Below are 57,671 nucleotides of genomic sequence, written 5' to 3'. Positions count from 1 at the left end.
TGTCTGCCATAGGAGAATCCCGTTGCAGATCAGCAGGAGCCCGATAAGCAGCCAGATGCCGAACTTTCGCATAACTTTCGCTCCCAATGGGAAGGGGACCATGTAGTGTCGCACACGGTCCCACACAATATGGTCACTGTACGCCGAGCCCTTCGCTACTGATCGTCAGTTGCCCAACTACAGTATTGATGATCCAGCAGTTGTTGCCGCCAACCTCGCACCCCTTGTAAGTTCCATCTGGATTGAAGACTTTTCTTCCTCTGACAATGAGAGGAGGTTTGCTCGCGGAGAGCGCCGCATTGTCCAAACCTGCTACACGCCCAATTTCGTATCCGTCAGCCACCAGCGCAAGAGTAAGGAGTGCAGCGGCGACAATTCGTTGCATGCGACTTAGCCTCATTTGCGATCCTCCATTTGTGTTAACTGGTTCTTCCACTCGGTATCAATCACCGATGTTCATATGCACTGAACCTGTATATCAACCCGCGTGCCAAACATGCGCGTGAAATTGGAGTGCGTTATCCAGTAATGACTTGGAAATGCGAGGCAAGTGTGTGATCATCACACGCGATGTGGATAACCCGCCAAAGTACGAGTGAGGTACGAATTTCGGGGTTATCGGTACGAATTTGGCGGTTTCTGGTACGAATTTGAGGGTTTTCGGTACGAATTTAGGGGGTAGCGGTACGAATGCGGTACGAGTGAAGTGTGATTCGGGTCTCGACTTCGCTCGACCCGACGGGTGAGGGGTGTTCGATGGTTTGGGTCTCGTCTTCGCTCGACCCGACAGGTGAGGGGAGTTCGGTGTTTCGGGTCTCGACTTCGCTCGACCCGACGGGTGAGGGGTGTTTGATGTTTCGGGTCTCGTCTTCGCTCGACCCGACCGGGTGAAGTGGTTTTGCGGATTCGGGTCTCGTCCCTGAATCAGGTTCAGGGCAGGCTTCGCTCGACCCGACAAGTTTAAGACAATCCGCTCAATTTGACTTCGGCACCTCAAGTTTCCCCGCCTGCCGATTCGGCCCCTCCATCTGTCGCCTCGGTCATTCCTCCGTCTGTCGCCTCGATCAGTCTTCCATCCGTCGCCTGGAGCGAACCTCCATCTGTCGCCTCGAGCATTCCCCATCTGTCGCCTCGAGCGAAGACGAGAGGCGAACCCTTGGGACTACAGATAATCCTAATTCCTTTCATTTTCACTGACACTACCTGTCAGTGACATTCCATAATATTCGGGCGTATATCTCAAGTGAGAGAAAGAGAAATGCGCCACCCTACAGTCTACATTCTGGAGTGCGCGGATAGTCTGTACTATACCGGCTCAACTACTAATCTGGGACAGCGAATGATTCAGCATGAATCTGGTGTTGTTCCTGGGTTCACCTCGCAGCGACTGCCGATCAGGCTGATGTACACTATTGAGTGCCAGACAATCGCAGAAGCGGCGGCAATAGAGAAGCAGATCAAGCGATGGTCACATCAGAAGAAGAAGGCGCTCATAGAGGGGAGGATCGACCTGTTGAAAGCTTTGGCAGAGTGCAGGAACGAAACGCATTTCAGGAGAAAGCTGTAGACTGTGTGACTTGATTCGGGTCTCGTCTTCGCTCGACCCGACGGGTTGAAGGGGTTTTGGTGATTCGGGTCTCGTCTTCGCTCGACCCGACGGGTTGAAGAGAATCCACTCATTTTGACTTCTTCGCCTCAAGTCTCCCCGTCTGCTGATTCGGGTCTCGACTTCGCTCGACCCGACGGGTGAGGGGTGTTCGATTATTCGGGTCTCGACTTCGCTCGACCCGACGGGTGACAGAGAATCTGCTCAAGTAGACTACTTCGCCACAAGCCGCCCCTCCTGTCGCCTTGAGCGAACCCCCATCTGTCGCCTCGAGCGAAGACGAGAGGCGAACACTGCACTCTCAGTTTGCTCTATCCTTCCAAGGCGCATCCACCTGTCGCCTTGAACGACCCCCCACCTGTCGCCTCGAGCGAAGTCGAGAGGCAAACAACAACCCCCAGCCCCCCATCCACTCGATTCAATTGTCTGTGATTTGAAGAAAAAGAAAGAAGACCCTAGTCCCGATCCAGCCCAAACTTCCGGATACGCTTCCGGATAGTCCCCTCGCTCACCCCAAGCGTCTCTGCCGCGCGCGTCTGATTCCAGTCGCTCTGCTCAAGGATCCGCACCAACTGCGATTCATCCGTCATCGGCAACTGATCCTGCGCGATCTCCGGAAGTTTGCTGATATCATTCTCCGCGATCACCAGCAGTTTGCGAACAAATGTCCGCAGTTCCCGGATATTTCCCGGCCAGCTATGCGCCGAGACGATTGACGACAGACGCTCCAGATAAGCCGCCGAACCATTGGTCGCCGATACGCCAAGTTCCTTCACGAAATGCGCGATCAGGTCGGGGATATCCTCAGTCCGCTCGGCCAACGGCGGCAGTGCGATATTGATCTCATTCAGGCGATGATACAGGTCGGCGCGGAATCGATTCTCCCGAACCGCTTTCGCCAGGTCATGATTGGTCGCCGCAATTATCCGGATATCGACCGACCGGTCGGTCGTTTCGCCAAGTCGGCGCAATGATCTTGTCTCCAGTACTTCGAGAAGTTTCGCCTGGAGTTCCAGCGGCGCCTCGGCGATCTCATTGAGGTAGAATGTTCCGCCCGCCGCCGCTTCAAACAGCCCCGGCTTGTCATCGGAAGCTCCCGTGAATGTCCCTTTGCGATGCCCGAACAGCTCAGACTCCGCCAGCGGGCCGGGGAGAGCGGCGAAATTCTGCGAGAGGAACCGTCCGGTCCGTCCGGACTGCTCATGGATCCATCGCGCCATCAGATCTTTGCCGGTGCCGGTGGCGCCGGTCAACAGGACAGTCATGCGGGTCGGCGCGACATGGCGCGCCAGATCGAGCAGTGACAGCATCCGCTTACTGCGGGTAATGATCTTGACCGTATCGGAGTCGGAAGGCTGGAGAGCGATTTTGCGCGGTTCCAGTTTGGCCAGAGCGGCATCGATCTTGGCGAGGTATGGCGCGACCTGTTCCGCTTCGCAGTATTCTTTGGCGAGGTAGAGCAGGGCGACCGATTCGGAACGTTCGAATATCTCTGATGATGCCGCGGCATACCGGGCCACGGCCAATTCGTAACGAGCGGATATCTGGTTGAAGAGGTCGATAGAGCGGCGGAACCAATCGCGCGCTTCTTCGGCTTTGCCGGTGGCGGCCGCAACCTGCGCGAAAACGCGCCAGCAGGCGGCGATCTCCAGCCGTTGGCCGATCTTCTCCGCGACCGCGAGCGCCTCGGCGGCATGCTTCTGTGCTTCGGTGAATTTGCCGGTGGCGACAGCCAATTCAGCTTGGCGCGTTTTAATACCCGTGAAGAGCGCAGATTCAGGTGCTAGTTCATTTGCTATCTGGAGGCCCGTGGCTACGGCTTTTCTGGCTTCACGGAATCGGCCAGACTTAATCTCTATAACTGTCAGATTCTCATAACAGACGCCAAGTTCGCGTTTGTGTTGCGCGAGCAACCTAATGGCAGACTCAATTAATTCACGGCCCTTAGCATATTCTCCGCAGTGGGAAAAGGCCAACGAGGCCATCTCATACGCTATTCCCTGCCGAAGGTCACCCTCCCCTGCAAACTTTGGAATTAGCTCTGTATAACCCTCGACCGCTTCGCGAATTCGGCCGGCTCCGAATAGGAGGTGACAAAGATTGCTCCGAAGAGTCTGTACACAGGAGTCTCTCCCAATCTTCAAATAGAGGGCTTGACCAATTCTCAGGTGATGAATTGCGGGCTCAATCCAGCCCAATTGATACAGGCAGAAGCTCAATTGATTCATAGCCCTGGCGGCATTGCTAAGGGATCCACCATCCAAGCACTCAATGTATGCTTGCTCCAGAATTGGAAGGGCTTCGCGATGTCTTCCCAAGGCAACAAATAACCTTGCCTTCTCATGTAGCGCCCAGCCAAGAAGTGCGGATTGCTTGGACTCAGCGTAATAGGAGATGGAATCTTCGATATCTCTGAAGGAATAGTCACTTACTGAAATCCCAGTTCCAAGCTTTAGAACTTGATACCTTGCGAGTTTCTGGCGGGAGAAGTTGATGGTATCCAGTCCCCTCACTATATCATATGCTTCGCGCTCCCTGAATAGCCGCAGCAGATTGTCGACGTCGTCTAGGATTTGATCAGGGTTTTCGGAAACCTTGCACATAATTCTTACTTGAGATTGGCTTTCAAAAAAAACTGAAGGGAGAAACCCGCGGAGGCAGAATAGGGGTTCTATGTCTGCAATTGTCTGTCAATGCGGTCAGGCGCGAGTTCCCACCGTTCCATTACTCGTCTAACCTAAAGTAAGATACGCAATTCGATGCTACTGTCAATCTTGTTCTTATCTTGGAGTTGGAACCACTCAAGGGGGAATTGTCCGAGAAGAATTGCGGAGATCACTGGCTCACAAATCAAATATCGAATCGCTTGTCAGAGAATCGGTTTGCGGAAAAGTGACTGACAGAAACTGTCATCGAAGTAACATGGAGTATGCGCGCTGGTATCCCGAATCTGCCACACCGGGGAGAAAGTGTTTTTTTGGGGTGGGCTGGAAATGAAACGGAGCAATCCGGCCCGCAACCATTACGCCACAATGCACGAGTAGCCGGGATGAGAGTTCCACGAGCCCCGTACCCTGCCCTCTGTCTTAAACTGGAGGGCAGGGAAGAGTAGGATTCGTGGGAGACTGTCGAAGCATTACTTCAAAAGTACCAGCTTTCGCGTCGCCGTGAAGTCATTGGCCTGCAATTGGTAGAAATAGACTCCACTCGAAACGAACTCATGGCTGTCATTCCGACCGTCCCATGTCACGTTATAGGCACCCGCTTCCTGGAAACCTTGGTGCAGAACCTTCACGATCTCGCCTAGGAGGTTATAGACGACGATCTTCACAGAAGATCCAGCAGGAAGATTATAGGCTATGGTCGTGGATGGGTTACAGGGATTGGGGTAAGCATTTTCGAGCGACGGCATAACGGAAACGCTCTGGTTTGTATGATGTTGTTCTTGAGTTGCGCAGCCCGGAAGGAGTGTACCAGCAAGAGTCAACGTATAGGAGGATAACCTGGCGTAGTCACTCAGGTCGACCAGACAATCTGCATTGACATCGGCATTTGCAGGCTGGGGCAGCACGACATTGCCGCGAAGGAACTCTCCGAGAAACAAGCAGTCATCCCAGTTGACGTAACAGTCGACATTAACATCGCCGGGTATGCCATCGCAATGCAGCCCATTGATTACGCGACTAACTGCTTTCTTGGCGTTTATCTTCCCGTAGCCTGTGTAAACATTCGGAAAACTAGTAAAACCATCTACGGTGTCGCAGGATTGCCTCAAAATATCATAAATGGTTCCCGCCGCAATTGTGGGCGCTGCAGTCTTCAATAATGCGGCGATTCCGGTAACGTGTGGCGCAGAGATTGATGTGCCGCTCCACCAACTATAACCTTCGTTCATTGCATGTTCGTTGAAAATTTTTGTCAAACCACCAATCGTGTAGACCCAACTGCCAGGGGCCACTACGTCAACAAAGGTTCCGAAGTTCTGCCAGGCCGAGGAACCTGTGGAATCTGTTGCGGACACTGCAACCACATAGGGTAGTGAGGCTGGATACAGAATATGGGGACATGGCGTGGCTGGACTACAGTTTCCTGCGGCCGCTATGAGAGCAATCCCTCGTTGAAAAAAGGCTCGCTCCAGGATCGCTTCTATGGCAGGGTCTCTCACAAAGTACCCCCAACTCATGTTTATTACATCCACCTCACAGGTGTCTACCAGATATTTCAGGTCATTGAGTAAGTTCTCATACTCATCGCCTCCGTCGCCGCGGTCAGCAAGCACCATATTGCTTTTTGGGAAGATTCCAATTACGCCGCCGCCCGTGTAGATACCTCCTGAGACCTTTCCTGCCGATGATCTTGGTAGGTCGTACGCTGACGCACCACACACGCCCGCAACTGCGGAACCATGATTACCATGGATTTCCTGCATTGAAGATGGAAATCTTACTTTGCTCAAATTCGAAATGTTGCCGTATAGATCGGGATGGAAATTCGGGTCGGAGCCATATCCACGATCACAAATACCGATTAACGGGGCTGCTGCTGTATCCCATGTGCTGCAAAGCAGATCCCAAGCACCGTACGCGTCGACTCCTCCCGAAACGGAATCGGGCGAATAAAGTGAGTATTGTCTGTCCGAGTAGTCATTGACCCACTGACATTGCGGATGCGGTTCGTCCGTAGGATGGTCGTCCAGGATGCGGATAATGGGAATAAAACCTATGTCCTGTAACGACGGTATGGTCTGAAATTCCGCCATCAACGTATCCACACTCAGAGTGCGAGGTAAACGGACCAACCAGAAGGTGGTCAAGTCACGCTGGACATTACCGTCTCCTTCGGGTACACTGAATGTGTCCATAGATGATGCAGTTCCTATGCGGCGACCTAGGTACTGAATTTGGTTCCGGTAAATGCAGGACAGAACCTGGGAATCTATTGCCACGCCATTCAAATCATCATTGCCTGTAACCTGAGTAACCGAACTCAGAGTTGCGAAGCTATCAACCACGTTTCCGAGAAGATAGGAACTCGGGGATTCAGGGTCGATGCCGACTCTGAAATAGAGACCTCGAATAGAATCGGGGAGCAGAATTGTGGTTGGTCCAGCGCTGAACCCAAGTTTATCAGATGATCTAACAGAATCAGGGAAATTCCTCAATATCCATTCGGTTTGAGCAATCGCATCCAGGTCTTGTGTCTTCAGTCGCTCTGCCTTTTCGTGCAAGAAGTTTGATTCAGCTGCCAGAGTAGCGTTGACCGAGAAAAGCAACGCCAGGATAAGCATGCCATGAATGGAAGCAGATCTTCCTCTCATACTTGGCTCGTTTCTGGGTGAGAAATGGCCATTTAATGAAACTGCCCACTGGGCATTGGGTGAGAAGACGCTCTTTGCGCCGACAGCTCGTCGAATTGGGTTCCACGTGCTTTAGTTCTAAGACCTCCTTTTTGAACAGGTTTACTACTTTAGCAGCAGCATCTTCTTTGTTGCTGAAGCCTCGCCTGCTTGGAGGCGATATAGGTAGAATCCTGATGACTGTCCGTGTGCCTGCCAGACTACGTTGTGTGTCCCGGCGCTTTGCTCCGCGTCGACCAATTTCGCCACCTGTTGTCCAAGCAGATTGTAGACAGTCAATCGAACGTGCGCCCGTCGAGGCAGGCTGTACTCGATCTTTGTAGATGGGTTGAAAGGATTCGGATAGTTTTGCTTCAGGGTTGCGAGTGATGGGAGTCCAGATTCATTTCCGTCGACTGAAGTTGCGCCGGTGAACCGCAAGCAAACCAGATTCTCCTGATCGGCGACAAAGACCATAGAATCGCGTGCCTCAACTGCCAACGCATTGACTGGTGTGTCATATTCGGCAACGAGCTGCGGATCTGCAGGATTACCGATATCATATGCCAATACTCCTCGCTCGCCCACTGCGGCATACATCCGGTCGCTCTCAAAACCGAAGTCGAGAATGTTTGGACCAATTGAAGCGCCACCGAGAAAAGGCGGATTGACACGGTCGCTCGCAATGTCGTACACTTCTATCGAGTTTGGGGTAAGTGCAAGCAGCAGTGAATCTCGAACCATGATTCGACAATAGTCATTACCACTACCACCGATCTGCCCGACCCACTGCACATTAGAGATGCTGGGCATTGACAAGACGATAATGCCAAAGTCGCCGTCGGCGATATAAACCATCGAATCCAGGAAACAGACATCCTTGGCAATTCCGGGAGAGTCATAGGTGAAGACTGTAGCCGGTTGGTCGGGAGTCGCAATATTCACCAGGCTGATTCCGTCGCCACCGCGCATGACATAGAGAAGAGTGTCGCGTACTTGGAAATTGATACCGCCAACCGCCAGTGTTTCTTCGGCAACAACAAAAGGATTGGCAGGATCGGCGATATTGATCGTGCGAATCCCTGGTGTTGAGATTGTCCCAATTCCGGTAGATGCTACATACAGGAATGTGTCGACCACTACACCAGTAGAATTACCGAATCCGGTCAGGCAACTGCCGATCCAAGTGGGCTTCGATGGACTCGTAACATCAATGGCCATGACATCTGGTCCAAAATTATCATTGTACAGACAATAGATCGTGTTTGACGCGACGGCGATTCCGGTTGCAGGGGAAGGTAAGCTGTATGAGGCCTTGATTTGTGGAATTGGCGCCGAGATACCAACCACCGTTAACTCTGTTGGTGGCCAAGGCATCGGCCACCAATCGACCCAGTACTTGCACTCGAATCGTTCAATATCCAGGTCGAGAAAGTACATCGGACCATAGTCGGTCACTACCGCAAGCGACTCGTTGGCTACCACATCTCCGGCGAAATAGGTGATCGGCAGACGCGTTAGACTATCCGGTTGTGCTGAATTTGCCCGGTCGTAAACCTGTAACCCCCAGGATCCGGCAGTTAGGAACAAGAGACTGTCACTGACCGCCATCTGCGAGGCCGCGCCATAGGTCACGGTACGGGACAAGACCAATAAATCCGCCGGATCGGCTGCGTTGACGACTGTTAATCCTGATTGACAGGTTGGCCAATTGAATCCCCGGTCCGACAGATAAACGAGCGAATCCGAACGATCAAGTTCAATCTCGAGGAACGGGTTGTGGTTGACACGGACACTATCAAGGAAAACCGGCGCCGAAGGATCGGCGATGTTGAAGACCAGCAATGCGCCCTGGCAGATTGCAAACATAACGGTGTCGCGAACGGCCACATCCTCGGGCGGATTCAGAGAATCAGGAAAACGGATCGCTCCAACTTCCGCAATTTCTGTTGGCGTTGAGAGATCAAGCAGGAGAATACCTGTCGAATCTCGATAGGAGCCATATGCGACGCAGGCAACGGTGCCGGAGACATCCAATGCGGTCGCCGGCCTAGGCAGTACCACTGTCTCAATGACTGTCGGATCGAGCGGGTTACTCAGATCTATGGAATAGAGATGTCCATTGCAGTCCACTGCATAGGCAGTCTGGCCGGATATCTTAAGATCAGTAACCCCGTAGTCCCACCAGACCAGACCACGCTGGTCGTACAAGTTAAGCTGCGCAATCGGCTCAGGTGGTAATGAATCCCGGAATCTCAAGACCTCGATCCCGCTTGGTGTCGAGCAGATCACAAAGCTATCTTTGATCGCCGCTCGGACCAGTGTGCTGGAATACGTGCTTCCCATTTTGAGTAGATCCGCACCACTTGATCGGGTCGCCGCGACCAGCAACAAGGTCACACTCAATAGCAGTCTGAATTTCATGCTGTCCCTCGATTCCTGTTATTTCGCAATATCACAATTCTTATCAGCCGGGTCTACCAGGTTTCTCACCCAATTAATTCCCTGGCGCGACCCGGCATCCTCCTAGAAGGGTATCTATAGTTCTTCTCTTTGCAGATTCTTCGACAGAGGCGCGGGAACTGTTTCCGACAACCTGCTCGCTTGTTCCAGCTCCCGGCCTCCATCGCACACGCAAACAATTGAAAGGAACCGCAGGCTCTATGCGATTGCCGACAAGATGTATATCAACCGGCGTGCCGAACGTGCGCGTGAAGTTGGAGTGCGTTATCCAGTAATGAGTTGGAAAATCGAAGCGAGTGTGTGACTGCCACACCCGATGTGGATAACCAGCGAAAGTACGAGCGAGGTACGAATTTCGGGGTTTGCGGTACGAATTTGGCGGTTTCGGGTACGAATTTGAGGGTCTTCGGTACGAATTTCGGGGGTATCGGTACGAACGCGATTTTGCGGTTGTTGTGCGACAAGCAGTTGCAAGTACGAGTCTGGTACGAGTGCGGTACGAGTTGCGTACGTGAGTCGGCGCGTGCGATCGGGTCTCGACTGCGCTCGACCCGACGGGTGTGGGTGGTGGCTTGGTTATTCGGGTCTCGACTGCGCTCGACCCGACGGGGAAGGAGTGCCGGCTTAAGTTCTCTTAGTCGCCTCGGCGTCTCTTAATCTGTCGCCTCGAGCGAAGCCTTCTCTGTCGCCTCGAGCGAAGACGAGAGGCGAATGAAACAACAAACCAGGTCGGGCGACTCTGCTCTCTCGCCCGACCCTCGACCGACTGCGACTACTTCAGCAACTGGAGCACCAGAAGGACCAACGCCCCCGACGCCGCCAGCGACATCCCGAACGACGCGTACAGATGCCCCGGCGCTTCGTAGCATTTCGTCATGTCCATTGACACGCGGAAGCGCCGGTACCAGGGGATTGCGAAATACTCCGCGCGACGATAGCGAAGCGAGAGAAGTTGCAGGATGAGACCGACCGCGATCAGCCCACCCGATACAAAATAGAGCGTCTTATACATGCGATACCTCTTGCGATGTAGAATTGTATTCTGATTTACTCCTGCTCACATTCCGGCCATCAATGTACCATCGGTCAGGCTCTTCCACGCGACAGAGAAGAGCGCCATCGCTACGGCGCTGAGCAACGATGCGGTGGCAAACCGCCACGGCTGACGGTGGGTTTCGGGCGCGAAGATAGTGTGCCCGCAAAGTCCCTGAATCAATCCAACGACGAACCATCCGAGTACGGGATATTCCGTCGCACGTCCGACGAGTGTGCCGATCAGCAACGCTACGGCAAAACAGACCGACATCAGAAGTGTCTTGACGATAAAATCCTTCATGGCGGTTTCCTTTCAGATCTGAGAATATCCATTTATGACAAAGTGCTTGATTGCTCTCTCATGGCATCGTGCGGACCCACATATAGAGAAAGATGCCGAACATGATGCAGGCGAGTGACGCGACATGCATCTTCTGGCCGACCGGAGTGAGATAGTCGACCGATGACCAGGGAACGAACCATCCACGGAGACTGAACCATCCGATCGCCTTGCCTGCCTCTGACCGATACGCCCGCATCATGACTCTGAGCACCAGGCCGGTGAGCAGGAAGAGGAACGAGAGGATGAGTAACGGCAATTGCATATGACCTCCGTAGTGAAAGGCGATTCCAGAACCTTCAAAATCTAAAGCACGGCGAAACGGGTCCGGGCACGGTGCCAGGAGCGGATGTAACAAAGTATATCATCCAGTTCAGGTCAGATATGTCGATCGTGCCACTGCAGTTCATGTCTGCTAACATGATTGACGGAAAGATGGTCGGTCGCGGGGTACGCACCATATAGGCTATCAACAAGGACAGATCACTGAGATCAATGCTGTTGTCATTTGTGAGATCACCGTGTGAGATGGAGAGAATGGCATTAAAGGCGTTAACAACGCCGTAACCGTATCGATCGTTTGGCGGAGCAATCGCTCCCCACGCCAGTGCCGTGTCGGCCGATTCTCGTATAATATAGTAGATAGCTTCTGCCGATAGCGTACTGTCCTTTGCAAGAAGGAGTGCGGCAATTCCTGCAGCGATAGGGCAGGCGGCGGAAGTACCACCAAAGTGACAATCGTAGTTCTGATTGTTGCTTTGAGGTAGGCAATCGGACATCAAGGACGGGTTGTATCCGTTACTTCCCATCTGATCCAGTGACCAGACCGACTCATTCGTCCAATTCCCGCTTGGCGCCAGTGCATCAAGTTCAGGGCCGTAGCTACTGTAGTCCCAATATCTGTCACTTGTGTGGTGTGAAGCGCCAACTGCAAATACAAACGGCAGGTTAGACGGATACTGGCAATTCGAGAAGTAGCCATTGCCGCTAGAAAAGAACACAGGACAACCTCGACCGTTTCTCCCAAACGCAACGGCCCGGTGTATTGCGTCACTTAGAGTTGGATCGTCCATCCACGGAGTATCTGCAGACCAGCTATTTGAAAGGACGTCCGCGCCATTTTGGTATGCCCAGACTATTGCCAGGGCAGCTTCCGCTCCGGTCTCAAAAGCGTCACCATCATCGGAGAAGATCTTGATCGGCAGGATGCGTGTGCGTGGTCCAATAGATATCATGCCGGATGACTCCAATTGACCTGAGGCAGAATCCGTGGTGTGCAAAGCCGCGATGATCCCGGCGCAACCTTGCCCGTGAGCCTCGCTTACTCCCGGGGAGGGGTCCATGTCAATGTCTCCGAAATTCACACCGCCATAGAAGTCAATCCCGCGGTCGATTTTTCCTACAGGAAGGTCTTCGTGCGAAGCGACTCCATCGTCTATGACCGCTACCGTCATGCTGCGTGTAAGTCCTCCGAAGTCCCATACCGACCGCACATTAAGCTCTCCGATAACGCGCTTGAGGTGGGGCTGATATGTGGCATAAAAATCGAAAGTCCTGTAAGCTGTACGTTCAAATCTACCACCGATGCTTGGATGTGCATAAACGGTAGACGGATGGAGATGGAGTGTGTTCGCAATATTGACCGTGTATGAACCGTTTACAGAAGCATTGTAAGCAGTATAGACATTGTGCATGCCTGGAATCTCTCCAATGAGAATCACATTCAGTGACTGCGCGATGTTCTCAGCAGAGTCTGGTGTTATATCATCATTAAATCTAACACAAAGTCGCTTTCCTATCGGTGCTGCGACAGAATCGGGGAACCGATAAAACGGAGCCGCGATATCGACTTGCTCTATTGCGTTCAGCGCATTCAAGAGTTGGAGGTACCCATTGGCGGAAATAACGGCGTATACACGATAGCCGTCCATTGTGTCTGGAGTATTGATTGGAGCTCCAATTCCCGGGAAGTTATCGAGGATTGCCGTGCGTTCATAGATACTTGTGGACTCCAGAAAACTAATGCAGACTCTCGACGAATCAACTCTGAGAATAACCGGCGTGCTAGTGCCATAGTAGAAAGTATCGGGTACAGCTTGCGCATGGGCGCGTGGGGCAATTACGTGGATGAAAATTGCCACACATGCAGAGAATACGAAGTAGTTCATTGTAACCTCCCAGTCTGTTTTGATCAGTTCACCTTCTGTTTTGACATGTGGCCTCTATGAGCTGCATGTTATAACCTGCATGCGTATAAGTCTCAAGATTCTTGGTTTCAAAATTGTAGATTACAAAATGACCACCGTTCCTTCCGACCAACAGCGCTCGTTTCCCATCAGGAGTAATTGACACTTCCGACAGAGGCATACGGTCTCCGTAGAGCATAGTGTCGGGAAGGATTGGCCGAACGTCGACCTCCATTGCGGAATCGTTGGTCTCAAGGTCAAAGATGAGAAAGGAAGAAGGCGGGGGGGGCCCTATAAGCCAGGTGCCGGGGTTGGTAATCACCGCATAGTGCTCATCCGGCGTTACCGCTACTTCTCCCCAACCTGGTGTAAGAGGATGCCAGTAAACAAATGAGTCGAGAGGCACATCGTAGACTGCAAAAGCCCAGTCGAATGTGTTGTACTGTAAATAGAGCAGGAACTTGCTACCATTATGGATGGATATGATCTGTCGTCCAGCGCCATGAGGAAGCGGTGTCAGGATCGGCTCTCGAGATCTATCTAATGGAAACGAAATGACTGTATCTCGATTGGGTGAACCGACCAACCCGTAAAATATGCGATTATCTCCACCGATAAATGCAGAGCGAACCTGAAGAGTGTCCTGCAGGATCGGGCTGAGGTCCGATTGCCGCAATACGCTGAGATCACCATTCTGTTGCGTAACCAGGTACTTGTTACTGCCACAAGTCCCATCAAGATGAGTATTTGTCAGTTGGTCGATCAGCCCGAGAGAATCGGCATCGAGGATGTTGAGCACACCGTGATCTTCGACGAAGAGTTTGTTGCCATCGCTGCTCACATCAAATCCAGACGCCGTATTCCAGTTGGAGTAGAACGTATCCAGTCGCTGTGTTAGCGTCGACCAACGATATACGGGATAGACTCCTGGATTCTGGATGATACCTTCACTCATCCATATTGCATATTCTCTTGGCTCCACCGGTTCGCTCGGCTTCCGGTCGCAGGAGCCAAGTAGTAACATGAGGAGAACAACGAGGAATCCCGGGACAGTGATTTTGAACTTTCGCATCTGAATCTCCCAATTTGATATTCCCACCTGTATATCTGGGGTGTCCTGGTCGGCCTTGTCAAGGGTTCTGAAATCCAAAGTGCCGGGTCCGCTGGAAAAGTCGGGTGGGTGGACACGAACCCGGACACTCTGGTTTCGATACTTGACAAGTTGTGGCTTCACGCCTCCCCCCAAGACATCAACTGGCGTGCCGAACTCACACGCGAAATTGGAGCGCGAAGTCCAGTAATCAGTTAGCTGTGCGACTGCCGCGTGTGATCGTCACACGCGATGTGGATAACCATCGAAAGTACGAGTGAGGTACGAATTTCGGGGTTTGCGGTACGAATTTGAGGGTTTTCGGTACGAATTCCGGGGGTTGTGGTACGAATGCGATTTTGCGGTTGTTGTGCGGCAATCAATTACAAGTACGAGTCCGGTACGAATGCGGTACGAGTTGCGTGTGAGTCAGGTCTCGTCTTCGCTCGACCCGACGGGTGGTGAGGTCGCTGAGTTAATTTGGAGTCTCGTCTTCGCTCGGCCCGACGGGAAGGAGTGCCGGCTTAAGTTTTCTTAGTCGCCTCGGCGTCTCTTAATCTGTCGCCTCGAGCGAAGACGAGAGGCGAATCGCTTACGAAGTAAAGCGGCTCTGCGCACGCCCCGACAAGGAATCAAGCTGGTTACTGGCTCAGAGTGAATGCGAGTGTGCCAAAGACCTGGCCGTTGACGATGATCTCGATCTTATGTTTCCCCGGATAATGTTTGCGTGTGGTCATCTCGCGGAACGAATGCTTCGATGACAACGACAGCGATTCGCCGGCCTTGAGCGATTTTTCAACCAGCTTAAATACCTTCCCGCTCAGTTTCCCATCCGCCTTGACATAATGCACTCGGTAATCGATCGCCAGCTTCTGTGATCTCTTCGCGCACGAAAGCAAATCAAATGACAAACGGGCTCCGTCGCCGATCTTCGCTTTCGAGGGTGTCAGCCTGAGTTTTGTGATCTCAACCTGCGGATTCGAAGTGAACCCAAACAGCTTGAATACCTCCGGCGTCCCTTTCTTGATGAGTGAACGGCAGGCACGCTTGAGTATCCAGTTGGTGCGAACGTCGTTTGTCTTCATCCACGCCAGCGCGGTGGTGAGCACGATATCCGGATGATCTTTGGAGATGTCATTCAGGTTATTCGCCACCGCCTTGCGGACATACAGGGAATCATCGGCCTTGAGCTTCTCCAGCAGATCGATAACCGGTCGGGGATTCTTGCGGAAAGCCTCTATATGAATTGTCCAGACTCCGCGCGGGCGGGTCCCTTCGGCGGCCAGGCGGCGAAGATGCTCGTTCTCATCTTCCGCCCACCGATGAATCACCTTCAGCATCTGCTCCGGATATTTCACAATGAAAGGGCGGATCGTAAACTCCGCCGTCCCGTGCTTGGTCAACTCCTGCATCGCCCGAACAGAGTTGGGAAGGTCATCCATCCCAAACTGATCGACATACGAATTGAGTATCCAGTTCTCGAACCCGTTTAATCCCGGTGCTACCGTGACAAGGATATCGACCGCCTTTTTGTAGTCAGATGGGAAATGCGGCTTGAGGTGCGATGCGATCAGCGCAATGCGGGCTTTCAGTTCGAGCTGGTCAAACTTCGCTTTGACCAATCCGTCAACAAAGCGGGGAGAATCAAATTTCGGATGGACTTTGGTTATCTCCGCGCCAAACTTGACTAAGCTGGCGCGGTCGATATAGTCTTTCCAGAGTTTTGGTTTCTCTGCGGTTTCCGAAACTGCCATTGCCGGACTTACTTCTGATTCGCCAGTTTGACGAACTCGTCAACCTTTGACAGCGAACGGTTCACCGACGCAACCCAGAAATCTTCCTTCGTCAGATCTACCCCGAGATGTTTTTTCGCGACCTGTTCAGTCGTCATGCTGCCGGTGTCAGCCAGAAGCGCACGATACTTGTCGGCGAATGACTTTCCTTCCTCGCGGGCGCAGTTGTAGACACCGCCGGCGAAGAGGAAGCCGAAGACATACGGGAAATTGTAGAACGGCGTATCGGTAATGAAGAAGTGCAGTTTGGAGGCCCAGAAGTACGGGTGATAGCCATCTTCGGCCAACAATCCCTGGTACGCCTGACGCTGCGCGTTGGTCATCATTTCGCAGAGGCCAGCGGCGTCCAGAATCCGCTTCTCCCGCTCGGCATAAAACGCACGGTCGAAAATGTAGCGGCAGTGAACATCGGTGAAAAAGACATACGGCTGCATCAGGAGCTGATCCAGAAGCATCAGCCGTTCATCGCGCGACTGTGCCGAGGCCAGCGCCGAGTCGGTGGTCAGCAGTTCGTTGAAGATCGAGGCTGTCTCCGCCAGTCCCATCGGGTACATCCCGGCCAACCAGGCCTTGTCACGCAGGACATGACTGTGATAGGCGTGCCCAAGTTCATGCGCAAGAGTCGACAGATTGTCATACGTGCCGGAGTAGGTCATGAAAATACGGCTCTGACGATGGATTCCAAATGTCGTGCAGAATGCGCCGCCCGCTTTGCCCGCACGGTCTTCTGCTTCGATCCACCGTTTTTCCACTGCCATCTTGCAGTAATCGGCCAGATGATCCGAGAATGACCGGCAGTTGGTGACAATGAACTCAACCGCTTCATCAAACGACCATTTCCGGTGAACTTCGCCGACCGAGGCAAACTCGTCATACCAGCGGAAAGCGTCGATTCCCAGCAGCTTCTTTTTGGCTTCGATATATGGCGCGAGGCGTTTGGTCTCGCGAGCGACCACACTCCACATCGCATCGAGCGACGCCTGACTCAGACGATTCTGCATCAGCGGCTCGATCAATGGTGATTGCCAGCCGCGATTTTTGTAGAGCGCCAGACGGAACCCCGCCTGCGCATTGAGGGTCATCGCGGCAAGATCCGCGCGCGATTTCCAGGCCTCAGTCATTTTCTCGAATGCTGTGCGGCGGACATTGCGATCCGGGTTGTCCATATACGTCGCAAGCTGGCCCATCGACAGCTCTTTCGTCTCACCGCCAACTTCCATTTTCACCCGAAGGTCCCCGGCCATCCGGTCGTACAGACGGTTCCAGGCATGGTAGCCGTTGACCGAGAGATCCAGCGCGAGCGATTCCTTTTCAATCGGCATCTTGTGGCGGGCCGTTTCGCGAGTCTCATCGAGGAAAAACTTGAACCCGACCAGTGCCGGATCCGACACCAGGTCATTCCAGGCGGCATCCGACTGTCTGATCGACCATGCCTCGAGAAAGGTCCGGAGCTTCTCCCATTCGGAGGTCATCTGGTCGCTTTCGCCGACGATCCCCTGCGCGGCGTTATCCGCGACATTCTGCGCGATAAGACATCCGCCAAACGAACGGATCAGTTCGAGTCGTTCGTGAAGGTCCTGCAGGAGAACGATAAACTGCTTCCACTGCTCGCGGCTGTTTTTGTCCAATTGGTTCGGCAGAGTCGACACGCGGGATGCCCCGGCGGCTATCTCCGCTTTCATCTTTTCGCGGAACGCTTTGAACTCGGGTGAGGCCGACCCACCGGGGAAGATCGATTCGAGATCCCATTTCGGGGCGGCGGGGATGGATGTCGCGACAGTGGTCATGAAAAACTCCTTAGAATGGTCGTATCGTGCCGCAAGTTAACCAATGCGACGCCGGTTGGCAAGTTCCGCATCCCTGTCGGGTCGAGCGCAGACGAGACCCGAGCGGAGTCTGCCCTGAACTTGATTCAGGGACGAGACCCGAGCGAGGCCTCCTTGACCACGATTCTGGAACGAGGGCTGAGCAAAGCTCGCCCTGAACTTGATTCTGGGAACGAGGGCTGAGCGAAGCTCGCCCTCAACTTGATTCTGGGGACGAGGGCTGAGCGTAGTCGAAGCCCGATCTCGACTGTATTTTGGCTTTAGATGTCCTTATCTTTCTGCCATGCATGACCAGAATGACGACCCGATGAACTATCCGATCAATGGCACCCTGGACCTTCACCAGTTCCGACCGAACGAAACCAAAGACGTACTGCTCGATTACATTGCTGAATGTCTCAAGCGGGATATTCTGGCGATCCGGGTAGTGCATGGGAAGGGGATAGGGGTGCAGCGGGAGATCGTGCGGTCGGTCTTGTCGACGCATCCTAATGTCATCTGCTTCCGGCATGAAGAGGGGAGCGGCGGCTCCTGGGGCGCAACGGTGGTGGATTTGAGGAAGTAGCACATGGAGTATATTAGTCAATACTTCAATGCGCTTTGGATGCTCATTCAGGATCTGTGGATATGGTTTCTGGTTGGGTTTGTGGCCGCGGGAGTGGTGACTGAATTTGTGCCACGTTCGTTCGTCAATCGACACTTCGGCAGTAATGATCTCAGTTCATTGGTCAAAGCTGCACTTTCCGGCTTGATTGCCTCAACTTGTTCATGCGGAGCGATTCCACTGGCAGTGTCATTGCGGGAAAAAGGGGCCAGCACAGCCGTCGCCCTGACATTTCTTCTCGCCACCCCATGGTCAGGCGTGCCGCAATTTTTGGTCCTGAGCAATTTTCTCGGACCATTTAACACGGCGATTCTCATGGTCTGTGCGGTGGTCGCTGCTTTGCTGTCCGGGGTCGTACTTTCCCGATTAGAGCATCATCACCTTATCGACGCACCCCTACCGACTGCCATCAAAGCAAAATCAAACACCGTATGTACCGCCGGCGCTGGATGTTCCGATTGCGGGTGCGAGACTGCTGTGCCTCACAATCGGTTTATGCGTGTGTTGAAATCTTCCTGGGTGATCTTCAGGGATATTGGTAAATACTTGATGATCGGACTGATTCTAGCAGCCGGACTAGCTGCGTTCGTGCCAAACGCCATTGTCTATAAGTATCTCGGCGAATCAGCTTCACCCTGGACAATCCTTCTGGCTGTGCCGGTCAGTGCCGTGATCGAACTCTGTTCCGAGGGATTCAGCGTTTTGGCGGGTCAAGCTTACACAATGGGGGCGACACTCGGTGTAGTGTTCGTCATGCTCATGGTTGGGGTCACGACAGACATCACGGAGATAACTGTTGTTTGGGGAAAATTCGGCAAACGTTCGGCCGTCGCCTATCTGCTTGTCAGCACTGGCATCGCCGTGGCGATTGCATATCTGATCAATATCTCTGTTTTGTAGAGGGTGGTAACATCACACCTAACAAAAAGCCCTCTCACGAGGGCTTCTTGTTCAATCGGAAAACAGTCTTACTTGCGTAATCCCATCTTCCTAGTGGCGCTGTGTTACCAGCTACCAGACGCACTATACGCCTGACGCGTACCGAGCGGCATCCCACTCCATTTGCTGTCCCACCATATGCGGTGAGCTATAAACCCGGAAATCTAACAGGGGGGAGATTGGAAGTTGAAACAGTACAGACCTTCGTCTGCCGGACGTGAGCAACGTCCATCTACTCTCCTGCGATCATCCTAATATCACCTAACCGATCCGCGAGAACCATCGGTCCTCCAGCCGACACTCATAAAAAGTGTCTGCCGGATATTTCCCACGGCGAGCAATATTAAGGTAACTGATTACGGAGTGCGTGTCAAGGTGAAAATGCTTAGCGGGCAACTATTTACGTCTATCGCACACGGCCGTGCTCATAGCTCGCTGATTTTCTTGAGCTTCGCCTGAAATTCCGTCGCCTCACGCATCGACAACCCGCGCGCCACCAACGCATCAACATCCTCCGGAATGCCGCTGACATGGTCGCGAAGCAGTTTCAGCTCTGGCCCGCTGAAATTGACCGCGTTGAGCGCATAGTCAGTAAAGGCTTCGTACGCCATTGGGACGATCGCCCTGACCATCTCGGCCATCACATCGGCATAGACGCGAATCTCTTTCTGCGCATGGTCATCCATCCGCAGGCGGAGGAAATGGAAGAGATTATGCAGGTCGATCTTCCAATACCACTCCGTATAAAGCGAGAGGGGGAGGTTGATCCGCGCAAGTTCCCTGGCGAGACCTTCGCCGATAAACTCCTCGTACTTGTCGTAGGCGTCTTTACTGGAACTCTGGAGATAGGCGATAAACCGGTTGCGAATTTCTGCCGGCAGTTCCTCCTCGGAACGTCCCTGCTTATTCCGCTTGGACTGCTTCCGGATATCTTCATCCGGCGGAAAATAGAACTCCTCTTTCATCACCGAATAGCGGCCGGAATATTCGTTTACATTGGCCGAGCGGTGGCGAATCCATTGGCGGGCAACAAAGATCGGGAGTTTGACATGGAATTTGAATTCGACCATCTCAAATGGTGTCGTGTGGCGATGGCGCATCAGGTAGCGGATCAGGCCGCGGTCCTCGAGTACCTTTTTGGTCCCTTCGCCATAACTGACTCTGGCGGCCTGGACGATAGCGTTGTCATCCCCCATATAATCGATCAGTCGGACAAACCCTTTGTCCAATACCGGATATTCTTTATCGAGCAAAGCATCCGCCTGCAAATTCCGAGCGTGTGCCACAAACATCCCTTTCTTAATTGGCTGAATCGGCGTGAATATACAGGGTCGAATGGACCGGCACAAGCCGGATGGGAAGAAAGTGAGAGGGGGTTGCCAGCGCAGCCGGATTTGGCTATACTCCGGCACGACCCCAAAATGAGCATTGGTACGAACGCATAATACAGTAAAGGGACAAACCATGTCACCCCAGGAAGCCTATCAGGAATTAGTCAGGGAGATGAATGAGATCTCCGTCCTCGGCTCGACCGCCTCGATCCTCGCGTGGGATCAGCGGACCTATATGCCGCGACAGGGCGCAGAGTTCCGCTCCCAGCAGATGGCACTAATCGCCGGGATGTATCACGAACGGTTCACCAGCCCGAAGATCGGTGATCTGTTAAGTCAGGCCGAATCGACCGATCTGGTCAAAGGGGATACGCCGGAAGCGGCCAATCTCCGCGAACTTCGCCACAAATACAACAAAGAGACAAAGCTCCCGAAAAAGCTGGTCGAAGAGATCGTCCGCGTCACGACTATCGCTGAAACCGAGTGGGAGACGGCGCGCGCGAAGTCCGATTTCGCCATGTTCGCCCCCTGGCTCGAAAAAGTCTATGACCTGACCCGCCAGCAGGCCGAAGCGCTTGGGTACGAGGGCGAGCCGTACAACGCTCTGCTGGACAATTACGAACCGGGCGCCAAAGTCTCCGAGATCGAAGCGATCTTCACTCCGCTCCGGAAAGATCTCGTCGAACTGCTCGGCAAGATCCGCGACGCCAAAAAGCGTCCCGATCCGGGCATAGTCGAGCGCTCCTATCCGGTCGATCTCCAGCGCGTGTTCGGCGAGGCAGTTGCCGCCGCGATGGGGTATGATTTCACCGCCGGGCGTCTCGATATCACCACCCATCCGTTCTGCACCGGGATTGGTGCCGGGGATACCCGCATCACGACCCGCTACAACCCGCACCGTCTCAATGACGCGCTGTTCGGCATCATGCACGAAGCTGGGCATGCCCTCTATGAGATGGGGATCGACAAAAAGAAATACTTCGGTACGCCGATGGGGGATGCCACGTCGCTCGGTATCCACGAGTCACAATCGCGCATGTGGGAGAACCAGGTCGGACGCTCCAAGCAGTTCTGGGTCTATTTCCTGCCGCAGGCGAAGCGGATTTTCCGTGATTCCCTCAACGATGTCAGTCTCGATGATTTCTACGGTGCTATCAACGATGTCCGGCCGTCATATATCCGAGTCGAGGCCGACGAAGGGACCTACAACCTGCATATCATGCTTCGCTTCGAACTGGAACGGGCGCTCTTGAACAAAGAACTTCCCGCGAAGGATGCCGCTGGCGAATGGCGCAAGCGGTTCAAAAACTACCTGGGTATCGAGGTAGACAAGGACTCCAACGGCATTCTGCAGGATGTCCACTGGTCGGCCGGGTTGATCGGCTATTTCCCGACCTATACGCTTGGCAACCTCTATTCGGCGCAGTTCTTCGCCAAGGCGAAAACCGACATCCCGAACATGATGCAGAACTTCGAACGCGGCGATTTCAGCGGTCTGCTGGGCTGGTTGCGTGAGAATATCCACAAGCATGGTTCGCGCTATCGGGCGACTGATCTGGCGAAAAAGGTGACGGGTCAGACGCTGTCGCACAAGCCGCTAATGGATTACCTCCATACCAAGTATGGCGAGATCTACGGCATCTAATATCCGATTACATTTCTCTTGAAACCGGCCTGCCTCACGGGCCGGTTTTTTTGTATTGTCGAAGTGGGCCTCTGACACGTATTATGGATAGTGAGGTCCCCGATGATTCAGACAGATAACACCGCGACAGGAACACTGATCTCCCGATTCGATAGCCTGGTGACGGAGATAGAGGCTGAAGAGCGGAAGTCCGCCGAGGTGATCGCACCGCAACCTCCCGTGCCGGATATCGAGAAGATCCACCAATCGATGCTGGCATCGGCCAATGCGCTGGCCACTCACACACAGATGCGCCAGTTGCATTCAGCGATGTTCAAGGTTCACCGCAAAATCCACCAGCGCCACCAGCTTGCCCTGCATCACTGCCGATTGCTGCAATCGCGCATCAGGGGAGGCGGGTATAGCGGCCAGGAATTGGTTGAGATCGTTCGGGAGATCCAGCATCTGCTGGTCAGGATACGGCGGGAGAATGAACTGATGATCCGGGATCGAGCGAAGATCAAGGCCGAGCATGAAGCATTTATCGCCTCACTTCCGCCTCAATTCACTGACCAATGACCCCTTTGTAGATCAAGTACGGGATCAGGATATAGAGAATTGAATCCCGTATCAGGTAAAACAGCACAAACGCCAGGATGAACTTCCAGCCCAGCGATTTGACTTCTTTCCAGGATTTGGGAAAACGGAGGTACCGTCGCCAGCCGCTGGTCGGTTTTGACTCGCTGCTTCCGCCAATCGTCATCTCTGTGGGGTTGTCGTAGCTCTGTTCCATAGCTGTTCGTTTTCTACCAGTCTGCAACATCCGCCATCTCCCCAAGGTTCACGGAAATACGGGAAAATATAGAGGAGTTCCGGCCAGAACTGTAGTAAGTTTACCGGAAACCGATAGTTCGGTAGGCTGTTTAAGAAAAACAACCGGGCCGGAGCAACGTATTACCGGAAGTATCTGTAACCGTCCAGAAACCAAGGATCGCCAGGCGCATATATGAAATTCATCGGCTTTATCAGCGTGATCACCCTGATCATCGGACTACTGCAGATTCTGCTGCTCTGGGGATTCAACCGCGACTGGTGGCGAAAAAGATCGATCCGCTGGAGTTCGCTCATGTTACCGGTGGTCACTTTGGTGGCCATGGGGCTTTGGGGGCTGGGAGAATACTACCAGAACCAATGGCTGTCTCGCCCCGGAATGTTGCTGACCGCACTGGCGTTTGTGCTCCAGTTTGCGCTGCTTTTGTCACTCCCGGTTTCAGGTCTTTTCCACCTGATCAACCGGCTGATCGACCACCTGATCCGCCACCGCAAGACCGACACGGCGGTTGATTCGAATCGACGGATCATCCTCAAAGGGATCGCTGCCGCGGTCCCGCTTGCGACCGTGACGGCGGCTGGCGCGGGTTTCACCCGGTCGTTTGGCTCGGTCAATGTCTTCACCAAATCGATCAGGATCGACGACCTCCCGCCGTCTCTGGAAGGGTACCGGATCCTGCACCTTTCAGACCTGCACCTTCGCCACTACACCACCCTGGAAGATCTTGAGGATGTGCTCACGCGGGCGCGCGAATTCAATCCCGATCTGGTCCTGGTGACCGGCGATGTCGCCGATGATCTTGGACAACTGCCCGACGCGTTGAAACTGATCGAGCAGTTTAAGGCGCCGAATGGGAGCTTCGCGACGCTCGGCAATCACGAGTATTTCCGAGGCGTGGAGCAGGTAAAAAGCATTTTCGACCAGAGTGCCGTGCCGCTGTTTATCAACCAGGGGACACACGTTCAGGTTGGTGGAACCAGCGTTTTCATAGGGGGAATTGATGATCCTCGACGGATGGGCGCCAAAGAGACGACTTTCTTCCAGACGACGATCGACCAGACTCTCGAAGAGAGTCATACGGACGCATTCAGGATCCTGATGAGTCATCGACCGGATGCATTCGATCACGCCTCTGAACAGGGGATCGCGCTCACGCTGGCCGGTCACACTCATGGAGGACAGATCGGCTTTATGGGTCGCTCGGTGTTCGATTCTTACTGGGAAGATCGCTATCTGTGGGGTGAATATCGGAGAGGGAAATCAGTCCTTTATACGTCATCCGGAGTGGGACACTGGTTCCCGTTCCGACTGGGATGTCCACCCGAAGCACCGGTGTTGGAATTGCATCGCGCGTGATCTTTCGAGACGCTTTTTGCGTTTTCTCTCGATAAATCGACTCTCGTAGGGCCTCAACGCTCTCTAAAAAAAAGCAATTATTTACTCCAAAATCGCACTTTTTTCTTGCCATGTTTTTTCAAACACCGTACTCTTTTCAGCGAAAATGGGTATGCGAGATGTTTCAGGGAAGCGTCTCACAGTTAAGTAGACAGGGAAACCGACTTAACCCATAGTAACTCTAACCCTCAATGCTAAGGAGCAACACAATGCCTACGGCAAAAAAGAAAGCCACCAAGAAGGCTGGCAAGAAGACGACGAAGAAGGCCACCAAGAAGGCCACGAAGAAAGCGACGAAGAAAGCCACTAAGAAGTCGGCTAAGAAGACCACCAAGAAGGCTGGTAAGAAGAAAGCCGCCAAGAAGGCTTCGAGTAAAAAGCAGGCGTCCGCCAAAAAAGCCTCCAAGAGAGCGCCTGCGAAAAAGGCTACGAAGCGTGCTCCAAACCCGGCTTTCATGAAGCCGTTGACGCCCTCTGCCGAACTTGGAGCGGTTATTGGCGCGCGTCCGATGCCCCGCACCGAGGTTACCAAGCGCGTGTGGGATTATATCAAGAAGAACAATCTTCAGGACAAGAACAATCGTCGCATGATCAATGCGGACGAGAAACTGGTGGTTGTCTTCAAAGGACGCAAGCAGGTCAACATGTTCGAAATGACCAAGTTGATCGCCGCTCATCTGAAGTAGCCAACACTTTGTTTTGGTTAGTCACAGGCCGGGTCATCCCGGCCTGTTTCTTTTTTACCGCTGTCCTCGCTCCGCCAAACCGGTATATTCTCCTCAACTGATAAGACAACTCGAGGTTCAACCATGCTTGACGTCGCTTCGCTTCGATCTCTCTCCGGACTTCCCCGGATTCTGGCCCTCACACTCTGCCTGATGTCTCCGGTCGATGCTGCCGCCCCTCCGACCCGCACGGTCCATGTCGTCGACACCATCTTCGGCACCGCAGTCCCCGATCCCTATCGATGGCTGGAGAAGAGCGATGACCCGCAGGTCCAGAAATGGACTGCGGCGCAGTATGACCATTTCCGCCTGTACGTAGACGCATTCGAAGATAAAGAGCTGATCAAAGATGAACTGACCCGATTCCTCTCCACAGGCTCTATCGGCCAGCCTCAGGCAATAAAGAATCGGTATTTCACAGAGCGCCGCGATGGCGACCAGAATCATCTGGTGTTGTTCGTCAGGGATGGTTTGCTCGGGCGGGAAGAAGTGCTGGTCGATCCCAACAGTTTCTCCGAGGATGGTACTTCAGCCATGGACTGGTACTATCTCTCCTGGGATGGCTCGTTGATCGCCTATGGCGTCTCAGCATCCGGCTCTGAGAATACGACCTTATTCCTCAAAGATGTCAGCAGCAAAGGAATGTTGCTCGATACCATACCCTACACGCGGGGAGCGGCAGTTGCCTGGCTCCCGGACAACACAGGGTTCTACTACACCCGCAATCCTGTCCCGGGGGCTGTGCCTGCTGGGGATGAATTCTACTATCGACGTATCTACTTCCATCGGATCGGCTCTTCCTGGGAAAATGACCCATTGGTTTTCGAGGATACCACCGATAAAACCAGTTGGTCGAGCTGCGATATTTCTCCCGATGGCCACTGGCTTGGCATATCGGTCTTCTACGGATGGTCCAGGTCGGAACTGTATATCAAGGACCTTCGCCAGCCCGAATCGCCATTCGTCAAGCTGACCGATGGGAAGGCTGCGCAGTATTATCTGACGTTGCTGGATGACCGGTTTCTCATCACCACTAATGACGGCGCGCCACGCAAGCGGGTCCTCTCCGGCAGTTATTCTTCGCCGCAAATGAGCAACTGGCACGAGATCATTCCGGAACGCCCTGTTACGTTTCAGAGTATCGCTGTGATCGGCGGCCATATCGTGATCAACGGGACCGTCAACGCTAGCTCAGTGCTGGAGCTTTTCACTCTGGAAGGGGGAGAGGCCGGCAAAATCGAATTACCGACCATTGGAACGGTCTCCTCAGTCGGTGGGGAGTTGGATGGTTCAGAACTGTTTTACTACTTCTCGTCGATCGGTCAACCGCCCACCATCTATCGGTACGAGTTCTCATCACGAGAATCCTCCGTCTTTACCCAGATGACTGTCCCTTTCGATCTTTCCAATCTTGAGCTGAAGCAGGTCTGGTACAACTCCAAGGATGGAACGCCGGTTTCCATGTTCATTGTCACCACCAAAGGGATGGCGATGGATGGCAACAATCCGTGCGTGCTCGATGGCTACGGCGGGTTTAACGCGATGGATACACCGATCTTCAACCGCCGCAAGATCCTCTGGATGTACCATGGAGGCGTGTATGCGCTGGCCAATCTCCGCGGGAACGGCGAATACGGCGAAGCCTGGCACAAGGGAGGGATGCTCGAGAACAAGCAGAACAGTTTTGACGATTTCATCGCCGCGGCCGAATACCTCTGCAAGGAAGGGTATACCTCTCCATCGAAGCTCTCGTTGTATGGCGGATCCAACGGGGGGTTGTTGATCGGCGCTGTTGTCACGCAACGGCCGGATATTTGCGCCGCTGCGGTCTGCGATGTCCCGCTTCTGGACATGATACGATATCAGAACTTTCGCATCGCCCGGCTCTGGGTGCCGGAATACGGATCATCGGAAGATTCTGCGCAGTTCCAGTACCTGATAAAATATTCACCGTACCACAACGTGAAGAAGGGGACTGCCTATCCTGCCGTGCTTTTTAAGGCTGGTGAGTCGGATAGCCGGGTGGATCCGATGCATGCGCGCAAGATGGCGGCCTACCTGCAAGCCGCCAATAGTTCCGACCGCCCGATCCTGCTTCGAATTGAAGGAAAAGCCGGTCATGGACAAGGGAAGCCGGTGAGCAAAGTGATCGAAGAGGTGGTCGAAGAGTGGAGTTTCGTCTATCGGGCGCTGGGGATTCGCCCGTCTCGGTAACTGATGTAATAGCATGATGATGCAGGAGATGGGATGATCGGTGACTATCTCCTGAAGCCGCTTTGTATTGATGACAAAGCGGCTTCCAATTTCTGTTTTATTTCAACTCACTCTTTATTATTATAATCCAACTGTGAAATTGTTCACAATTGTGCTACCCAGGAGGTTGCGTGTCCATCGTCCGTCCGCTCAAGGGCCTTCGCCCCAAACCAGAATTCGCCGCGCAGGTCGCTTGTCCTCCCTATGATGTGCTCAATACTCAGGAAGCCCGGGCCATGGCAGAGGGTAACCCGAACTCGTTTCTCCGGGTGAACAAAGCGGAGTTGGAGTTCTCCGACACGACCAACCCGTATGGCTCCGAAGTTTACCTGCGCGCGAAAGAGAATCTGCACCGTCTCGAGCGCGATGGCATCATGATCCGCGACCGCAAACCCTGCTTTTATTTATATCGCCTGACGATGGATGGCCGCAAACAACTCGGCCTGGTGGCGCTTACCTCGGTTGATGAATACGATGCCGGCAAGATCAAAAAGCATGAACATACCCGGCCGGAGAAGGTCAACGACCGCGCCAACCATATCATGCAGGTTGAGGCACAGGTCGGACCGGTCTTTTCCACTTTCCGGCGCAATGCGCAGATCGAAAAGATCTTTAGCGGCGTGGTCGCCTCCAAACCACTGATCGATTTCACCTCAGCCGATGGTATCCGACATGAACTTTGGGTGGTGGATAACGACGCCACGATCAAGCAGATCGTCGACACCTTCGCCGGAATAGACTTCCTGTATATCGCCGATGGTCACCATCGAAGTGAGGCGGCCTCGGAGATAGCGCGTCGATCCCGCGAAGCAAACCCGAAGCATACCGGCCAGGAGAGTTACAACTTCTTCCTGAATGTCCTCTTCTCCGATCACGAACTGCATATTCTGCCATACAACCGTGTGGTCAAAGACCTAAACAATCACTCGCTCGATGCACTGCTCAGCCAGGCGTCCGAGCACTTCGAGATAAGCAAAGCCAATGGTCGAATCGACCCGCAAGAGCCGCATCAATACGGAATGTATGCTGACGGCCACTGGTACCTGTTGAAGGTCCGGGCGGGGAAGTTCGATCCGAATCATCCGATCGAGTCGATCGATGCGGCGATACTCTCCAATCTTTTCCTGACACCGTACTTGGATATTGTCAATCTTCGCACTGACAAGCGGATCGACTTTGTCGGCGGAATTCGCGGAACGCAGGAATTGGAGCGGCTGGTTAATTCCGGCCAATTCAAGCTGGCTTTTGCGCTGTATCCGACCAGCATCGCTCAACTCCTTCGCGTTGCCGATGCCGGTCAGGTGATGCCCCCGAAATCGACCTGGTTCGAACCAAAATTGAGAGATGGCATGGTCGTTAACCTGTTAACCGACTGATGTATGAGGTATAGAGAATGTTAATCCTGATTTCCGATAAGTTCGACAAAACGCTTCCGACTGTCCTCGCCAAATACGGCGAAGTGACCGATGACAAAACACGCGTCGCCGATGCCGACATCATCCTCGTTCGCTCCAAAACCAAAGCGAACGCCGAATATCTCGATTCCGCCAAAAAGCTAAAACTGATCATCCGCGGTGGCGTCGGGATGGATAACATCGACGCGAAACATGCGGCAACAAAGGGGATCATCGTCAAGAATACCGCCGAGGCCTCGACTGTCGCCGTGGCCGAACTTGCTTTCGCCCTGATGATCGCTCTGCCGAACAACGTGACCAAGGCCGATGCTTCGATGCGCGAAGGGAAGTGGCTCAAATCCGAACTCGAGCGAACCGAACTTCACGGCAAAACGCTCGCTATTCTCGGCATGGGGCGAATAGGTACCGCGCTGGCGATCCGCGCCAGAGCATTTCGCATGAATATCCTCGCCTGGCACCCCGATGTCTATTTCTCGGACTTTGCGACGATCATCCAGGATATCGAGGAAGCGGTCTCACAGGCTGATTATGTCTCAATGCATATCCCGTGCCTCCCGGAGACGCGAGGGATCATCAACAAGTCGTTGCTCACTCATTTCAAGACAGGTGCATATCTTATCAATACCGGTCGTGCGGAGACTGTGGTAGATGCCGATGTAGTTGAAGCGCTCAAGTCGGGCAAACTGGCCGGCTTTGCGACCGATGTTTGGTATTCTGATCCGCCGGTCGACTCGCCGCTGATGAGCGCTCCGAACATGATCATGGTCCCGCACCTCGGGGCTTCGACTAAAGAGAATATGTTGCGGATCGGTGAAATGGCAGAAAAGATCGTGGCTGAATATGTAAAGGAGAAGCGATAGATGGCACAGGCTCAATCAGGCATGTCGACCTCGACAGCTCCTGCCGGTGTGAAACGGGTCTATAATTTTAATGCCGGCCCGGCGGTTCTTCCGCTCGAGGTACTCCAGACGGTTCAGGCTGAACTGCTCGATTATCGCGGCACCGGAATGTCGGTGCTGGAGATTTCGCATCGCTCGCCCGAGTACGACGATATCAACAACTCCGCCATGGCACTCATGAAAGAGATCATGGGGCTGGGCGATAACTACAAAGTGATCTTTGTCGGCGGCGGTGCCTCGACCCAGTTCTCCATGCTGCCGATGAATTTCCTTCACTCCGGCAAAACCGCCGCCTATGCAGACACCGGCTCCTGGGCTGGCAAAGCAGTCAAAGAAGCGCAGAAGGTCGGCAATGTGGTGGTGGCAGCGTCGAGCAAAGAAGCCAAGTATGGCCATATCCCGAAGCTCGATGAATTCAAGTTCCCGAACGATGCCGCCTATCTGCATATCACGACTAACAACACGATCTATGGCACGCAGATGCACTGGTTCCCGGAAGCAGGGAAAGTGCCGCTAGTGGCAGATATGTCATCGGATTTCCTCTCCCGTAAACTGGATTTCGGCAAATACTCGCTGATCTATGCCGGCGCGCAGAAGAATATCGGCCCGGCCGGAGCGTGCGCGGTGATCATCCGGGATGATTTCCTGGCGACCGCGCAGGAAGAAAAACTGCCGACTATGCTGAAATACCGCATCCATGTCGAGAAGGAATCACTCTACAATACGCCGCCGGTCTTTGCGGTTTACATCATCAAGCTGGTGCTTGAGTGGATCAAAAAGAATGGCGGGCTCGCGGCGGTAGAGAAGACCAATTTCGCCAAGAAGGAACGGATCTACCAGATGGTCGATCTGTATCCGGATTTCTATCGCGGGACAGTCAAGCCGGACAGCCGGAGCTGGATGAACCTGACATTCCGTCTGCCGTCGGAAGAACTGGAAAAGAAGTTCGTTTCGGAGGCGAAAGCGGCCGGGTTTATTGGGCTGAAGGGGCACCGCGATGTCGGCGGGATCCGGGTCTCGCTCTACAACGCGATGACCTTGGACGGCGCAACGAAGCTCTCCGAGTTCATGGAAAAGTTCAAGCGCGCGAACTAACGCACGTCATTGCGAGGAGCGCAGCGACGAAGCAATCCATTCCAATTGGGCGGCAGACGTCCCCGTCTGCCCCACGGACATAAGAAACGGCGGAGTCAATCGGCTCCGCCGTTTTCTTTGATTCCCTATTCACACCTTCGTCAGGTGGAACTGACCTTAGTGAATTCCTTCATTTTCTCTTCCGAGACCTGGACAATCGAATATTTGTAGCCGAATTGGATCGCTAGAGCATAAAACAACAAGTCAATCAGATTAAATGTCCTGACCATGATTTCGATTGCAGAGTCGAAAGTAAGGCTGGCCAGCACACTGCCGACCGTCATGTCCTGGTAACGTGCGATGAAGATACATGAACTGAGCAAATTTCCGGCGATGCATCCAAGGACTGCGAGTAGCGCACCAATGACCCCGAACAACTTGTCAACGCCTTCACCGAACTTGCGCACGGTCCATCCGACGGCAAACCCTATCCCGATCGCCATGAATCCGATCTGGAAGTTGGTGAGGTAGGTAACGATTGCCCACGCAATAGCCCCAAAAAAGGCAGCCATCGCGCCACCGAGAAGACCGAACATCAGGTTTTGATTGTCCCGACGTTCCTGCAGGTACGCATTTAACCGTAATTTGTCAACTTCATGGAGAACCGAAGGTGGCTGATCGGATGGTGATTTTTGATAGTCGAGGGACATCTTTCCTCCCCGCCAAATTGGGTGGTTGTTATCTGGTTCCTAAAAGTAGTGTGCCGGGGCGATGTTGGCAAGAATTTGTTGAATGGGCAGGGGAGAGTGGCGGGTTCGAGGACGGACACACCGTACAGAACTACAACCCGAGTAAGTTTTTATAATTCTGGTCTGGAGTCTACGATACCGCAAGACCATTCAATTTTTGTTTGAACCTTCACCCCCCTTTCCGCATTATTCTACCAGGAGGGGTTCGTGGAGTTGTTGGCACAGGTTAGTCACATTAATGCTCGTATATACGGAGGTTCACTTATGTCGCTTGAACATGCAATTCGGTTGATGGCCGGGACATTGGTCCTGTTTTCACTCGCCATGTACTATTTCGTTTCCCCCTGGTGGCTATTGTTGACCACCTTTGTCGGTCTTAACCTGTTTCAGTCAGCCCTGACCAAATGGTGCCTGGCCGAGCAGATCCTGGGAAAGCTCTTTTATTCCAAAAAACCTGCGACCGCCAAGCGCTAAGCTAACGGATTGCAGTACAACTGATTATCGCTATCTGCGAACTTGGGTAAATCTCACTCCAGAGTAGCCGATAATTGAGGTATGATGAAAACAGAACGAATCCTCATGGTGCTGATGCTGTTAGTGTCGGCGATGCTCGCTTGTGACTCCGGCCCGAGCCGGCCAAACGTTGGCGGAGATGGCACCTACCAGATCTTGGGTGTGGCTCTTGCCGACTATGATGACGACTATTCGCAGGTTGCGGTATCGGTATACCGCGATTCGGCGGCGCTTCGTTCTGCTTTCGTACGTTTAGGGAATGATACCCTTGATCTGGGCAAACCGACGTTTGCCGATGATTCACTTTTCTATCTACTGCGTGACCATGCAACCAGTCTGGCAGGGAGCAATCTCAACCTCACTGTTGCAGACTCAACCCTGGCATCCGACAATTTCCTCGTCACTGTTCCAGATACCTTCAGCATCCTGACTGTCGAGCCGCCGAACCGGATCGTGACTGGTCTGCAGTCAGTCTCGGTCACTTGGTCGGGTTCTGACAATGCTGAGGGATACGTGCTTTCGGCAGTCCGCCGTCCGTTCCATCATACCGGTACAGGTTACAGTGAATATGTGACCTCGCTCAGCACGGCCGGGACTCTGCCGCCTGATGCCTTTTCGCTCAGCGTCGGCAATGACCCGGATACCGGCTGGTATTACATCTACGTCTATGCCTATATCGGTTCTCTCGACAGCAGCTACTCCAACCTGATGTTGCCGGTACCGATGCCTGACACGGTGTCGGACAATGTCGATGCTGACCCGTTTAGCGGGCGGATCGCCTCCGTAGTGATCGCACATCGCGACTCTGTACATGTGGTAATTCAGCCGTAACTGCGGGCAGAACCGTTCCGCTCTTTTTATTGCCCTCCGTCAACCGGAAGTATACCTTTCCGTATGGCCGCATACGACGATCTCATCCAACAGCTCCGTCAATTGGGGACGGAGCAGATCAATCCCCACACGCGAGAAATAGACCGTCTGTCTGCTTTGGAGATAGTCGCCAAGATCAATGACGAGGATGCCACCGTGGCGGGAGTCGTCCGACGGGCCCTTCCCGAGATTGCCCGGACTGCCGAGCTGTACGCGGAAACGCTTCGATCCGGCGGCCGCGTCTTTTATGTCGGCGCCGGTACTTCCGGCCGTCTCGGCGTTCTCGATGCCGCCGAGTGCCCTCCCACCTTTGGCACCGACCCGGATCAGATCCGCGGTATCATCTCCGGCGGATTCGAAACGCTTGTCCTCTCCAAAGAGGGAGTGGAAGATGATCGTGAGGCGGCACGAACTGATCTGACGCACCAGCAGCTCTGTTCAAAAGACATGGTGATAGGGATAGCCGCCTCGCGGCGAACCCCCTACACGCTTTCGGCACTGGAATTTGCCAAGTCGCTCGGTTGTCGCACGGCGTTCATCATCTGCAACGAACCGGGATCGCTTGAACTCCAAACTGATATCCTGATCGCATTACCGGTGGGCCCCGAGGTCATTACCGGTTCGACCCGTATGAAGTCCGGCACTGCCCAGAAAATGACTCTCAATATGATCTCGACCACTGCGATGGTCCTGTTAGGAAAAACCTACGGCAACCTAATGGTCGACCTGCAGAGTCGTTCGGAGAAACTGGCGGCGCGTTCGCGACGGATCCTGATGGACCTGCTGCAAATGTCGCTCGAGGAAGCCGACCATGCCTTACAGCTTTCGGGCGGCTCGGTCAAAATAGCAATTGTCATGAAACGATGTGCATGCAGTCGCGAGGAAGCCGTCAACCGGCTGAATCAGGCGAACGGGTTTATCTCCCGGATCGTCGGCTGATAACCATCTCTGGAGATATCCTATGGTAACTTCACGTGAAAATCGTTTTCCTCGCGCCCTCTTGATCGCGGTCGGGCTGGTCCTGGCTGTGGTTGCCGGATTGTGGGCAAAGGAAGAGACGGAACCCGTGGCGGAAGGGGAAGAATGGGAAAACGCCGTCGAAACCCCGATCGAGATCGCCAGCACGACTGTCGCCCAGAAACAGGATTCTCTCTACGCCAATATCGACGAGCAATTCAAGCTGGTCAGACCGATCTTCGAAAACGCCTGCTTTGATTGCCACAGCACCAAAACCGATTTCCCCTGGTACGCCAAGATCCCCGGGATCAAGCAATTGATCAATGGACATGTCGAGGAAGGACTCGAGCATGTTGACATGACCGATGGTTTCCCGTTCAAAGCAAAGGGAGAACAGATAGAGCTATTGAGTGAATTGCGGGAAGAGGTCGAGGAAGGGAAGATGCCGCTGTTGAGCTATCGTCTGATGCACTGGTCTGCCTGGTTGTCGAGCGCTGAAAAGGACTCCATCTATATGTGGGTTGATTCCTCGATCGCCATGATTGAGCAGTTTTATCAGACTGAGCAGATCCCTTACAACAAGAAGGGATCGGAGAAGTAGTCCTTACCGGTACGCCTGTACCAATCGGTCGATCGAACACTCCGGCGGCTGTACCTCCAGGTACAGTCGCCTTTTCTTTGGCTCTCGTCTGCCACCCCTAATCTATTGCTTTATAATTAGTTAACGATCCTTCGCAGTCGTGGCACGCCGGTTGTATATCTCTTCGGCATGATGTTCAGTTCCCACAGGCAGAATGCTCGCGGTAAGGAGGATGTAACCATGTTTCGCACGTCTCTATCCCTGGCGGCCGCAGCCTTCCTGTTGATCTTCGCAGGATGCTCCGACTCGCCGACCACTCCCACCAACAACACCGTTGGTGATGTCGGCGGATATACCGCCACCAATGAGGCTCCGGCCTTCAATGATCCAGCACTTGTCGCGGCAACTGCAGAAGAAGTTGAATACAATGATCCAGTAGCGACCACGTCGTCCGTTCAGTCGCTGTTGAGCGATCCTGAAGCAGGCATTTACCACCTGCGGGCTGTGTGGGGTCGTCTCCGCTATGACAGCATGTCGGTCACGCCGACCGACTGGGCCGGCTCGCTGACTATTTCACGCGGCGCCGAACTGGTTCGTCGCGTCATCCGGTTTGAACCGGCTACCGATTCCGTACTCCCTCGCACTGATCGACGTTTAATTGAGTGGGCTTCCACTACCACCGTGCATAACGATGGACTCGCTTTTGACCTGCTCATTCCACCGGCTGTTCCGGACTACGACACGACCATTCAGATCATCGTCGACACATTGACCGGTGACACCACCGAGATCATCATTGTCGATACGATCCCGGTCGGACCGGTGACTGTCGAATTTACGGCCGGCAATTATAGCCGCACTTTCTCGCTCAATGAACTCGCCACCCTTGATACGATCATCACGTTCTCGGACTCAACCGCTATCGCCTTCAACGGCTTTAAGGTTGAGCGTTTCGCCTGCCCGCGTGGTTTCCTCGCCGGCTTCTGGGGATATGACTCCACCGGCCAGGGCGAATTCCGCGGCATGTGGATCTCCCGTCATGGCGTGATCGAGGGTCACTTGCGCGGTACGTTTGGCGAAGATTCCACCGGTGCCCGCGAATTCTACGGCAAGTGGATCGATGCCAGCGGACAGTTTGAAGGATTCCTCCATGGCGTCTGGGGACAGCATGCCAACCCGCACGCTGACTCGACCGCGATCCGTCGCGCCGGAGGTTGGTTCCGTGGTATGATCCTCGATGCCAATCAGGCCGAGATCGGCGTCCTCGCCGGACACTACTTTGGAAGCACGTCTAAGCGCCCGGGTTATTTCCAGGGTCGCTGGAAAGTCCGTTGTGCGTCGATGGACGGAGATGATGACGGCATGAATCAGCAGGAGATCCGCGCCGAGGTTGAAAACCGACGCGGCGGTGGTCGAAAATAGTCTAAATCAGACAAGAAAAATGGTTCTGCTTCGGACCGCGACCTGAAGCAGACCGGAGCGCCGGCGTACTACTGTAGCCGGCGTTCTATTTTTATGGGTGACCGTATAGACCGACTAATGAGAACTACTTCAGCCGCTCTTCGAGATCGGTAATGAGCGAATCGATATTGTACTGATTCTCGCCTAGTCGCGCGCGGATGAATCGGAAATGCTCCAGCGATTCCGCCAGTTTCTCTTTGTCCGAAGATACTGACAGCACGTTGGCCAACCCTAGACGGAAGCCGATGATACTCGAATCGGCGGCCATCGCCTTCCGGAACAGAACTTCCGCTTCGTCATACTTCCGCTGATAGGCCAGGAGGAAAGCGCGATTGGCCACGATCTCGTTTCGTTCGCCAAACCGGGCGGCCGCTGAATCAAGATAATCAATGGCGACCTGCCCTGAATCGACCGCCAGCGCAATACTGACGAATCGCATATACTCTTCCGGAGAATCCGGATGCTGGTCAACGATCAGCTTCTGGTAATGGAAAGTCATCAGGAGTGAACTATCTTTGGCGTACAGCTCCGCAAGTTCACGCCAGTATTGCTGTTCCGAATCACCGGTCGCAATAAGCGTCTTGATCGCATTGATGGCATTCCGGTGGTCTTCGGTCTGCACCGCCATGTCATGGATCTCCAGGTTGATCTCGCGATCCCCCGGGTGGAGCAGATCGGCACGCTTCAGATATGTCAGGGCCGAGTCAAACTGCTGTTCGCGACGAAACGTCAGGCCGGTGAAATAGAGCAGGTGGCGGTCCGATGGCTTTATCATCAGACCTTGCTGATAAAAAGCACGAGCCTCCAGGTAGTTTTCCGCGGTGAAGGCCTCATCACCAGCTTTGGTCAACTCTTCGATCGTTTTCGGGCCGGAACAGCCGGCAACCAGCGCCAGCAGTGTGAGCAGGAGGAGAAGTGTTTGTTTCATAGTGGGTGAAATATACTAGATTGTCCGTTCTGATTCAAGGATATAGCCATTTGACAATGCTGGAGCAGTGACGTAAGATTGCTCCATGACGACTGTTTCGCATAACACTGCTTCGGTTCAGATGCTGACTCTGGTCCGCTTTGGCGGCATGACCCCACGCATGCTGGGGCCACTCTTCCACCGCTTCGGCAGCCTGGCGGCCATTCTCGGCGCCTCTGCCACCGAACTGCTGTCCGTCTCCGGCATCACCAAGACCGCCGCCGCAAAGCTGAGTAAAGCCCACAACCACCTCTACGAGGCTACCTCTATCCTTGATGAGCTGGGGCGACGGGATATCCGCCTGCTCACTCATTTTGATCCTGACTACGGCACTCTTTTGACTGAACTCAATGATCCACCCCCGATGCTCTATCTGCGTGGAAACATGCCGGATCCTGCGAAAAAGTCGGTCACGTTGGTCGGGACCGAGGCCGCCACGGAGCTGGGGATCGCCTTGACTACCCGCCTCGCCAAACTGTTTGCCGAGGCCGGGGTGCAGGTAGTTTCTTCACTCACTTTGGGTAGCGATGCGGCCGCCCATCTCGGGGCCCGATCTGTTAATGGCCAGTCCTTCGCCGTCATTGACACCGGCTTTGATCACATTCTTCAAACTGAGGGGGTCCCGCTGGCGATTGATGTTACCAGAGGGGGCGGAGTGATCACTGAATTCCCACCTGAATTCCATCTGAGGGATGATGCCCTCGAAACCACCAATCGGATACTAGTCGGCCTCGGACAGGCCGTGGTGATCACTGAAGTATATCAATCCTCCCGACGGATTCACGATATCATCGACTTCTGCTCTCAGATCGGAAAACTGAGTTTTCTGATGGTTGATCCTGACTATGGCCCGCTTGCCGACAAAGAAAGCCTTGAGCATGCCCTACGGTGTGGCGTGATCCCAATGGAAGGGCTGGATAAAAGCTCGGACATCATCAAGGTACTTGTGTAGTCCAGATGGATGATTCCTACCTGACTATCGCCAGGGAATCGACCGCAGAGATCAAGATAAAGAACTCGCGGTTCATTGGTGAGACCTGTCTGGTTGGAACGGTCGAGCAGGCGCTCGAACGCCTCAACGCGATCCGGAAACGCGAGTATGACGCTACGCATCATTGCTACGCATATCAAGTTGGCCTTTTCAGACAGATGCAGTTTAAATACTCCGATGATGGCGAACCATCCGGTACTGCCGGCAAACCGATTTACGACCGTCTGGCCGGTTCGCACCTGAGCAACCTGCTGATCGTGGTCACCCGCTACTACGGAGGGACCCAACTCGGCACCGGCGGGCTGACCCATGCCTATAGCGATGCCGCCCGGCTCGTGCTCGAAGCGTCAGGGAGCCAGGAACATTTCATTCAGTCGGAACTTGACCTGCTGATAGATTTCACGCTCTATGACCGCGTGCAGCGATTGGTATCCAAACTGGGGGCATCGATAGTCTCGTCGGACTTCAGCGATCAGGTACGACTGCGTCTGTCAATCCGTCAATCTCGCGCCGAACAACTTCGTAATGATTTGATCGAGTTGAGCAATGGAAAAGCGATCATCAAGGAACCGCAGCAGTAAAACGATCGACTGTCTGGGTCTGGGGATAATCCCCCTCGACCTGCTTTTTACCGTGCCGTACTATCCGGAGGCTGGTGGGAAGATCGATGCTACCAGTGTGATCGTTCAGGGGGGCGGACCCGTCCCGAATACACTGGTTGGCCTCAGCCGTCTTGGTTTGAAAACAGCCGTCATCGCGGCGGTGGGTGATGATCTGTTCGGCCAACTGAATATCGAAGATCTGAAGAGAGAAGATGTTGATGCCCGCTATATGGTGGTTAAGAAGCAGCAGTCTGCCGCCGCTGCCGGTTTCATCGAGCAGGAGAGTGGAAGGCGGACCATTGCACTCCACCGGGATATCGTGGTGAAACCTGCTGACTTGAAACTGGCGAGCTATCCAATTCCACGTCTCGTTCATCTGGATGGCCGCGACCTTCCGGCCGCAATCAAGCTGGCTAATTGGGCGCACAAAGTCGGTGCTATCGTTTCTTTTGATATTGGGTCGATGCGTAACGATGTCTCGCCGATCTTCCCGCTTGTCGATCACCTGGTGGTAGCGGATGCTTTCGCGCTCCCGTTCACGTCTTCTCGCACGGCGATTGAAGCCATTGCCCACCTCGCCCTGATCTGCCCGGGCACGATCGTTGTGACCGTAGGACTGGCAGGCTCGGTCGGCCTCGAGGATGGTCAGTTCGTCCGCCAGCAGGCCTACAAGGTGCCGGTCGCCGATACGACCGGCGCAGGCGACGCTTTCCATGCCGGCTACCTTTATGGATTATTGCAGGGCTGGGGGATGCAGGAGAGACTTCGCTTTGGCGCCGCGGTCGCCGCCCTCAAGTGCACGAAACCGGGAGCGCGCACTGGAGCACCCAGACTCCGCGACGTTCATCGCTTCCTGAAATCGGAGCCGGACACCTATGCTTGAGTGGCTGGCGCAGATCGACCGCGCGATCTTCCTCTTCCTTAATGTTCAGGCGGCAAATCCGGTCACGGATCTCTGCATGCCGGTCATCACCTCTGACACCCTCCTCCGGATAGCCTACGCCATCACCGTCATTCTCGTCCTCTGGAAAGGGGATCGCAGATTACGCTGGACAGTGCTCGTATCAGCGGTTACCCTCTTGTTGACCGATCAACTGGCGGCAAACTTCCTGAAGAACTACTTCGATCGTCCACGCCCCTGTCACACCCTGCCGGATATCAACTTGCTGGTCAATTGTGGCGCCGGGTTCTCGATGCCTTCGGCACATGCGGCCAATGCCTTCGGGCAGGCGATCGTCTGGGGAATGCGCGCGAAACACTTGCTCTGGTATCTGCTGGGTATTGCTTTTGTTATCGCCATCAGTCGGGTCTTCGTTGGAGTGCATTATCCGGGTGATGTGCTTGTCGGCGGGGGAGTAGGTGTACTGATCGGATTGTTAACACATACGCTTGGCTCGCGATGGATCTCCCCAAAGCGCTGATCTTGTTCTGGAAATTCTACAATACTACCAAAAGAACAGCACCCTCGAGCCATACCCAAGGGTGCTTTATGACTTTAATGAATGTTTGACTGCGTCCGTCTTTCTGCCACCGACGGTGACGGGGCCCAGAGTTTTTAGAGCCTCTTTATGCGGACGCCTTCACTGTCTATGATAGGCTACGGAGTCCATATTGTCAAGGAAAATCTGCACATCATTCGGCGCAAACAGATTATCCCCCTCTTGCTTCTTGCCCGCCGCTGTTGCACTTTAGGGGAAGATATGAATTACCAGATCGAGATTATCCAGCGCGATATCGTCACCACCGATACCGAGGCGATTGTAAACGCCGCCAACAACCACTTCTGGATGGGGTCAGGGGTTGCCGGGGCGATCAAACTGGCCGGCGGCGAAACCATTGAACAACAAGCAGTCGCCAAGGGACCGGTCATGCCGGGCGAGGCTATCTTTACTTCAGCCGGGACTCTTCGCTTCAAATACATCATCCATGCCGCCTGTATGGGGCAGGACCTCCGCACCACCGACAAACTGATCCGCCAGGCAACCGTCTCCAGCCTCAATCTGGCCGAGAAACTAAACCTGACATCCATCGCCTTTCCCGCCTTCGGAACCGGCGTAGGTGGATTCCCGATGAAAGCCTGCGCCAACCTGATGACCGCAGTAGTGCGCGGCTTCCGCGAACGCTCCACTGTCATTCAGCGCGTACAATTCTGTCTGTGGGATGAATACGGGCTCGCGATGTTCCGCGAGTCGCTGGATAAAGCCAATCAGTAGCCGAGCGCTACTTTCTAAACTTCGCCTTGAAGTGACCGTCGAACGAGAGCGGCACTTTGTCTGAATTCTGGAATACCCCCCGCAGAGTGCCGAACAAATGATCTCCCCTCAGGGAGTCGATCGACAGCTCACCGGATTCCGGCATAAACAATTTCGAGCCTGCCGCTTGATCGTAACGCCCTCGGATCCAGAGGTATGAATTGTCCACCAACGGGACCGTCTCCACCTTCAGCGGATTGGAAACCTCGAAATAGACGTCGCACCGAAGATACTCGTCAAAACGCATGACTGAGTAGGTATCGGCCTCATGAGTTAATCCACGCGTGCCGGTCGTAACGATGATCGTATTGCCGGTCCCGGGCACGAATTTTTCGAGGCTGTTCGGGTCACCCAGCACGGCATTCGGGACGAACTGCGTGGCTTCCACTTTCACTTTGCGGCGGATATCGTCGGCTATCTGATACAATTCGTACTTATAGCGGCTGGCACAGGAAAGAACCAATAACAGGAGGGAGAAGACGATGGCTGTGCGAATGAGGATCTTCATATAGCTACCCGAACAAAGACGCAGCGGATGGGCAAACCGTGCGATACCGGCCACAATTAGAGCGGCATTTCCATAATTCGATACTTTTTATACAATTTTCCCCCCATCTGTTCGGCCGACCGACACATCAGTTCGTTGGTCTCCAGGATCCAGGAAAGCTCCGCCCAGCTATAGCCCCGCGCGATCCCCCGGTTATGGGTTTCGACGAAGAAGATCATGTCGATCCCCCGCTTCTGGAACTGCGGAATCACCCCCATCGTGATCAGCCGGACGCCATTGACCTTGTTACGGATTTTGGTATGCCATAAGAGCTTAAGCATGCCAAGCGGGAATAGCCGCCCGCGCAAATGGATCAGCGCCTGATTGATATCCGGCAGGGCGATCGAAAACGCCACCGGTTTGCCCTCGTATTCGGCTATCAGGATCATCTCCGGGTCGCAGATCTGCTTGAGATCATCGGCCATATGAGTGAATTCTTCCTCACTCATCGGCACGAAACCCCAGTTATGCGCCCAGGCCTGATTGTATACCTCGTTGAGCCGCTTCACTTCATTGTCGTAGTCTCGCATCTTGAGCGTGCGGATCGTGACTTTGCTGCGCTGTTTGAGCTTGTCGACCACGCGCTGGATCCGGTCCGAAATACCGTCCTCTTTGACGATCACATATCCGTTCAGATCCATGACTTTTTTCAGACCGAATTTCTCCGCCAGCCGCGGCTGGTACGGGAAATTGTACGGCATCATCACAGTCGGCGGAAGGTCATACCCGTCGATCAGGAACCCGATATCATGATTGGTGGAGAAATTCATCGGGCCGCGCATCAGATCCGCGCCCTCTTTGGCCAGCGTGATCATCGCGACTTTCAGGAGTGCCTTGGCGACCTCGTAATCATCGATCGTATCGAAAAAGCCGAAAAAGCCGGCTTTCTCGTGATGAAAATCATTATGGGTGTAATTGATGCAGGTGGCGATCCGTCCGACGATCTCATCATCCCGCATCGCCAGAAACAGCTTCACCTTCGATGTCTTGTAGAACGGATTTTTCTCCTGATCGAAAAACGCCTTCCGTTCGATCAGCAGAGGGGTGACATAGTAGGGGACCCCTTTGTATAACTTGTTTGGGAATTTGATGAACTGGTCGAGTTGAGTTGGCGACTCAACATCCACGACTTCTACTTGCGCCATACTGCTCTTACGAGATCAACCCACGCTTGCGGGATACCCGTTCGATTACCTCAAGCACTTTGTCCAGTTGTTCGTCGGTATGCGTCGCCGTGTATGATGTTCGGATCATACCGCGTCCCGGGGGGACCGCCGGTGAGATCACCGGATTGGTGAAAACACCGTTGTCGAACAGGTCTTTCCAGAAAGCGAATGTCTCGAGATCTTCGCCAACCACGATCGGGACCACTGGCGTCTCCGTATGACCGATATCCAATCCCATATTGCGGAACCCGGCCTGCATCTTGCGCGCGTTGCGCCAGAGATGTTCGCGGCGTTCCGGCTCGGCCTCGATAATATCCAGCGCGGCCAACACGGCGGCGGCCGACGATGGCGTGATCGAGGCGGAGAAAATGAGCGAGCGGGCGAAATGCTTGATAAAATCTATGACCTGGAAATCGCCGGCGACAAACCCGCCCAGCGAAGCGAATGACTTGGAGAATGTCCCCATGATCAGGTCGACATCATCAGTCAGTCCGAAATGCTCGGCAGTCCCTGCGCCGGTCGGGCCAAGCACGCCGATAGAGTGCGCATCGTCAACCATCAACCGGGCATTGTACTTTTTGGCGACTTTCACCAGGTCAGGAAGGTTGATGATATCCCCTTCCATTGAGAACACGCCGTCGACCACGATCAGCATGCCGCCTTTGCCGTTGATATTGCGAACATTGGCGACCACTCGTTCGCAGTCTTCTATGTCGTTATGCGCAAATTTATAGACTTTGCCGTAGGACAGGCGAGTACCATCGACAATGCAGGCGTGCACCTGGCGGTCAATGATGATCGCGTCATTTTTGCTCGCCATGCAGGAGATGGCGCCCAGATTGGTCTGGAATCCGGTCGAAAAGACCAGCGCCGCTTCCTTGTGCATGAACTTGGCGAGTCTTCGCTCAAGTTCCAGATGCAGGTCGAGAGTCCCATTCAAGAACCGTGAACCGGTACAACCGGAACCATACTTGAGCGCGGCGTCGGCCGCGGCCTGCTTTACCTTCGGATGGTTGACCAAGCCGAGGTAGTTGTTGGAGCCGACCATAATGCAGTGCTGCCCTTCGACAACAACCTCGTTGCCGGGAGCGGACTGGATCGGATGGAAATAGGGATAAATGCCCATCGCCTTCACATCACGGGCTTCGGTGAAATTAAAGCATTTTTCGAAGATGTCTGGGAAGGTCACTTCCGCCTTTTCCTTGGCCTGCAACGATTGGCTCCTTTGGCTGTAGTTATCGCACCCAAACTTATCAGTTAACAAATTCAGAGTGCTCTTGTCAAGAAAATAGGTTAGAGGGAGAAGTGATTGAAAATGCGAGGGTTAGGCCGGGGGAAAGGCCCCCCGATGCGCCATCCACACGCCAGGAAATCTGTTCAAGTTGCGGCCCCATCCTACCTTGCGGATATTCTATCACCGCATCAGCCGAATGATGATCAGCAAAACTACTGCCCCGACTATCGACATGATGAATCCCGTCCGCTGAAAACTCGAACCTGCCTCCGCTGGTTTCATCTTGCCGCCGATAAATCCCCCAATCACCGATCCGACAATCCCGACCGCCGTGGTCGCCAAAAACCCCATTTGATCTCCACCCGGCAGAAGCGCACGAGCGATCAAGCCGGCGAAAAACCCGACAATGATGTACCAAATGATGTTCAGCATGAGATACTCCCTTCTCTCGATCTGAAACGGGAACTGAAGCGCATGGAAAGGCCGCCTTGAATTCGGCCAATAGTCTTTGATGCTCTCAATATTGCGTGAGAGGATTTCTGACGCAAGAGGCAACTCAATGATCACGAAATGCCGCTGGTTTTACCCAACCCTTGCAAATTCTCTCTGAGTTGATATCTTACACCAGTCAGTCGACCCTGGGAGAGTTCATGAAACGCATCTGTATAGCCCTGTTCTTGTTCTTTTCGGCCATCCTGCCGTTTTCTGTCCATGCACAATATCGACAGATCGATTACGCCCCACCTGCAGAATTGGGACCCGGGGTGAAGGATTCCATCCTCCGCGCCACATTGCCGCCGATCCCGACCTATCCTGCAAAAGGGAAAAAGGCACAGGTGCGTGCCGCAGTCTGGCTCAAGGTTACGGTCGGGGAACTGGGGGAAGTGAAAGCGGCCGAGGTCGTCAGGTGCGTCACTCCTGGCTACGGTTTCGAGGAAGCAGCACTCAAGGCGGTAAGAGACGCTTATTTTGAACCCCTCTGGGATGGGATCTACCCGGTTGAGTACGTCGGCTATTGCCCGGTTGTGTATGCTAATCCCAATGCAATAGGAATGGAGTGGACCGACGAGGCAGGGCGGCGGAGAGTCGGCAAAGGAGCTAGAGTGATTGGCCCCGGAATCGACGCACCCATCGTCGAGCCGCTGACACCACCTGTGCTCAATTATCCCAGGGAAGCGATTAGTAATCTGGTCGAGGCGGTCGTGCTGACCAGATTGAAGATCGACAAAACGGGACACCCGATTGATGTTGAGGTCAAGAATGTCTCTGTCCCCGGCTACCACTTCCGCGAGATCGCGACGAAAGCAGTCAGATCAACGCCCTTCCCGGTCAAACTCAACAGTAAAGGGAATCCGGTCGGCTACGATGCCTACTATCGGGTCTATTTCAACCTGACTGCCGAGACAATGGCTTTGGTCGGAATCCCGCTTCCGACCGATTCCGTTCCGGGACTGGTTCGTCCGCAGGCATCTCCAAATACGGAACGTCGCTTCCTCCGTGAAACCTTTGAATCTAAGCGCGAAGGAACGGCTCTGATCAATGCCTATGTCGACACGCTGGGACTTCCCAAAGTGATCCAACTGGCAACTTCCGCCGGCGACCCGATACTCGATACCAATGCCATCGTGGAAGTCAGAAATATGAGATTCGAACCTGGCAGAGTGGATGGTCGCAAGGTCGGCGCCTGGACAACCGTTTCGTTGAACTACAAGCTCAGCCAGCTCGCACTTGGGGGGCTTACCTGGTATGAGGAGAGTTCCACCACCGATTCAGCGAACATTACGCATTGTGATACACTCTTCGATACAACAACCGCAAACCAAATGCTGATTGTAGACTCTATTGGATCAACGAAACCGGGTTCCACCAGCTATGCGGATCTGGTGCCGCCGGAGTATTCCGCCAAATTCACGCGATACAAAAAGGCGCAGTACCCGCTCGAAGACTGGAGCAATGGAACAGAGGGATGGGTCAAACTGGCTGCGGTGATCGATGAAAAGGGGAGAGTCCTGGACACCACTATTGCCTCATCTTCCGGGAATAGTCGCTTTGAAAAAGCGGCGATCAAGGCGATCTCGGGACACAAGTTCGCCCCCGGCACGACCAACGGGAAACCGGTTACATCCTGGATGGCCTGGTTTGTTCGCTTTGATTCAACCTCCAAGGATGTCGAGCGACCCGGCCCGAAAGAACTGATTGCGCCCAAGCCGCTGGAAGTCACCAACCCCACCTATCCCGAGACCGCGGTGAGTGACCGTTCGACTGGATCCGTCTGGGTTCGGCTATATGTCGATACCACCGGTCGAGTGCTTGAAACGAAATTGCTGGAAACTTCCGGCGATCCTGCTCTGGACTCTGCAGCTCTGGCTGTTGCGCCGACTTACCGTTTCACTCCCGCGCTCTACAATGGCCAGCCGCAACGCTTCTGGATGAAGTATGAAGTCAGATTCTCTATTCAACCAAAGTAGGGCTTATCGAGATCGACGCATTTCTCGACTGGTGATCCTAACCGGTCACAACGACTGCATCGCCAATCTATTTTCCGGGACCTACGGAGTTTTGCTCTTTCTTAACGCTTCCAGATCACGCTTGATTCGCCGTGATTCGGGATTGATCTGCAATGCCCGTTCATATTCAGCGATCGCTGTCGCCGTATCTCCGAGCGAGGTATACACCTGTCCCAGCAGCCACTGATTGAAGATCGACTCCGGATTGAATTCCTGGTTGAGCTTTAAGAGCGCGAGTGCCGCCGAATCGCTTTTCTCCGAGATTTCAATCGCGAGTTCTCCCAGTGGGTGATCCGAAAAATCAAACGTATGACTGCCGTAATAGCGTTTACGCAACGACCGGTAGGTAGAATCAACCGCCGCTAATCCGCCGGTCTGATTCGCGCGACGAAGCAGATCCTCCAGCATCTCCGGTTTTACCTGACCGCGATGGCACGTGACACACTGAACAGCGACCATCTGCGAATCAGTACGTTTCATTCTGGCGAGGTAGTCGTTATTGATCGCCCCGACCAGTCGGATCATATCACGTGCCGCTTCCTTCGTCGGCAACGTATCCTTGGCGAAATTCATGCCCCGCGCATTGGGACCCTCGTTACGGACATGGCAATAGTCGCACCCGACTCCCAATGCCGCGGTGAATTTATCCATGATCTGGTCAACCTGTTCATGCGTCAGCGCAGTGTCCAGTACCTTAAGATTGGTCGGCTTTTCTTCTTCCTGTGCGGTTGCCGGTGTTGCCGCGGACAGGCCAAAGAGTGACAGCAGGAGCAGGAAGGCAGGAAGTGATCTGCCACAGGAGCGGGTGGCGAAACGTACCATAGGATGAAAACAGTTCATGATTCAGTGATCCTTCAAGTGAGTGGGTCCATGGGAAGCGGGGAATATAATGATGGACCTATCTAAGTCAAGTTATGAACAACAAACGGCCACTGCTGATATAATGCCGACACTCGATAGCGGCTTCCCGCTGGAACGAAACACTGGCACACGTGTATACCAAGAGAGGAGTAGTCTATGTATATCCGTGGAGATGAGAAGGTAAATGTGAATATCACGGAGGGAAAAATCGCTCATCTCCAGAAAAAGCCCTTGCTTTTTGAGTGGAACATTCTTTATTGAGCGCGCGTTATGAATCAGTGAGAGCGCTTAAGACGAACTCGCGGACGGCGAAGCGCCCAGACTGGTCCATAAAGGATTGTAAGTCAAGAAGATTGACTTATCGGTCAATGTACGAGAACAAATGACCGAACCATCGGTTTAAAAGGATGCGATAGACCTTCGGGTCTGTCGGTCCCGCCCTGTGCCGTTCCCCCTCCCCCCCGGCGCGGGGCGTTTTTTTGCCCGAAAATCCACGCGCGCACCCCAGAAATTCCGTAACTCGTTACCAAACAAGAAAAAGCCGACCTTCCGGTCGGCTTCTACGCTCGTCTTACACTTAAAATCGTGCCCAGCGGGGGACTCGCGGAAACGGCACGACATCCCGGATATTCCCCATCCCGCTGATATACATCAGCGCCCGTTCAAACCCCAGCCCAAATCCGGAGTGGGGGACTGAGCCATACCGGCGAATATCCAGATACCAATAGTAATTCTCCAGGTTGGTTATCCCCATCTTCTTCATCCGTTCAACCAGCAGGTCATGTCGTTCTTCGCGCTGACTGCCGCCGATGATCTCGCCCACCTTGGGGACCAATACATCCATCGCCCGGACAGTTTTTCCATCGTCGTTCATCCGCATATAAAACGCTTTGATCTGCTCCGGGTAGTCATAGACGATCACCGGTTTCTTGAAAACTTTCTCCGTGAGAAACCGTTCATGCTCGGATTGCATATCGATCCCCCACGAGACCGGGTACTCGAATTTCTCGCCCGACTTCTCCAGCGTTTTGATCGCGTCGGTATAGGTCAGTCGCTGGAAATCCGACTGGACGATTGATTCGAGTGTCTCTCGGACCGAGGTATCAACCCACTGACCAAAGAACTCCATTTCGTCCTTGCAGTTTTCCAGCGCATAACGGAACAGATATTTCAGGAAATCCTCAGCCAGATTCATGTTGTCTTCAAGCTCTGCCCAGGCCATCTCCGGCTCGATCATCCAGAACTCCGCGGCGTGGCGGCTGGTATTGGAATTCTCCGCGCGGAAGGTCGGGCCGAACGTGTAGATATCACCTAATGCAGTCGCCATCAACTCACCCTCGAGCTGTCCCGACACAGTCAGGAATGCTTCCGACCCAAAGAAATCAGCATCCCAGTCGATCTTTCCCTCTTTCATCGGCGGGTGATAAAGGTCGACTGTCGTCACGCGGAACATATCTCCGGCGCCTTCGCAATCCGAAGCAGAGATGATCGGTGTGTGAACGTAGAAGAACCCGCGCTCCTGGTAGTACTGGTGAATCGCATAGGCGATCTTCGAACGAAGCCGGTTCACCGCGCCAAACGTGTTGGTACGCGGGCGGAGATGCGCGATATCACGGAGGAACTCCATGCTGTGGCGCTTCTTCTGTAACGGAAAGGTTGCATCCGCCTCGCCGACCAGATTCAACTCCTCCACCGCCAGTTCATATTTCTGCCCTTTGCCAGCGGAGGGGATAAGCTTCCCTTTCATCCTAACCGCGGCGCCGGTCAGTATCTTATCGAGAACAGGGTGTTTGGACGGATCGTTGACCACGCCCTGGAGATTCTTCATGCAAGAACCATCATTCACCTCAACGAATGCCACCTCCTTGCCGGTCCGGACAGTCCGAACCCACCCAAGGATAATTAAAGTGGAGTCGACAGGTATGGTATCGTCGACCAGGATCCTGGCAATTTTGGTTCTGCTGGTATAATCCACGACAGTCTTTGCTCCTGGTTAATTCCGGTTCATGCTTAATCTCGCCAAAATACGGCAGAACAGCCAAATGACAAGTACGGAGTTCTTGTGGGTCCGGAATTGTTAGGATTACGTTTTATCTGCCAAGCAGTTATCAGAAATCTGAAACTTTTGGCAGGCAACTCACATATAATAACCAAAGGCCAGGCTGAACGTGCCCAACACACGCCAGCAAGGTTTACATAGTTCCCAACCTATCATTCATGACCGTCGAACTCTCGTGGTTCGGCGGTCATATTTTTTGCGCTAATTGTGTCCGGGAATGAAATCAGTTCACCTTGAACTTGGCGACTACCTGCTGGAGCTGTTCGGCCTGATGGTGCAGTTCCTCGGCGGCAGTCGCTGACTGTGCGGCCCCGGTGGCATTTTCCCGAATGGAGGTGTTGATCCCTTCGATACTCCGGCTGATCTCTTCGGCCGCGGCCGACTGTTCATTCGCCGCCGTCGCGATCTGCATGATCATATTGACCACCTGCTGAGACATCGTCACGATCCCGGTCAGACTGCTTCCAGCCTTGTCGGCCAGTTCACGGCCATGGTCCACCTGCTTGAGGCCGTTCTGCATGGAGCTGACCGCGTTGCTTGTTTCGCTCTGAATCCCCTTTATCATCGAGCTGATTTCGCCAGTCGCTTTGCCAGTTCTTTCGGCCAGCTTGCGAACCTCGTCGGCCACCACGGCAAACCCGCGTCCTTGTTCGCCCGCCCGAGCGGCTTCAATCGCCGCATTCAGCGCCAGCAGATTGGTCTGACTGGCGATATCATCGATCACGCTGATGATCTGTCCGATCTGGTCGGCCGACTTCGCCAGGTTACCAATAGAGTCTGCCGACTGGCGGACCACGTCCGAGATATGCTGCATCTCAAGGACCGTGTCATTGACGATCTTTCCGCCACTCAACGCGGTATCCGAGGCTTCCTGCGAGGCATTCCGAACATCGCCTGCGTTGCGCGAGGATTCCAGAATCGTAGCACTCATCTCCTCGACTGCGGCTGTCACCTGGCTGACTCGGTCAGCCTGGGATTTGGAGCCCGAGGACATCTGGTTGGCCGCTGCCGCTACCTGCGAGGCCGCCGATGCCAGTTCACGCGCGCTGTCTGCCAATTGGCGCACCAGCGCCGAAAAATTGGTGATCATTTTCTGGAAAGCAAGTCCGAGTTGGTCATTCTCCGACCGCGGCTTGACCCGAGCGGTCAGATCATTCTCCGCTATGCGCGACGTGAGATTCGTCAGGTCACCCAGATACGCAACCAGCTTGCGGAACGAGTCCGCTAATTGCCCGATCTCATCCTTCGACTCGATCGTCACAGTCTGACGGGCATCCCCAACACAGAGCCTGTCAGCAATACTGGTCAGTTGCTTGATCGGGCCGACAGTCACTCGATTTATCATCCACCCCAATGCAAATACTACCAGCACGAAGAGGCCGGTGAAAAACGTCAGGATCTGTACTTTGCTGCTGATGATCGCGCCACTGAGTGCTTCAATCTGCGCATTCCGTCCGTTGGCAAGTTCAACCACCTCAAGAATGGCCTCGCGATGTTTGGTGTACAGTTCGCCTAGTTGCCCGAACGCAAGTTCCCTGACTTTCTGCTGACGGCCAGCCAATGCGGCCGGAACGAGATCCCGTTCGACCACCCGATAGAATTCTTCTACTGGTTCATATGAGCGTCTGAGCAGAGTTGTCTTCAGTGCCCCGCTCTCCAGCTTTTTCTCCCAAACTTCGCGACGGTCGTAATACTCTTTCTTGAGCGTGGTGAGGCGATCCGCCAATTGTTGAATTTTGTAACGGTCCGTCTCGCCGGTCATTTGTGTCACGACGAGGTATGATTCGATGATATACTCAGGCGGGGGGAGGATATCCGCGATAAGATCCTTGCCATCGGTGATCCGACCGTACAGTTGCCCGCCGACCTTCACCTCGTTGAGAAGGCTGTATGACACTATTCCAAGACTTATCATCCCCAGCGCGCAGATCGAGATGATGCTGAGAAACTTGGCTCTCATACTGAGGTTGGAGAAAAATCGGAGCATTGGGTCCTCTATTGCTGGTAACCGCAACCAGGTACGCCGCAGGCGTCCCCGGTCTCAATTTTTATCAACATTCACCCTTCCCCATAGTCCGCAATCGCATTCCGGCAGGTGTGAACTGTTCACATCACCCAAACCACGATGTCATATCATGTTTCGGCTAAATCACTCGCTGGTTTAGTGTTTTGCGGAAATATGGGGCGAATTCCCCTTATAAAGCGGATAGATTTTATCTCAAATACCGGATGCCCAAAAGGAAACGGCCCCGCGATCACTCGACGGGGCCGTTGGGAATGTGTGTGGCTAGCGCGACCTAAGCAGTCTGCGATTCCTCGACAAAGGCGCGGTAGTGGTCCAACAGCCGGTTGGTCTCTTCTTTTGAGCGGGACTCGGCGTGAATATTAAACGAGGCCTTCAGCCGGTCTGGTGCAATCAGCACCCAGCCGTCATTCTCAAAAATCCTGACTCCATCGATCAACTGCCGCTCTTTGTCATTGGACGTGACGATCAGGCGGCGCATCACGGTCCCCTTTCTTGGACCAGGGGCAGGGGACGGAAATGGACTGCCGCACAAACGCTTCGTGGCTTTGACGGAGGTGTCCGAGCCGGCTGCGGGTTTTGGCCATCATTTCCAGGATCTTCACCGCGCCCAACATGGCATCGGCTCCCATCTGGAAACCGGGGAAAATGAATCCTCCCTTGGTGCCGCCGACAAATTCGATTCCGCCGCGAGTGTGCGCATCCATCATCGCGCGATGATCATTGGACACGCGCACAACCTCGACGCCATACTCCCGCGCCACCTCCTCGATCCCCATCGAGGCTACCACTGGCACCGCGATCTTTTTCGGACGATGAACCTGAAGGTAGAGATCGGTGACAATCAGCAACAGCATCTGCGGATCGAGCGGCTTCCCCTGTTCATCAACCACCGTCAGCTTCTCTGCGGCAGAGTTGAGACGGAATCCGATATCCGCCTTCAGCGAGGTGACGATCGCGGCCAGTTGGACGATCGCCTGCGACTGCTCATCGGCCGACGAAGAGAATTTCCGCGGATTGAGACTCGCATTCAGTTCAGTCGCGGAGATCCCCAGAAGCGAGAAGAGCGTGGGGAAGATCTGACTGGAAGCGCCGTTCGAGTGATCGATCACGATCTTAAATCCTGCCTGGCGGATCAATTCAACATCCGTAGCCGACAGGAACTCCTCACGGTAGTTGTCCAGCACGCGGGTGGGGCGGTCGAGATGTCCGATCCGGTCGAGCGGTGCGCGTTCGTAATCCTCACCGAAATATTGCCGTTCGATCTTCTTCAACTTGCTGGTCGGCATATCCAGCCCATTGCCATCGAACAGGATGAAATCGATCTGGCGATAATCGTCCGGATTATGCCGTACATAGATGCCGGCATCAAACTTATCTTTGCGCAGTCCATACCGCACCACCGGGATCGGCATAGTCTCCAGATCCGAAACATGCACGCCGTTCGCCAACAGCCCGGAAATGAGACCACGGCGCAGGAGACGGGAAATATCCGATCCATCGCGGCTCGTCACTACTCGCGCGCCAAGACCCAGAAATGCCCCCAGGGCCGAACCAACACGCACCGCCATTTCGGGTGTGATCTCGGTCAGCGCAAGACCAGTGATCTTGGAATCAGTGAACAGCTCTCGATTCCACTTGTCTCCCCAGACTACCGAGGAAGAAACGATCGCGCCATCATCAACCTGTTTTCCCGGCCAGATCTTGATATTGGTTTTGACCGTCACCGAATCGCCGATCACGCAGTCATCGGAGACGATCACGCGATCATTCATCTGCACATTGTGGCCGATTCGGTTCCGATTACAGACGGTCGCGGAGAAAAACGAAGATTCATTGCCGACAAAACAGTCGGCCCAGATGACGGAATTGACCAGGTTGCATTTGTGCCCGATCCGACCGCGCTGCCCAATACAGACATTCTCCAGCCGGGTCCCTGATTCAACCATCACATCATCGGCCAGGATCACCGTCCCATGCATCTGCACATCCGGCGCTACCGTGACATTTCGTCCCTTATAAACGGTCGCCTGGTCGCTCCGGGAGACCTCCATCTTTAAGTCAATCGCAACCTTGTTGTCGAACAGGTCGATATGCACGTTGTGATACTCGTCGACATTTCCGACATCCCGCCAGTACCCCTGCATGATTTCGCCATACAATCCCATCTGGCGCGAAAGCATCAACGGGTAGAGATTCTGGGAGAAATCAAAATTGGTTCGTTTCGGGATTAACTCGATCGCCGATGGTTCCAGAATATAGATACCGGTATTGATCGTATCGGAGAATGCTTCGCCCCATGACGGCTTCTCAAGGAACCGAACAATACGACCATTGTCGTCGGTGATGACTATCCCATAGGCGAGCGGGTTCTCCATCCGGGTCAACAGGATCGTGGCATCCGCCTTTTTCTGCGTATGCCAGGCGATCGCATCGCCCAAATTGAAATCTGTCACCAGATCGCCCGAAATGACGATCACCGGCTCATGGACATTCTCCAGCGCAAAGCGAACCGCGCCAGCAGTGCCGTAGTCGTCATCCGGCAACCGATAGTCCATCTTCACGCCAAACTGGCTGCCATCTTTGAAATAGTTCTTGATGATCTCCGGCTGGAAATAGAGCAGCGATGTAATGTCGGTGATATTGTACTTACGGAGCAAACTGACGACATGCTCCATCATTGGGATTGTGCCGACAGGAGCCATCGGTTTTGGGACATTTATCGTCAGGGGTCGAAGGCGGGTGCCAAACCCCCCTGCCATGATCAGTGCTTTCACCGGTTCGGTCCTTCCGAATTGGGTTGTGCGAGTCTATTGATGCAGATACCCGGTCGCAACAAGCCGCGACGCGACATCATCAAAGGTATCGTAGTCGATAAAGGGAATATGCTTCTCGCGGCAGTAGTGGGCCAAGTCTTTTTTCGCAAAGAGTAGGTCGGCCGTGGATGCGGCGCAGGTGTCGGAATAACCATCTCCGACGAAGACCGTGCGAACCGGTTCACCGGCAGCCATGCGGTACTCGTCGATGATCTCACCTTTGCAGTTTCCGCACCGTAGACAGGCGCGGTTTTTCCGCGGGAAATCGATCGTCAGGCCGTTATCCTGGAGACGGGCAATGTTGGAGATAACCTGAAGGTCCGTAAGCTTATATCTTTCAAGGACGAACCTGATATAGAGATCCAGCCCATCCGAAAGTATGACCGGCTCAATCCGGTTTTTCCTACAGAGCGTCACAAATCCGGCAAAACCAGCATCGATCTCAAACTGCTCCAGATAGGTCATGATCTCATCCGGAGACGCACTAACCATTTCGGCTTCCCGTGTCAACACCTCTCGGCTCGACATCCGTCCCGCTTTCCAGTCCGGCAGAAGCGCGTCATTCCGCCCGCCGCTGAAATGATGAAAGAGTGAGTAGCCGATATCGCGGCGCGAGATAGTGCCGTCAAAATCACAGAAAAGCAGAGTCTTCATGATATTCCGTTAGCGGACCATTTGTACTGCGATCGAGATCAGCAGGAAAGCTAACAACAGGTAGGTCAATAGCTGGTATCGCGGTTGATGGCTCTGCCGGAATTGGTGGGCGACAAACAACAAGCGGAGATGATAACAGACCAGTAACAGGATGATCCCCCAGAAGCTGAATCGACCGGCGTCATCTATCCCTGCCAGAGAGAGTCCCAAACTGACACCAAACCAGACTACAAAGAAAAGCCAGGCCCAGTGATCGAACGACACCAGATCGGACAGCCGAGACTTGATACTCACATTTCACCCCAGGCGCCATACGCGAGGCGGAACGCTACGTAGATCATCACCACGAAGAAGATGATCTTCACCGCTGTTGGTTTGGCGACTGTCCCCAGTTTCCCGCCCAGCTTGCCACCGATGACCGTCCCAAGAATAACTGCCGGCGCGACAGCCAGATTGACCAGACCATTGATAAAGTAAACGGCCAGCGACGCTGCGCCGGAGAAGCCGACAATAAACGACGAGGTTCCTCGCGCAGTGGAAAGAGGAAGACCAAACATCAGGAACATGAGCGGGACCACGATCACTCCGCCGCCGATCCCAACCAGCCCGGCCAGGATCCCGCCCAGGGCGGCAAGGAAAACAGAGAGCATGAGGCGGGCTCGTTTGTTTGCTGCAACGGTCGAGGCGGATTTCTCTTTACCATGCAGAAGCGAGATCGCCGTATATGCCAGCACCGCCGCCAACATGAACTTGACATAAGTTGCCGGGATGATCGTCAGCAGCGTGCTTCCGATGATCATCCCGACTACCATTGCAAAGGTCAGTACGACCATCAGTTCAAGATCGACCATCCCCTTTTTCATATACTCTGAAGATGACGCGAGGGAGTTGATGACGATTGCCGCCATCGAGATCGGGATCGCCGCTTTGATGTCATACCCCATCGCCAGCGTAAGGAATGGCACAATGACAATGCCGCCGCCGACCCCGAGATAACCGCCGACTAGTCCCGCCAGCACACCGCAGAGGATCAAAAGAGCGATCGTCACAAGCGGACTTTCTTTTTCAGCAGTTCAATAGCGAGCCGGATATCCGGCCGTTCGTGCACGATAACCTCGGCGTACGCTTTCCAGGCGCCGAATTTCCGCTCGTACGCTTCCTGGCGTAACCGCATCTCGATATAGTCGCGATAGTCGACAAACAGCCGTCGATCAAGCTGGAGCGATCGCTCATACAGCTCTCTTGATCGCTGGAGGACTTCCGCGGAATATCCACTCTCCTGGGCGGTAAGCAAAACGATCAGCGCTGCCTCGGTTCGCGGGGAGATATAGAGGAAATCCTGACTGGCCGCAAAGGTGGCAAACTGCGAACCCCAACTACTGTCTGGGCCAAGAAGAGGAGGCCCGGCAATGATGTCATCCTGGTGTTGATGAGCAAAGCGGGAGATCAACAGCGACCGCTCGATCTCTCCGATAAAAGGATCTGTTTCCGGAAGGGAAAGATAGTGATCGGGTGGAAGACCAGTCCCGGTATCATGCAACACCGAATCCAGTTGATTCAGATAAACGTCTCCCTGCAGGTAGTATCGCGAAATGGTCAGCCGTACGCCGCTTCCATCCTGAAAACGGGTAAACCCCTGTACCAGCCCTTTGCCAAATGTTGTATCTCCCACCAATTCAGCACGGCCGGACTGCTTTAATGCGCCCGCGACGATCTCCGAGGCCGAAGCAGAGCCGCCGTCAACCAGCACCATCATCGGAAGGCCGCCGGTGATATCATGACCGGTCGCCTTGTGAATCTCGCGGTTCCACCGCGAACGGGCATCGGTGCCAACTATGAATTGCCCCGCCTCAAGAAAAAGATCGGCCGTCTCAAAGGCTTCGGTAAACAAGCCGCCTGGGTTGCCGCGAAGGTCCAATATGATCCCGCGCGCATTTCCTTTGTTGGGTTCAAGCAGGGTATCGATCGACCGTCTCAGCTCAGTTGCCGCCCCGGCATCAAAATCCAGAAGCCGCACATACAGCATACTGTCAGGTGTAAATCCGGCGAAGGGGATATGCTGAAAGTTGATCCGTTGCCGCGTGACTGTTATCGCCAAAGTGTCGCCAGTCGATGGGCGGTAAACGCCGATCTGGACGCTGGTCCCTTCGACTCCGCGAAGTAATTCAGTTGCCTCCGGCACCTCTTTATTGGCGAGCGAGGTAGAATCAACGCGAATGATTATGTCCCCGGTCATCAGGCCAACCTTGGCCGAGGGACCATCCTCCCGCACCGCCATCACCAGCAGACCAAGCTCGTCACGAACGATCGACACACCGATCCCGGTGTAGGCACCGGTCATCTCTTCATCCATCGCCCGAAAAGTCTGCGGCTCGACATAGTCGGAATAGCGATCCAGATCGGCGAACATCGCTTTACGTGCCGCGTCAAACATCCTGTCCCAATTCACCTGGCCGGAATATTCCCGTTCGATCTGCAGGGCGATAGACGGTATCTGAAATGCCCGCTCGATATCCGGATCAGACAGCACCACCAGTCCGATCGATCCGCAAATGACCGTCAACAGGACAGCAAAGATGCTCGCCAGCAGGAGGTCACGACGGTTGACTATGGGAGCTTCGGTCATGCCAGGTCCAGTTTCCTGGAGAGGTGACGCGTGACATCGGCAAAAACGATCTCCACCGGACGCGAAGCATCGATCACTTTCACCCGGCGCTTCTCTTTTCGGGCGATCTCAAGAAATCCGGCGCGCACTCGTTTGAAGAAAGCACGTGGTTCGGATTCGAGCCGATCGAGGTCTTTGCCTAAACGGCTCATCCCGGTGGCAACATCAACATCAAACACCAGCGTCAGGTCGGGGGCGACTCTATTCGTGGCGATAAGATTCAGTTGCTTGACCATCTTGATATCCAGTTTCCGTCCATATCCCTGATACGCGGTGGTGGAGTCGTAGAATCTATCCAGAAGGATTATATGCCCCTTACGCAGGAGCGGGACGATCTGTTTTTCGACGATATCAGCGCGGGAGGCTTCATACAGGAGCAGTTCGGTCATGGCCGACATTTGGGCCTTGCGGTCCAACAGGATAGCCCGGATC

Annotated in this window: 53 protein-coding genes (2 of these 53 running past the window's edge); 23 read left to right on the top strand and 30 right to left on the bottom strand. The window is 54.0% G+C overall.

The features are described 5' to 3' along the window. Both IPH75_12255 and IPH75_12250 read right to left on the bottom strand, forming a co-directional pair. On the bottom strand, positions 1-72 hold the 5' end (the start) of the coding sequence (locus IPH75_12255) for a hypothetical protein (GenBank protein MBK7142841.1). It extends 534 nt beyond the left edge of the window; the window shows 72 of its 606 coding nt (coding positions 1-72); the start codon lies at positions 70-72; the stop codon falls past the left edge of the window. Positions 73-133: 61 nt separating this feature from the next. Then, positions 134-385 carry a hypothetical protein gene (locus IPH75_12250; protein MBK7142840.1) on the bottom strand — a complete coding sequence of 84 codons (252 nt, stop codon included), beginning with the start codon at positions 383-385 and terminating at the stop codon, positions 134-136. An 873-nt stretch (positions 386-1,258) separates the two neighbouring features. On the opposite strand from IPH75_12250, the gene IPH75_12245 reads away from it, so the two are divergent. Then, positions 1,259-1,567 carry a GIY-YIG nuclease family protein gene (locus IPH75_12245; protein ID MBK7142839.1) on the top strand — a complete coding sequence of 103 codons (309 nt, stop codon included), beginning with the start codon at positions 1,259-1,261 and terminating at the stop codon, positions 1,565-1,567. A 494-nt stretch (positions 1,568-2,061) separates the two neighbouring features. On the opposite strand, the gene IPH75_12240 is transcribed toward IPH75_12245, so the two are convergent. Then, positions 2,062-3,591, bottom strand: a complete 1,530-nt coding sequence (locus tag IPH75_12240; protein ID MBK7142838.1) for a sigma 54-interacting transcriptional regulator — start codon at positions 3,589-3,591, stop codon at positions 2,062-2,064. 1,151 nt (positions 3,592-4,742) lie between these two features. Continuing rightward, a complete protein-coding gene (locus tag IPH75_12235; GenBank protein ID MBK7142837.1) occupies positions 4,743-6,893 on the bottom strand; it encodes a S8 family serine peptidase in 2,151 nt (716 codons plus the stop codon). A 7-nt stretch (positions 6,894-6,900) separates the two neighbouring features. Between IPH75_12235 and IPH75_12230 the strand changes: the two genes are divergently transcribed. Continuing rightward, positions 6,901-7,038 (top strand): hypothetical protein, encoded by a 138-nt coding sequence (locus IPH75_12230; protein MBK7142836.1) that lies wholly within the window; start codon positions 6,901-6,903, stop codon positions 7,036-7,038. A gap of 29 nt (positions 7,039-7,067) precedes the next feature. Here IPH75_12230 and IPH75_12225 read toward each other — a convergent pair whose 3' ends face one another. From IPH75_12225 to IPH75_12190, 8 genes are all read right to left on the bottom strand, one after another. Then, the gene (locus tag IPH75_12225; protein ID MBK7142835.1) at positions 7,068-9,365 is read right to left on the bottom strand and encodes a T9SS type A sorting domain-containing protein; all 2,298 of its coding nucleotides are present in this window, start codon (positions 9,363-9,365) and stop codon (positions 7,068-7,070) included. Positions 9,366-10,176: 811 nt separating this feature from the next. After that, positions 10,177-10,416 carry a hypothetical protein gene (locus IPH75_12220; GenBank protein MBK7142834.1) on the bottom strand — a complete coding sequence of 80 codons (240 nt, stop codon included), beginning with the start codon at positions 10,414-10,416 and terminating at the stop codon, positions 10,177-10,179. A gap of 45 nt (positions 10,417-10,461) precedes the next feature. Next, positions 10,462-10,740: a hypothetical protein gene (locus tag IPH75_12215; GenBank protein ID MBK7142833.1), complete on the bottom strand. Its 279-nt coding sequence runs from the start codon at positions 10,738-10,740 to the stop codon at positions 10,462-10,464. 58 nt (positions 10,741-10,798) lie between these two features. Continuing rightward, on the bottom strand, positions 10,799-11,044 hold the full coding sequence (locus IPH75_12210) for a hypothetical protein (protein MBK7142832.1): 246 nt from the start codon (positions 11,042-11,044) through the stop codon (positions 10,799-10,801). Between the two features lie 34 nt (positions 11,045-11,078). After that, positions 11,079-12,947, bottom strand: coding sequence for a S8 family serine peptidase (locus IPH75_12205; GenBank protein ID MBK7142831.1), 1,869 nt, complete (start codon positions 12,945-12,947; stop codon positions 11,079-11,081). Positions 12,948-12,975: 28 nt separating this feature from the next. Then, positions 12,976-14,037 (bottom strand): hypothetical protein, encoded by a 1,062-nt coding sequence (locus tag IPH75_12200; GenBank protein MBK7142830.1) that lies wholly within the window; start codon positions 14,035-14,037, stop codon positions 12,976-12,978. A gap of 659 nt (positions 14,038-14,696) precedes the next feature. Next, positions 14,697-15,809, bottom strand: a complete 1,113-nt coding sequence (locus IPH75_12195; protein ID MBK7142829.1) for a DNA alkylation repair protein — start codon at positions 15,807-15,809, stop codon at positions 14,697-14,699. An 8-nt stretch (positions 15,810-15,817) separates the two neighbouring features. Continuing rightward, a complete protein-coding gene (locus IPH75_12190) occupies positions 15,818-17,635 on the bottom strand; it encodes a M3 family oligoendopeptidase (GenBank protein ID MBK7142828.1) in 1,818 nt (605 codons plus the stop codon). Between the two features lie 346 nt (positions 17,636-17,981). On the opposite strand from IPH75_12190, the gene IPH75_12185 reads away from it, so the two are divergent. Both IPH75_12185 and IPH75_12180 read left to right on the top strand, forming a co-directional pair. Then, a complete protein-coding gene (locus tag IPH75_12185; protein ID MBK7142827.1) occupies positions 17,982-18,239 on the top strand; it encodes a Smr/MutS family protein in 258 nt (85 codons plus the stop codon). A 3-nt stretch (positions 18,240-18,242) separates the two neighbouring features. Further along, complete coding sequence (locus IPH75_12180; GenBank protein MBK7142826.1) at positions 18,243-19,178, top strand: permease; 936 nt, start codon at positions 18,243-18,245, stop codon at positions 19,176-19,178. A gap of 464 nt (positions 19,179-19,642) precedes the next feature. Here IPH75_12180 and IPH75_12175 read toward each other — a convergent pair whose 3' ends face one another. Then, positions 19,643-20,509 carry an FAD-dependent thymidylate synthase gene (locus IPH75_12175; GenBank protein MBK7142825.1) on the bottom strand — a complete coding sequence of 289 codons (867 nt, stop codon included), beginning with the start codon at positions 20,507-20,509 and terminating at the stop codon, positions 19,643-19,645. Positions 20,510-20,681: 172 nt separating this feature from the next. Between IPH75_12175 and IPH75_12170 the strand changes: the two genes are divergently transcribed. Then, positions 20,682-22,193, top strand: a complete 1,512-nt coding sequence (locus IPH75_12170) for a carboxypeptidase M32 (GenBank protein ID MBK7142824.1) — start codon at positions 20,682-20,684, stop codon at positions 22,191-22,193. Between the two features lie 102 nt (positions 22,194-22,295). After that, positions 22,296-22,751, top strand: a complete 456-nt coding sequence (locus IPH75_12165) for a hypothetical protein (GenBank protein ID MBK7142823.1) — start codon at positions 22,296-22,298, stop codon at positions 22,749-22,751. On the opposite strand, the gene IPH75_12160 is transcribed toward IPH75_12165, so the two are convergent. After that, positions 22,738-22,995, bottom strand: coding sequence for a hypothetical protein (locus IPH75_12160; protein MBK7142822.1), 258 nt, complete (start codon positions 22,993-22,995; stop codon positions 22,738-22,740). The two genes, IPH75_12165 and IPH75_12160, sit on opposite strands and share 14 nt — an antisense overlap. 183 nt (positions 22,996-23,178) lie before the next feature. On the opposite strand from IPH75_12160, the gene IPH75_12155 reads away from it, so the two are divergent. The 6 genes from IPH75_12155 (at position 23,179) to serC (ending at position 30,786) form a co-directional block, all read left to right on the top strand. Beyond that, complete coding sequence (locus tag IPH75_12155) at positions 23,179-24,360, top strand: metallophosphoesterase (GenBank protein MBK7142821.1); 1,182 nt, start codon at positions 23,179-23,181, stop codon at positions 24,358-24,360. A 248-nt stretch (positions 24,361-24,608) separates the two neighbouring features. After that, positions 24,609-25,085 (top strand): hypothetical protein, encoded by a 477-nt coding sequence (locus IPH75_12150; protein MBK7142820.1) that lies wholly within the window; start codon positions 24,609-24,611, stop codon positions 25,083-25,085. A gap of 123 nt (positions 25,086-25,208) precedes the next feature. Next, positions 25,209-27,338 (top strand): S9 family peptidase, encoded by a 2,130-nt coding sequence (locus tag IPH75_12145; protein MBK7142819.1) that lies wholly within the window; start codon positions 25,209-25,211, stop codon positions 27,336-27,338. 170 nt (positions 27,339-27,508) lie between these two features. Beyond that, positions 27,509-28,753, top strand: coding sequence for a DUF1015 domain-containing protein (locus tag IPH75_12140; protein ID MBK7142818.1), 1,245 nt, complete (start codon positions 27,509-27,511; stop codon positions 28,751-28,753). Positions 28,754-28,770: 17 nt separating this feature from the next. Next, entirely contained in the window at positions 28,771-29,652 is an 882-nt protein-coding gene (locus IPH75_12135) for a hydroxyacid dehydrogenase (protein MBK7142817.1), read from the top strand. A gap of 21 nt (positions 29,653-29,673) precedes the next feature. Continuing rightward, positions 29,674-30,786, top strand: a complete 1,113-nt coding sequence (gene serC / locus IPH75_12130) for a 3-phosphoserine/phosphohydroxythreonine transaminase (GenBank protein MBK7142816.1) — start codon at positions 29,674-29,676, stop codon at positions 30,784-30,786. 140 nt (positions 30,787-30,926) lie between these two features. On the opposite strand, the gene IPH75_12125 is transcribed toward serC, so the two are convergent. Further along, positions 30,927-31,475, bottom strand: a complete 549-nt coding sequence (locus IPH75_12125) for a hypothetical protein (protein MBK7142815.1) — start codon at positions 31,473-31,475, stop codon at positions 30,927-30,929. A 303-nt stretch (positions 31,476-31,778) separates the two neighbouring features. On the opposite strand from IPH75_12125, the gene IPH75_12120 reads away from it, so the two are divergent. The 5 genes from IPH75_12120 to IPH75_12100 all read left to right on the top strand — a co-directional run bounded on the left by IPH75_12120 (position 31,779) and on the right by IPH75_12100 (position 35,856). Continuing rightward, positions 31,779-31,988 carry a DUF2892 domain-containing protein gene (locus IPH75_12120; GenBank protein MBK7142814.1) on the top strand — a complete coding sequence of 70 codons (210 nt, stop codon included), beginning with the start codon at positions 31,779-31,781 and terminating at the stop codon, positions 31,986-31,988. Positions 31,989-32,069: 81 nt separating this feature from the next. Next, entirely contained in the window at positions 32,070-32,858 is a 789-nt protein-coding gene (locus IPH75_12115; protein ID MBK7142813.1) for a hypothetical protein, read from the top strand. 63 nt (positions 32,859-32,921) lie between these two features. Next, positions 32,922-33,836, top strand: coding sequence for an N-acetylmuramic acid 6-phosphate etherase (murQ, locus tag IPH75_12110; protein MBK7142812.1), 915 nt, complete (start codon positions 32,922-32,924; stop codon positions 33,834-33,836). Between the two features lie 22 nt (positions 33,837-33,858). Continuing rightward, a complete protein-coding gene (locus IPH75_12105) occupies positions 33,859-34,455 on the top strand; it encodes a heme-binding domain-containing protein (GenBank protein ID MBK7142811.1) in 597 nt (198 codons plus the stop codon). Positions 34,456-34,674: 219 nt separating this feature from the next. Then, positions 34,675-35,856 (top strand): hypothetical protein, encoded by a 1,182-nt coding sequence (locus IPH75_12100; GenBank protein ID MBK7142810.1) that lies wholly within the window; start codon positions 34,675-34,677, stop codon positions 35,854-35,856. A 124-nt stretch (positions 35,857-35,980) separates the two neighbouring features. On the opposite strand, the gene IPH75_12095 is transcribed toward IPH75_12100, so the two are convergent. After that, positions 35,981-36,823, bottom strand: coding sequence for a hypothetical protein (locus IPH75_12095; protein MBK7142809.1), 843 nt, complete (start codon positions 36,821-36,823; stop codon positions 35,981-35,983). 85 nt (positions 36,824-36,908) lie between these two features. On the opposite strand from IPH75_12095, the gene IPH75_12090 reads away from it, so the two are divergent. From IPH75_12090 to IPH75_12070, 5 genes are all read left to right on the top strand, one after another. Then, complete coding sequence (locus IPH75_12090; protein MBK7142808.1) at positions 36,909-37,814, top strand: DNA-processing protein DprA; 906 nt, start codon at positions 36,909-36,911, stop codon at positions 37,812-37,814. Between the two features lie 5 nt (positions 37,815-37,819). Further along, entirely contained in the window at positions 37,820-38,434 is a 615-nt protein-coding gene (locus IPH75_12085; GenBank protein MBK7142807.1) for a YigZ family protein, read from the top strand. Further along, entirely contained in the window at positions 38,400-39,338 is a 939-nt protein-coding gene (locus IPH75_12080; protein MBK7142806.1) for a hypothetical protein, read from the top strand. The genes IPH75_12085 and IPH75_12080 overlap by 35 nt, the downstream gene beginning before the upstream one ends. After that, entirely contained in the window at positions 39,331-39,876 is a 546-nt protein-coding gene (locus tag IPH75_12075) for a phosphatase PAP2 family protein (GenBank protein MBK7142805.1), read from the top strand. Before IPH75_12080 ends, IPH75_12075 begins: the two co-directional genes overlap by 8 nt. A gap of 279 nt (positions 39,877-40,155) precedes the next feature. Then, positions 40,156-40,668, top strand: coding sequence for a macro domain-containing protein (locus IPH75_12070; GenBank protein ID MBK7142804.1), 513 nt, complete (start codon positions 40,156-40,158; stop codon positions 40,666-40,668). 7 nt (positions 40,669-40,675) lie between these two features. Here IPH75_12070 and IPH75_12065 read toward each other — a convergent pair whose 3' ends face one another. The 4 genes from IPH75_12065 to IPH75_12050 form a co-directional block, all read right to left on the bottom strand. Next, entirely contained in the window at positions 40,676-41,215 is a 540-nt protein-coding gene (locus IPH75_12065; protein ID MBK7142803.1) for a hypothetical protein, read from the bottom strand. Positions 41,216-41,271: 56 nt separating this feature from the next. Next, entirely contained in the window at positions 41,272-42,399 is a 1,128-nt protein-coding gene (locus IPH75_12060; protein MBK7142802.1) for an N-acetyltransferase, read from the bottom strand. 7 nt (positions 42,400-42,406) lie between these two features. Continuing rightward, entirely contained in the window at positions 42,407-43,546 is a 1,140-nt protein-coding gene (locus IPH75_12055; protein MBK7142801.1) for a pyridoxal phosphate-dependent aminotransferase family protein, read from the bottom strand. Between the two features lie 288 nt (positions 43,547-43,834). Continuing rightward, the gene (locus IPH75_12050) at positions 43,835-44,086 is read right to left on the bottom strand and encodes a GlsB/YeaQ/YmgE family stress response membrane protein (protein ID MBK7142800.1); all 252 of its coding nucleotides are present in this window, start codon (positions 44,084-44,086) and stop codon (positions 43,835-43,837) included. A 218-nt stretch (positions 44,087-44,304) separates the two neighbouring features. Here IPH75_12050 and IPH75_12045 point away from each other — a divergent pair, with 218 nt between their 5' ends. Beyond that, the gene (locus IPH75_12045) at positions 44,305-46,122 is read left to right on the top strand and encodes a TonB family protein (GenBank protein ID MBK7142799.1); all 1,818 of its coding nucleotides are present in this window, start codon (positions 44,305-44,307) and stop codon (positions 46,120-46,122) included. Between the two features lie 81 nt (positions 46,123-46,203). Here the strand turns inward: IPH75_12045 and IPH75_12040 are convergent, their stop codons facing one another. The 10 genes from IPH75_12040 to tmk all read right to left on the bottom strand — a co-directional run. Next, the gene (locus IPH75_12040; protein MBK7142798.1) at positions 46,204-47,001 is read right to left on the bottom strand and encodes a c-type cytochrome; all 798 of its coding nucleotides are present in this window, start codon (positions 46,999-47,001) and stop codon (positions 46,204-46,206) included. A gap of 598 nt (positions 47,002-47,599) precedes the next feature. Further along, positions 47,600-48,997, bottom strand: a complete 1,398-nt coding sequence (gene asnS / locus IPH75_12035; GenBank protein MBK7142797.1) for an asparagine--tRNA ligase — start codon at positions 48,995-48,997, stop codon at positions 47,600-47,602. 307 nt (positions 48,998-49,304) lie between these two features. Beyond that, on the bottom strand, positions 49,305-51,041 hold the full coding sequence (locus IPH75_12030; protein MBK7142796.1) for a HAMP domain-containing protein: 1,737 nt from the start codon (positions 51,039-51,041) through the stop codon (positions 49,305-49,307). A 337-nt stretch (positions 51,042-51,378) separates the two neighbouring features. Next, on the bottom strand, positions 51,379-51,585 hold the full coding sequence (locus IPH75_12025; GenBank protein ID MBK7142795.1) for a hypothetical protein: 207 nt from the start codon (positions 51,583-51,585) through the stop codon (positions 51,379-51,381). Then, positions 51,557-53,881, bottom strand: a complete 2,325-nt coding sequence (locus IPH75_12020; protein ID MBK7142794.1) for an NTP transferase domain-containing protein — start codon at positions 53,879-53,881, stop codon at positions 51,557-51,559. Before IPH75_12020 ends, IPH75_12025 begins: the two co-directional genes overlap by 29 nt. A gap of 33 nt (positions 53,882-53,914) precedes the next feature. After that, complete coding sequence (locus IPH75_12015) at positions 53,915-54,574, bottom strand: MtnX-like HAD-IB family phosphatase (protein MBK7142793.1); 660 nt, start codon at positions 54,572-54,574, stop codon at positions 53,915-53,917. 9 nt (positions 54,575-54,583) lie between these two features. Continuing rightward, positions 54,584-54,868 (bottom strand): hypothetical protein, encoded by a 285-nt coding sequence (locus IPH75_12010; GenBank protein ID MBK7142792.1) that lies wholly within the window; start codon positions 54,866-54,868, stop codon positions 54,584-54,586. Next, positions 54,865-55,623: a sulfite exporter TauE/SafE family protein gene (locus tag IPH75_12005; protein ID MBK7142791.1), complete on the bottom strand. Its 759-nt coding sequence runs from the start codon at positions 55,621-55,623 to the stop codon at positions 54,865-54,867. Before IPH75_12005 ends, IPH75_12010 begins: the two co-directional genes overlap by 4 nt. Then, on the bottom strand, positions 55,620-57,200 hold the full coding sequence (locus IPH75_12000; GenBank protein ID MBK7142790.1) for a S41 family peptidase: 1,581 nt from the start codon (positions 57,198-57,200) through the stop codon (positions 55,620-55,622). Before IPH75_12000 ends, IPH75_12005 begins: the two co-directional genes overlap by 4 nt. Further along, a protein-coding gene (gene tmk / locus IPH75_11995; GenBank protein MBK7142789.1) for a dTMP kinase crosses the window boundary here: on the bottom strand, positions 57,197-57,671 show its 3' portion. The gene runs 155 nt beyond the window's last position; 475 of the gene's 630 nt are visible here — the last part of the coding sequence; the start codon falls outside the window, past its right edge; its stop codon occupies positions 57,197-57,199. Before tmk ends, IPH75_12000 begins: the two co-directional genes overlap by 4 nt.

Source organism: bacterium (assembly GCA_016708025.1).
In the GTDB taxonomy this organism is placed as follows: Bacteria; Zixibacteria; MSB-5A5; order GN15; family FEB-12; genus FEB-12.
The sequence above is the reverse complement of the archived record's forward strand: the minus strand, read 5'-3'. Positions and strand labels throughout refer to the sequence as shown.

Bases quoted from the DNA above. Each gene is read 5' to 3' on its own strand.
- IPH75_12200 (MBK7142830.1), bottom strand. From the start codon at position 14,037: ATGCGAAAGTTCAAAATCACTGTCCCGGGATTCCTCGTTGTTCTCCTC.
- IPH75_12225 (MBK7142835.1), bottom strand. From the start codon at position 9,365: ATGAAATTCAGACTGCTATTGAGTGTGACCTTGTTGCTGGTCGCGGCG.
- murQ (MBK7142812.1), top strand. From the start codon at position 32,922: ATGGCCGCATACGACGATCTCATCCAACAGCTCCGTCAATTGGGGACG.
- IPH75_12245 (MBK7142839.1), top strand. From the start codon at position 1,259: ATGCGCCACCCTACAGTCTACATTCTGGAGTGCGCGGATAGTCTGTAC.
- IPH75_12040 (MBK7142798.1), bottom strand. From the start codon at position 47,001: ATGAACTGTTTTCATCCTATGGTACGTTTCGCCACCCGCTCCTGTGGC.
- IPH75_12065 (MBK7142803.1), bottom strand. From the start codon at position 41,215: ATGAAGATCCTCATTCGCACAGCCATCGTCTTCTCCCTCCTGTTATTG.
- serC (MBK7142816.1), top strand. From the start codon at position 29,674: ATGTCGACCTCGACAGCTCCTGCCGGTGTGAAACGGGTCTATAATTTT.
- IPH75_12000 (MBK7142790.1), bottom strand. From the start codon at position 57,200: ATGACCGAAGCTCCCATAGTCAACCGTCGTGACCTCCTGCTGGCGAGC.
- IPH75_12050 (MBK7142800.1), bottom strand. From the start codon at position 44,086: ATGCTGAACATCATTTGGTACATCATTGTCGGGTTTTTCGCCGGCTTG.
- IPH75_12135 (MBK7142817.1), top strand. From the start codon at position 28,771: ATGTTAATCCTGATTTCCGATAAGTTCGACAAAACGCTTCCGACTGTC.
- IPH75_12155 (MBK7142821.1), top strand. From the start codon at position 23,179: ATGAAATTCATCGGCTTTATCAGCGTGATCACCCTGATCATCGGACTA.
- IPH75_12125 (MBK7142815.1), bottom strand. From the start codon at position 31,475: ATGTCCCTCGACTATCAAAAATCACCATCCGATCAGCCACCTTCGGTT.
- IPH75_12045 (MBK7142799.1), top strand. From the start codon at position 44,305: ATGAAACGCATCTGTATAGCCCTGTTCTTGTTCTTTTCGGCCATCCTG.
- IPH75_12075 (MBK7142805.1), top strand. From the start codon at position 39,331: ATGCTTGAGTGGCTGGCGCAGATCGACCGCGCGATCTTCCTCTTCCTT.
- IPH75_12230 (MBK7142836.1), top strand. From the start codon at position 6,901: ATGGAAGCAGATCTTCCTCTCATACTTGGCTCGTTTCTGGGTGAGAAA.
- IPH75_12030 (MBK7142796.1), bottom strand. From the start codon at position 51,041: ATGAGAGCCAAGTTTCTCAGCATCATCTCGATCTGCGCGCTGGGGATG.
- IPH75_12105 (MBK7142811.1), top strand. From the start codon at position 33,859: ATGGTAACTTCACGTGAAAATCGTTTTCCTCGCGCCCTCTTGATCGCG.
- IPH75_12170 (MBK7142824.1), top strand. From the start codon at position 20,682: ATGTCACCCCAGGAAGCCTATCAGGAATTAGTCAGGGAGATGAATGAG.
- IPH75_12185 (MBK7142827.1), top strand. From the start codon at position 17,982: ATGAACTATCCGATCAATGGCACCCTGGACCTTCACCAGTTCCGACCG.
- IPH75_12090 (MBK7142808.1), top strand. From the start codon at position 36,909: ATGACGACTGTTTCGCATAACACTGCTTCGGTTCAGATGCTGACTCTG.
- IPH75_12150 (MBK7142820.1), top strand. From the start codon at position 24,609: ATGCCTACGGCAAAAAAGAAAGCCACCAAGAAGGCTGGCAAGAAGACG.
- IPH75_12085 (MBK7142807.1), top strand. From the start codon at position 37,820: ATGGATGATTCCTACCTGACTATCGCCAGGGAATCGACCGCAGAGATC.
- IPH75_12175 (MBK7142825.1), bottom strand. From the start codon at position 20,509: ATGTTTGTGGCACACGCTCGGAATTTGCAGGCGGATGCTTTGCTCGAT.
- IPH75_12160 (MBK7142822.1), bottom strand. From the start codon at position 22,995: ATGTTGCAGACTGGTAGAAAACGAACAGCTATGGAACAGAGCTACGAC.
- IPH75_12060 (MBK7142802.1), bottom strand. From the start codon at position 42,399: ATGGCGCAAGTAGAAGTCGTGGATGTTGAGTCGCCAACTCAACTCGAC.
- IPH75_12080 (MBK7142806.1), top strand. From the start codon at position 38,400: ATGGAAAAGCGATCATCAAGGAACCGCAGCAGTAAAACGATCGACTGT.
- IPH75_12055 (MBK7142801.1), bottom strand. From the start codon at position 43,546: ATGGGCATTTATCCCTATTTCCATCCGATCCAGTCCGCTCCCGGCAAC.
- IPH75_12240 (MBK7142838.1), bottom strand. From the start codon at position 3,591: ATGGCCTCGTTGGCCTTTTCCCACTGCGGAGAATATGCTAAGGGCCGT.
- IPH75_12165 (MBK7142823.1), top strand. From the start codon at position 22,296: ATGATTCAGACAGATAACACCGCGACAGGAACACTGATCTCCCGATTC.
- IPH75_12015 (MBK7142793.1), bottom strand. From the start codon at position 54,574: ATGAAGACTCTGCTTTTCTGTGATTTTGACGGCACTATCTCGCGCCGC.
- IPH75_12095 (MBK7142809.1), bottom strand. From the start codon at position 36,823: ATGAAACAAACACTTCTCCTCCTGCTCACACTGCTGGCGCTGGTTGCC.
- IPH75_12210 (MBK7142832.1), bottom strand. From the start codon at position 11,044: ATGCAATTGCCGTTACTCATCCTCTCGTTCCTCTTCCTGCTCACCGGC.
- IPH75_12220 (MBK7142834.1), bottom strand. From the start codon at position 10,416: ATGTATAAGACGCTCTATTTTGTATCGGGTGGGCTGATCGCGGTCGGT.
- IPH75_12100 (MBK7142810.1), top strand. From the start codon at position 34,675: ATGTTTCGCACGTCTCTATCCCTGGCGGCCGCAGCCTTCCTGTTGATC.
- IPH75_12115 (MBK7142813.1), top strand. From the start codon at position 32,070: ATGATGAAAACAGAACGAATCCTCATGGTGCTGATGCTGTTAGTGTCG.
- IPH75_12145 (MBK7142819.1), top strand. From the start codon at position 25,209: ATGCTTGACGTCGCTTCGCTTCGATCTCTCTCCGGACTTCCCCGGATT.
- IPH75_12215 (MBK7142833.1), bottom strand. From the start codon at position 10,740: ATGAAGGATTTTATCGTCAAGACACTTCTGATGTCGGTCTGTTTTGCC.
- IPH75_12250 (MBK7142840.1), bottom strand. From the start codon at position 385: ATGCAACGAATTGTCGCCGCTGCACTCCTTACTCTTGCGCTGGTGGCT.
- IPH75_12195 (MBK7142829.1), bottom strand. From the start codon at position 15,809: ATGGCAGTTTCGGAAACCGCAGAGAAACCAAAACTCTGGAAAGACTAT.
- IPH75_12190 (MBK7142828.1), bottom strand. From the start codon at position 17,635: ATGACCACTGTCGCGACATCCATCCCCGCCGCCCCGAAATGGGATCTC.
- IPH75_12070 (MBK7142804.1), top strand. From the start codon at position 40,156: ATGAATTACCAGATCGAGATTATCCAGCGCGATATCGTCACCACCGAT.
- IPH75_12120 (MBK7142814.1), top strand. From the start codon at position 31,779: ATGTCGCTTGAACATGCAATTCGGTTGATGGCCGGGACATTGGTCCTG.
- IPH75_12025 (MBK7142795.1), bottom strand. From the start codon at position 51,585: ATGCGCCGCCTGATCGTCACGTCCAATGACAAAGAGCGGCAGTTGATC.
- IPH75_12180 (MBK7142826.1), top strand. From the start codon at position 18,243: ATGGAGTATATTAGTCAATACTTCAATGCGCTTTGGATGCTCATTCAG.
- IPH75_12205 (MBK7142831.1), bottom strand. From the start codon at position 12,947: ATGAACTACTTCGTATTCTCTGCATGTGTGGCAATTTTCATCCACGTA.
- IPH75_12235 (MBK7142837.1), bottom strand. From the start codon at position 6,893: ATGCTTATCCTGGCGTTGCTTTTCTCGGTCAACGCTACTCTGGCAGCT.